The organism is Photorhabdus heterorhabditis (assembly GCF_018448905.1).
Classification (GTDB): Bacteria; Pseudomonadota; Gammaproteobacteria; order Enterobacterales; family Enterobacteriaceae; genus Photorhabdus; species Photorhabdus heterorhabditis.
Map to the genome: position 1 here is coordinate 1 of NZ_RCWA01000018.1, position 57,671 is coordinate 57,671.

The 57,671-nt window shown below is 42.5% G+C and carries 40 protein-coding genes, 3 tRNA genes and 2 pseudogenes (1 of these 45 running past the window's edge); 14 read left to right on the plus strand and 31 right to left on the minus strand.

The genetic code is table 11. From position 1 onward, the window contains the following. From EAE89_RS12710 to flhB, 5 genes are all read right to left on the minus strand, one after another. Positions 1–7,048: two-partner secretion domain-containing protein (locus EAE89_RS12710; protein ID WP_214085997.1), on the minus strand; the 7,048-nt coding region annotated here is incomplete at its 3' end. 48 nt (positions 7,049–7,096) lie between these two features. Further along, the gene (locus EAE89_RS12715) at positions 7,097–8,761 is read right to left on the minus strand and encodes a ShlB/FhaC/HecB family hemolysin secretion/activation protein (RefSeq protein WP_149616720.1); all 1,665 of its coding nucleotides are present in this window, start codon (positions 8,759–8,761) and stop codon (positions 7,097–7,099) included. A 1,388-nt stretch (positions 8,762–10,149) separates the two neighbouring features. After that, a complete protein-coding gene (locus tag EAE89_RS24390; protein ID WP_420806652.1) occupies positions 10,150–10,752 on the minus strand; it encodes a gp53-like domain-containing protein in 603 nt (200 codons plus the stop codon). A 419-nt stretch (positions 10,753–11,171) separates the two neighbouring features. Beyond that, positions 11,172–13,253: a flagellar biosynthesis protein FlhA gene (flhA, locus tag EAE89_RS12725; protein ID WP_054475669.1), complete on the minus strand. Its 2,082-nt coding sequence runs from the start codon at positions 13,251–13,253 to the stop codon at positions 11,172–11,174. Next, a complete protein-coding gene (flhB, locus tag EAE89_RS12730) occupies positions 13,246–14,397 on the minus strand; it encodes a flagellar biosynthesis protein FlhB (RefSeq protein WP_054475670.1) in 1,152 nt (383 codons plus the stop codon). Before flhB ends, flhA begins: the two co-directional genes overlap by 8 nt. Positions 14,398–14,461: 64 nt before the next feature. Here flhB and EAE89_RS12735 point away from each other — a divergent pair, with 64 nt between their 5' ends. Both EAE89_RS12735 and EAE89_RS23625 read left to right on the plus strand, forming a co-directional pair. Next, positions 14,462–14,617 (plus strand): hypothetical protein, encoded by a 156-nt coding sequence (locus EAE89_RS12735; protein WP_161804203.1) that lies wholly within the window; start codon positions 14,462–14,464, stop codon positions 14,615–14,617. Positions 14,618–15,149: 532 nt separating this feature from the next. Further along, positions 15,150–15,311 (plus strand): annotated as a pseudogene (locus EAE89_RS23625) (DUF6392 family protein); the annotation flags it as partial. Between the two features lie 335 nt (positions 15,312–15,646). On the opposite strand, the gene EAE89_RS12740 reads toward EAE89_RS23625, so the two are convergent. After that, a complete protein-coding gene (locus EAE89_RS12740; protein ID WP_214085998.1) occupies positions 15,647–16,069 on the minus strand; it encodes a cupin domain-containing protein in 423 nt (140 codons plus the stop codon). A gap of 647 nt (positions 16,070–16,716) precedes the next feature. On the opposite strand from EAE89_RS12740, the pseudogene EAE89_RS12745 reads away from it, so the two are divergent. Beyond that, positions 16,717–16,842 (plus strand): annotated as a pseudogene (locus EAE89_RS12745) (DNA-binding protein); the annotation flags it as partial. A 277-nt stretch (positions 16,843–17,119) separates the two neighbouring features. Here EAE89_RS12745 and EAE89_RS12750 read toward each other — a convergent pair. The 18 genes from EAE89_RS12750 to cspE form a co-directional block, all read right to left on the minus strand. Continuing rightward, on the minus strand, positions 17,120–18,970 hold the full coding sequence (locus tag EAE89_RS12750; RefSeq protein WP_054475678.1) for a type I polyketide synthase: 1,851 nt from the start codon (positions 18,968–18,970) through the stop codon (positions 17,120–17,122). Then, positions 18,963–20,492: a biotin/lipoyl-containing protein gene (locus EAE89_RS12755; RefSeq protein WP_054475680.1), complete on the minus strand. Its 1,530-nt coding sequence runs from the start codon at positions 20,490–20,492 to the stop codon at positions 18,963–18,965. Before EAE89_RS12755 ends, EAE89_RS12750 begins: the two co-directional genes overlap by 8 nt. 9 nt (positions 20,493–20,501) lie before the next feature. Next, positions 20,502–22,499, minus strand: coding sequence for a dehydrogenase E1 component subunit alpha/beta (locus tag EAE89_RS12760; protein ID WP_054475682.1), 1,998 nt, complete (start codon positions 22,497–22,499; stop codon positions 20,502–20,504). Between the two features lie 1,636 nt (positions 22,500–24,135). Next, entirely contained in the window at positions 24,136–24,786 is a 651-nt protein-coding gene (gene cheZ / locus EAE89_RS12765; RefSeq protein ID WP_054475684.1) for a protein phosphatase CheZ, read from the minus strand. Positions 24,787–24,795: 9 nt separating this feature from the next. Further along, positions 24,796–25,185 carry a chemotaxis response regulator CheY gene (cheY, locus tag EAE89_RS12770; protein ID WP_054475685.1) on the minus strand — a complete coding sequence of 130 codons (390 nt, stop codon included), beginning with the start codon at positions 25,183–25,185 and terminating at the stop codon, positions 24,796–24,798. 69 nt (positions 25,186–25,254) lie between these two features. Continuing rightward, positions 25,255–26,307 (minus strand): protein-glutamate methylesterase/protein-glutamine glutaminase, encoded by a 1,053-nt coding sequence (locus EAE89_RS12775; protein ID WP_054475687.1) that lies wholly within the window; start codon positions 26,305–26,307, stop codon positions 25,255–25,257. Next, positions 26,300–27,187, minus strand: a complete 888-nt coding sequence (cheR, locus tag EAE89_RS12780) for a protein-glutamate O-methyltransferase CheR (RefSeq protein ID WP_054475689.1) — start codon at positions 27,185–27,187, stop codon at positions 26,300–26,302. Before cheR ends, EAE89_RS12775 begins: the two co-directional genes overlap by 8 nt. Before the next feature lie 6 nt (positions 27,188–27,193). After that, complete coding sequence (locus tag EAE89_RS12785) at positions 27,194–28,834, minus strand: methyl-accepting chemotaxis protein (RefSeq protein WP_054475690.1); 1,641 nt, start codon at positions 28,832–28,834, stop codon at positions 27,194–27,196. A gap of 53 nt (positions 28,835–28,887) precedes the next feature. Beyond that, a complete protein-coding gene (locus EAE89_RS12790) occupies positions 28,888–30,579 on the minus strand; it encodes a methyl-accepting chemotaxis protein (protein WP_054475692.1) in 1,692 nt (563 codons plus the stop codon). 438 nt (positions 30,580–31,017) lie between these two features. Then, positions 31,018–31,515 (minus strand): chemotaxis protein CheW, encoded by a 498-nt coding sequence (gene cheW / locus EAE89_RS12795; RefSeq protein ID WP_015834820.1) that lies wholly within the window; start codon positions 31,513–31,515, stop codon positions 31,018–31,020. 53 nt (positions 31,516–31,568) lie between these two features. Continuing rightward, the gene (cheA, locus tag EAE89_RS12800) at positions 31,569–33,611 is read right to left on the minus strand and encodes a chemotaxis protein CheA (protein WP_054475694.1); all 2,043 of its coding nucleotides are present in this window, start codon (positions 33,609–33,611) and stop codon (positions 31,569–31,571) included. A 15-nt stretch (positions 33,612–33,626) separates the two neighbouring features. Beyond that, a complete protein-coding gene (motB, locus tag EAE89_RS12805) occupies positions 33,627–34,610 on the minus strand; it encodes a flagellar motor protein MotB (protein ID WP_054475695.1) in 984 nt (327 codons plus the stop codon). After that, positions 34,607–35,494 (minus strand): flagellar motor stator protein MotA, encoded by an 888-nt coding sequence (gene motA, locus EAE89_RS12810; protein ID WP_054475848.1) that lies wholly within the window; start codon positions 35,492–35,494, stop codon positions 34,607–34,609. Before motA ends, motB begins: the two co-directional genes overlap by 4 nt. Positions 35,495–35,629: 135 nt before the next feature. Next, positions 35,630–36,211: a flagellar transcriptional regulator FlhC gene (flhC, locus tag EAE89_RS12815; RefSeq protein ID WP_054475697.1), complete on the minus strand. Its 582-nt coding sequence runs from the start codon at positions 36,209–36,211 to the stop codon at positions 35,630–35,632. A gap of 2 nt (positions 36,212–36,213) precedes the next feature. Beyond that, positions 36,214–36,564, minus strand: coding sequence for a flagellar transcriptional regulator FlhD (gene flhD / locus EAE89_RS12820; protein WP_054475700.1), 351 nt, complete (start codon positions 36,562–36,564; stop codon positions 36,214–36,216). Positions 36,565–39,088: 2,524 nt separating this feature from the next. Then, a complete protein-coding gene (locus tag EAE89_RS12825; RefSeq protein WP_152911958.1) occupies positions 39,089–39,271 on the minus strand; it encodes a hypothetical protein in 183 nt (60 codons plus the stop codon). Between the two features lie 950 nt (positions 39,272–40,221). Continuing rightward, positions 40,222–40,914, minus strand: a complete 693-nt coding sequence (locus tag EAE89_RS12830; RefSeq protein ID WP_054475702.1) for an MgtC family protein — start codon at positions 40,912–40,914, stop codon at positions 40,222–40,224. 600 nt (positions 40,915–41,514) lie between these two features. Continuing rightward, positions 41,515–41,727, minus strand: coding sequence for a transcription antiterminator/RNA stability regulator CspE (gene cspE, locus EAE89_RS12835; RefSeq protein ID WP_010847246.1), 213 nt, complete (start codon positions 41,725–41,727; stop codon positions 41,515–41,517). A 481-nt stretch (positions 41,728–42,208) separates the two neighbouring features. On the opposite strand from cspE, the gene EAE89_RS12840 reads away from it, so the two are divergent. Then, a complete protein-coding gene (locus EAE89_RS12840; protein ID WP_054475703.1) occupies positions 42,209–42,727 on the plus strand; it encodes a YlaC family protein in 519 nt (172 codons plus the stop codon). A gap of 118 nt (positions 42,728–42,845) precedes the next feature. Further along, positions 42,846–42,921 (plus strand) — tRNA-Asn (locus EAE89_RS12845). Between the two features lie 126 nt (positions 42,922–43,047). Here the strand turns inward: EAE89_RS12845 and EAE89_RS12850 are convergent. Beyond that, entirely contained in the window at positions 43,048–44,121 is a 1,074-nt protein-coding gene (locus EAE89_RS12850) for a hypothetical protein (protein WP_214085999.1), read from the minus strand. A 616-nt stretch (positions 44,122–44,737) separates the two neighbouring features. On the opposite strand from EAE89_RS12850, the gene EAE89_RS12855 reads away from it, so the two are divergent. The 5 genes from EAE89_RS12855 to EAE89_RS12875 all read left to right on the plus strand — a co-directional run bounded on the left by EAE89_RS12855 (position 44,738) and on the right by EAE89_RS12875 (position 47,796). Then, positions 44,738–44,813 (plus strand) — tRNA-Asn (locus EAE89_RS12855). Between the two features lie 249 nt (positions 44,814–45,062). After that, positions 45,063–45,138: transfer RNA gene (locus EAE89_RS12860), tRNA-Asn, on the plus strand. A gap of 224 nt (positions 45,139–45,362) precedes the next feature. Further along, positions 45,363–46,415, plus strand: coding sequence for a dihydroorotase (pyrC, locus tag EAE89_RS12865; RefSeq protein WP_054475707.1), 1,053 nt, complete (start codon positions 45,363–45,365; stop codon positions 46,413–46,415). 323 nt (positions 46,416–46,738) lie between these two features. Further along, entirely contained in the window at positions 46,739–46,993 is a 255-nt protein-coding gene (gene bssS, locus EAE89_RS12870) for a biofilm formation regulator BssS (RefSeq protein ID WP_036768721.1), read from the plus strand. A 200-nt stretch (positions 46,994–47,193) separates the two neighbouring features. Next, positions 47,194–47,796 carry a response regulator transcription factor gene (locus tag EAE89_RS12875; RefSeq protein WP_054475708.1) on the plus strand — a complete coding sequence of 201 codons (603 nt, stop codon included), beginning with the start codon at positions 47,194–47,196 and terminating at the stop codon, positions 47,794–47,796. A gap of 59 nt (positions 47,797–47,855) precedes the next feature. On the opposite strand, the gene trhO is transcribed toward EAE89_RS12875, so the two are convergent. After that, a complete protein-coding gene (trhO, locus tag EAE89_RS12880) occupies positions 47,856–48,899 on the minus strand; it encodes an oxygen-dependent tRNA uridine(34) hydroxylase TrhO (protein ID WP_054475711.1) in 1,044 nt (347 codons plus the stop codon). Between the two features lie 212 nt (positions 48,900–49,111). Continuing rightward, complete coding sequence (locus EAE89_RS12885; RefSeq protein ID WP_054475713.1) at positions 49,112–49,348, minus strand: DinI family protein; 237 nt, start codon at positions 49,346–49,348, stop codon at positions 49,112–49,114. Between the two features lie 327 nt (positions 49,349–49,675). On the opposite strand from EAE89_RS12885, the gene EAE89_RS12890 reads away from it, so the two are divergent. Beyond that, positions 49,676–50,617, plus strand: a complete 942-nt coding sequence (locus EAE89_RS12890; protein WP_054475715.1) for a Kdo(2)-lipid IV(A) acyltransferase — start codon at positions 49,676–49,678, stop codon at positions 50,615–50,617. A 596-nt stretch (positions 50,618–51,213) separates the two neighbouring features. Continuing rightward, positions 51,214–52,752 (plus strand): peptide MFS transporter, encoded by a 1,539-nt coding sequence (locus EAE89_RS12895; protein ID WP_054475717.1) that lies wholly within the window; start codon positions 51,214–51,216, stop codon positions 52,750–52,752. A gap of 66 nt (positions 52,753–52,818) precedes the next feature. Here EAE89_RS12895 and EAE89_RS12900 read toward each other — a convergent pair whose 3' ends face one another. From EAE89_RS12900 to EAE89_RS12915, 4 genes are all read right to left on the minus strand, one after another. After that, the gene (locus EAE89_RS12900; protein ID WP_054475719.1) at positions 52,819–53,529 is read right to left on the minus strand and encodes a helix-turn-helix domain-containing protein; all 711 of its coding nucleotides are present in this window, start codon (positions 53,527–53,529) and stop codon (positions 52,819–52,821) included. 56 nt (positions 53,530–53,585) lie between these two features. Further along, the gene (locus EAE89_RS12905) at positions 53,586–53,921 is read right to left on the minus strand and encodes a tRNA-binding protein (protein ID WP_054475721.1); all 336 of its coding nucleotides are present in this window, start codon (positions 53,919–53,921) and stop codon (positions 53,586–53,588) included. Positions 53,922–54,185: 264 nt separating this feature from the next. Continuing rightward, entirely contained in the window at positions 54,186–54,557 is a 372-nt protein-coding gene (locus EAE89_RS12910) for a hypothetical protein (protein ID WP_054475723.1), read from the minus strand. 209 nt (positions 54,558–54,766) lie between these two features. Beyond that, complete coding sequence (locus EAE89_RS12915; protein ID WP_214086000.1) at positions 54,767–55,600, minus strand: MurR/RpiR family transcriptional regulator; 834 nt, start codon at positions 55,598–55,600, stop codon at positions 54,767–54,769. A 304-nt stretch (positions 55,601–55,904) separates the two neighbouring features. Between EAE89_RS12915 and EAE89_RS12920 the strand changes: the two genes are divergently transcribed. After that, positions 55,905–57,416, plus strand: a complete 1,512-nt coding sequence (locus EAE89_RS12920) for a CoA-acylating methylmalonate-semialdehyde dehydrogenase (protein ID WP_214086001.1) — start codon at positions 55,905–55,907, stop codon at positions 57,414–57,416. 15 nt (positions 57,417–57,431) lie between these two features. Further along, positions 57,432–57,671, plus strand: partial view of a 3D-(3,5/4)-trihydroxycyclohexane-1,2-dione acylhydrolase (decyclizing) gene (gene iolD / locus EAE89_RS12925; RefSeq protein ID WP_214086002.1) — the start only. 1,695 nt of this gene lie beyond the right edge of the window; 240 of the gene's 1,935 nt are visible here — the first part of the coding sequence; the start codon lies at positions 57,432–57,434; its stop codon lies beyond the right edge, outside the window.

The window sequence follows — 57,671 nt, forward strand, 5'->3', positions numbered from 1 at the left end:
CGGTATCGCGACTTAAGTTCGCGATATCCTGCGTCTGGTGCGCTTTGTCCCGGATAATCAGGTTGCCGTCACTGACGGCGGCGTGCGTGGTGGTGCTGTCATGGCCCTGGTTATTGGAACCGCTCAGCCCATTGACCGCCAGATTATTCAGGACCTGACCGGCGGTCGGTTTACCAAGGCTGACGCCCGCACTCTGCTGCTCGACAGTAAAGTCCGCTTGATTTTGAATGTCCTTGAAGCCCAGCGTCCCGGTGTTCAGGGTGTTTTTGGCTTTGTCGGCTTGACTCGCTATCACCGCGCCGTCCAGTTGGGTATGGTCACCGACGTTAACCTGATAGCCGCCTTTGCCGGCAAACAGCCCGGTCTGCTCCTGCACGCTGTCATAGTTGCTGTGCAGTTTATTGCGGCTGGCATTGAGGCTCGCTGTGCCGTTGGTGAGGGGGCCTGAGGTGGCACTGACGCCCGCGCTGGCATTCTGTTGTTTGCTGTCATAACGCTGGCTGTTCTGCTCGCTGCTTAATGTCAAATGACGTTTCACGTCGGCGGTAATCTGCTCGCCGCTGACTTGTGCCCCTTTTAGCGTGGTGTCCCGGCCACTGTTCAGCCCGACGGTCTGTCCCGCCTGTAACGTGGTGTTAGTGTGACTGACGCCGTTGCCGTTTTCACGGCCGTTGCCCCGACTGACATTGGCCGAGACGTTCAGACCGGTGCCTCCCGGTCCCGCAGTCAGGCCCACGCCCAGAGAGCTGCCGTGGCTGCTGTTTTTGCCGGCAGTCTGTTCGGTGTTCTGGCTGGAGGAGAGCTGAATATCCCGGCTGGCATTGAGTTGCAGGTCTTTACCCGCCTGTAGCTGGCTGCCCTGAATACGAATATCGCCATTCTGGCCTGATGCGCCTTTGCCATCCCCTTTGGCGGTTATATTGAGGTTATCCCCGGCAGCGAGATGGCTGCCCTGTTGAGTGGTCTGGCGGTGCTGCTGTTCTGAACGGGAAGACTGGCGACCGTAGGACAGGCTAATCCCGGCCAGATTATTATTGCCTTTTTCGTCACTGCCCTGAGCCTCCGCCAGTCGGCCTGCCTGCACCGCTTGCACTCCACTGAGGGCAGCTTTAGTGTTTTGCAGGGCTTTCACTCGAGGGTCACTTTCATTGCGGGCGGCTCTGGCGGTTTGCACCGCGCTGTTGACGGCACCCCCGGCGGTACCACTTAGCGCCACGGTTAAGCCGCTCTGTTTCTGTTCGGTTTTTGTCGTGGTGTGATTGCGGTTTTCCGCACTGGTGATATCGACCTGTTGACCGGTCAGCGTCAGGTCTTTACCGGCAATCACCTCACTGCCGTGAACCCGGAGCTGTTCACCGGCATTGAGGGTGACGTTGCCCTGACTGCTGCCAACTGTGCTGCCTTTGCTAAGCTGGCGGTCACTGTCGGTGGTAACTTTCTGGCTGGCTTTACCAACGGTAAAACCAATGCCGCCGGTCCCCATCAGGCCGGATTTTTTCTCCTGCCGCAAATGGGTTTCATCGTGCGCTTCCGCAGCGGTGGTAACAGTGAGCTGATGACCGGCGTCCAGGCTGACATCTTGCGTGCCCGCAACATTACTGCCGCGGATATTGAGGTTTTTTCCGGCCTGGAGATTCACTTTATCGCCACTGAATGTGGTACTGAGTACCTGCCGGTCATGCACTTCATCGTGGGTTTCCACTGACGATTTCGACAGCCAGCCTTTGCTGGTTTGCTTGCTGTGCTCCACTAAGTCGGATGAGGCTGTACCGGTGGTCAGCGTCAGGGTATTTCCGGCCTGCGCCGTCAGGTGTTGACCGGCGTTGACATGGGCGGCAGTGGCGTTCACGTCATGCCCGGCTTGCAGGGTCACCTCACCGGTGCCGGTTATCTGGCTGCCAATATCCTGTTGTTGGGTCAGATGGCGAGTGTTATCTTTCCCCCAATTCCCCTGCTCTGTGCGGCGCGTACTTAAGGTGTCCAGCGTCAGGTCATGGCCTGCGGTTATCTCGGTGTGGCCGTCTTTACCGGCATTCTTGACGTCACTGGCGGTTAATTGCACATTGTTGATAGCGCTCAGCGATAAGGTACCGTTATCGTTCTGCACATAGATGCCCGCCGGACGGTCCAGCCAGCGGTTAGCTTCATCCCCGCGTACGGTCGAGGCGCTGGTGATATCGCGGCCTTTCAGCGTCACCCGGTCATCCCCCTGAATCTGGCCGCCGCGATTGGTGAGCGTTTGTTGGGCCGTTAAATCCACTTTGCCGCCGCGAATAAAGCCGTGGTTGGTCAGGTTGTTGGCCGTCAGTTGAGTGACATCACGCCCGCTGACCGTGCCGCGGTTGGTGATATCGCCCTGACTGTTAAGCGCCACGGTATTGCCGGCGAGGAGGGCGCCGTCACCGCGCAGGTCACCGGATTTCACCCGGGCGTACACCTGCGGCACCGTCACCACCTCGGTAGTGCCGTCCGGCAGCGTGACCGTCTGGTTGGTCAGCCAGATAATGTCCGAGGTCAGCAACGCCATCTGCGCCGGACTCAGGGCGACGCCGGGGGTGAGCTGCTGTTCCCTGCCGAAAGCCACCCCGGCATCCATCAGCGCTTTAAACTGGGCTTCATCGTTATTGTAGCCCGGCAGATAGCGCTGGCCGGTCAGCTGGGTAATCTGCTCCCGCACCAAACGTTGTTCATAAAACCCATCTCCTAACCGTTTGTGGACCAGCGCCGGGTCATGCGTTAATTGTTGCCGCATATAGTCCGAGCCCAGCCACTGTTTGTACTGGGTAAATTTCGGGTCGGTCTCCACCAGATAGTGGCTGTCACTGCCCGGTTGCACGGTATACAGGCTGTTATTCGGCAAACGCGTATCGGGCGTCACCACGCGTATCACCGGATCGACTGTTTGCCCTTTGACGGTCTCCGGGGGCAATACCAGTGGCTGATTTTTGATACCGTTCACCGGTGTGACCGTCGTGGGGGCAGAATGTATCTGACCGGTCTGTCGGTCTGTAATCGTGATATCGGTGCCCTGTGGACGGGTATGCGCCTGCCAGGCCAGGGTTTTCAGGTCGATGGTTTCTATTACGGGGGCCGGGTCATAATTGCTGCGGCTTTTCCCCTGCGAGGTTTTGGTGCCACCGAACCCGAACTTTTTCTTTTTGGTTTTTTTAGCATACCAGTGGGTCTGACTGCCCGTATCGGTGGTAATCCGTTCTCCCTGAGTAGCGATATTGTGCAGTTCGCCAATTTCACCACCGAGCGTGCCGCCAGCGACAATCTGGCTGTCGTGATTAGTGACCTGCGCACTGTTGAGCGTGATATTGCCCCCGGCCAGAATTTTACCGGGGTCACTCTGTTTAACCTGAGTTTCCTTGACGGTCCGGGTGTACTGATATTCGTAAAAGTCATTACTGCGGCTGCCATCCGGCATGATAGCATCGTGCACTTTGTATTTATTGTGGTGGGAAGTGTCCACCTGTGACCAGTCATAGCGAGTGGTCTGGCCGCTTAGTACTGCATCGTGATGCTGAGACTTTTCCGTTTCGACGACCTGAGTGACCAACACGGCGTTGGTGTTGTTAATCTGGTCGGCATTAATCTTCAAGTGGCGCCCGGCTTCAATCGTCGCCGCGTGGTTATTGAGCTCACGGGCTTGACCGGAGGCCGTCAGGGTATTATCCAACCGGCCGCCGATGCGCATGTCGCCCACGCTGTAAATCTGGGCATGGTCACTGTTGTTCAGTGTTCCGGTGCCGATATCCAGCCGGTCACGCGCCGCAATCACGGCGGCTTTGCCGTCCTGAGCGGTGTTATTCAGGGTCCCCGCCTGGAGGACCAGCTGGTCCCCGTAAATGCGCCCGGTGCCGGTGTTGTTCAAAGTGTTGGCCGTGAGATGGGTTAAGCCGCCGTCAATCAGCCCGGTATTGTTCAGCGTATCGTGAGCCTGGATTTGCGTTTGTTTAGCGCTGATTTCACCGGAGGCGTTATTGGTGAGATGGTGTGCGTCAAGATGCAGCACCTGACCGGCTTTTATCTGGCGGTCATTGATAAGATTGCCGGTCGTTTTCAGCGTCAGATTGCCATTAGCCGCGGTGTTGCCGGTATGGTGAAAATCCTCAGTTAAGGTGACCGCCATATCGCCCTGTGATAACAGTTGGCCGTCACCGCTCAGAGAGTGTGCGTTAATCGTGGTCTGTTCCCCGGCAATCAAGGTACCTTGCCGGTTGTTAATCACCAGATGCGGTTGCTGAGCCTCGCTTTTGAGAGTGAGCTGTTTGCCCGCAGAGACCAGCCCCTGGATATTATTCAAGGTCTGGCGGATGTTCGCTTGCAGATGGTTGGCTGCCCGTAAAGCGCCCTGGGTATTGTCCACCTGTTGGGCGTTGACCGTCAGGTTTTGTGCTTCCAACCCGTTATCCGTCTGCTTTGTTTCCCGGTTAATCAGGTGAGCGGTGTTCAGGGTCAACTGCTGACCGCCACGGATAAGGCCGCCAGTGTTATCGGTTTCGGTCTTAACATTCAACGCGGTGTCGCCCACCGCCTGCACCTGCCCGTGACGATTATCGAGCTGATGAGTGTTCAGGGTTAACGTGTCGGTGGATAACAACTTGCCGTCCCGGTTATCGGTCTGCGCCTGTCGAGTGTCGATAACCACCTGTCCGCCTTGAAGATGACCGTGGCGATTGTCCAGCGGGCCGCTGGTGATGGTCGTCTTGCCCTCACCGAGAATATGGCCCTGCTGGTTATCCAGCAACTGTCCGTCAGTATCCAGAGTCAGGGCATCTGCGGATTGTAAAGTCCCGTTGCGGTTAGTGAGTTGTCGGCTGTGAATGTCCAGCCCGCCATTGCCGGCTATCTGGCCCTGAGTATTATTAAGCGCGGTGCTGGTCAGCGTGGTATTGCCGTCCGCCGCGATTATCCCGCCGGTGTTATCGATGTCGCCGGTGCGCAGGGTTAACTGCCCGCCGCTTAACACCCGGCCCGACTGATTGTCCAGCGTGTCTTTGACTGCCAGTGTCAGCGAGCCTTTTTCGGCGGCCACGATGTTTCCGTGACGATTATCGACGGTCGTTGCTTTAAGGTTCAGGTTGCCGTTGCCCGCAAGGGTGCCGTGCTGGTTATCCAGCCTCCGGGTGGTGAGGGACAGGGTATCTTTGCCCCGTTGTTGCATCACGCCGCCTTGATGGTTCAGGGTGTCGGCGTTGAGGGTTATCTGCCCGGCCTGAGTTTCAGCCTGGTTGAGTTGCAGTTCACCGGCCTGTATCGTCAGGGCACCATTGGTCAGTAGTTTGCCCTTATCTCCCAGCCACCGTTGGGTGTTGAGCGATAATCGCCCCTGACCGGCCAGTTGCACCGTCCCCCGGTTGTTATCGGCCTGATGCGCGGTGAGATGCAGATCCTTGCCCTGACTGGCAATCGTGCCCTGACGGTTATTAAGCCGGTCAGTGGTGAGGGTCAATGTCCCCTGATTGAACACGGTCCCCTTATGGTTATTCAGGGTGCGGGTATGGAGCGTCAGTTCACCGCTGCCGGTCTGGTTAATTTTTCCCTGCTGATTGGATAAATCCGGCGTCGTGAGGTGGATTTCCCGCGCCACTAACTGGCCGCCGTCGTTGTTAAACTGGCCCGGTGTTTTCGCCGTCAAACGGTCGGCGCTGACGGTAGCGTGAGCGGTACTGATGCCCGATTGACCGGCGGTGAGTTGAATCTGACCGGCTGCGGTCTGGCTGTCGCTCAGGTCAATCTGTTGGCTGTGGACAGCCAGCGTATCAGTGGCCAGATTTTTGCCATTGGCCTGAATGTGCTGCGCGGTCAGGGTCAATGAGCCGGGTCGGGTAGTGTTGCCGTTATCATCCAGCCCCGCAGCCCATATGCTGTCATGGCTGCTGTGTATTGTGCCCGCGTTGGCGGTGATATCGCCGCGGGCTTCCACCCGGCCCTGATTGCGCAGTGCTCCCCTGGTATGTAAATTCACCGCCGATTGTGACAGCAATTTGCCGGTGTTAGTGATATCGGCAGACGAAGTTAATTGTAACGTATCCCGGCTACTGAGGGTGCCGCGGTTCTCTATCCAGCCATCGGCGGTGATATGGACCTCCCCGGCAGACGCGCCGATATTACCGGCATTATGCACGCCCACCCCCGTTTCGGTGCCTATCAGCCTGATTTTATGGGCATACATGCCGCCCAGCGCCGCCACATCCAACGCAAACGCCGGGTGCTTTTCATCGTCAATCGATTTTTTCTCCATTTGCTGATGCGCCGCATCCACAATATTGCGCCCGGTGGTCACTTTCAGGTCTTGCGCATGTAATTTGGCGTTGATGGCGACGGAGCGGGCGATAATATCGGTGTAACTTTGCTGTGTGCTGTCCATGCCGTGCCCGTCAATCCGCACTTCCCCCTGATTGACATCAAACCCTTTCAGCCGGCCTCGCTCCATCAGGGCTTGTCCGGTAGTGAGCGTGGTGCGATGTGAGTTAATGAACCCACAACCGTTACAGGTGATGCCCGCCGGGTTGGCAATAATCACCTCAGCTTTATGCCCGGCGACTTCAATCCAGCCATTGAGTTGACTGGGGTCACGACTGTTGACTTCGTTAAGAATAACGCTGGCGTCCCCTTTGGCTAACCACGGATTACCGGCCACCATGCCGCCGAGTTGCGTCTGGGTGGCCTGATGGCTGTTATTGAGGATAACTCCCTGTTTATCCACATCAAACTGGCGATAGGTATTGTGGGAAACGCCGTCGGCTCCCGGGGTCTGGATATTGACCTGCGGCGTGCCGTTGGCGCTGCGAACGATGGTCGGTTGCTGGCGCCCCGGCGCCTGTCCATCCGCCACAATCGCCGCCTGTGCGGTGAGCGAAATCCCGCCCAAGGCCAGCAACACACTGAAGTGTAACGCGGTGAGCCGGCAAAGCCGCTGAGCTGATGGCCGCCTTCGGCGGCGTCCGGTTCTTCCCCGTCTGGCCCGCGCTATCTCGGCCACCACCATCCACATTTGGCGAGATTGGTTAAAGATAATACGATATAACTGCTTATTCATAACGTTTACTCCACACAACACTACCCACTGGCAGTTTTGCTATTTGAATTAATACTGCCAATACAGGTTAAATCCGGCTGTGACGGGGGAGGTTTGGAAGCCGGCGGGTTTGGACAACGGGACGCCGACAAACAGGTCGTAGCTCACCCCTTTCAGGCTGCCGCGCCAGCCCAGGGCGCTCCCTGCCAGGTGTTTTCCGAGCAGCGCGTCGCTGCCCCGGCCGCCCACTTCGCCGTAATCCATTGCCAGATACAGCGACTGCCCTTTCAGCGGGGTTTGCCAGTCCAGTTCGTTGCGGCTGTACCAACCCCGATCAGCGGATAAGGTCAACTCGCCATCAAAGCCGCGCACCGTCCAGCGGCCACCGATTGAAAATCGATCCTGGGGCGTCAATGAGCTGGCGCTTATCTGACGCAAATATTGGGTCTGATAAGAAAAAGGCTGAGAAAACAGCGTGAACGGCCCGGCAAGCGTCGCTGAGAACTGGGTGATTTTAGGCAAAGCGGTTCCTTCATTGCGGTACTCTTCCGGTGCCGGTTGTGCGCCAAACCAGCGCATGCCCTGTTGGTAAGTCACCCGGGTATCCAGCGTCGCGCTGCCGATAAAGTGATGATGGGACAGCCCCAGCTTCCAGCCCGCGGTTTCCCGGCGCTGAACATCAATTTCAGTGTTATCAATAAAATTGCGCGACGCCCGACGATAAATTTCACCGTTAAGCAGGGTTTTCTGATCAGCGTTACGATGCAGCACCCGGCTAAGCTGGACCGCCAGGTTTTGGCTTTTGCCCCGGTATTGGATCGCTTGATTCAGCCCGGCTATCGTCTGGGTATAATCGTAATGACTGGCTGTCACGCTCGCCATCCAGTAGCCGAAGGGCAAAGAGTAATAGAGCGTGTCGTTTTGGCTGCCTTTCCCGGCAGATGAATGAATATCGCGCCCACCGGAGAAATAGAACAGGTCGCTGAGCGCCAGGGGGTTATCCAGAAAAAAGGTGAGTCCGCCCTGATAACGCCCGGTGCTTTTCGAGCCGGTATCATCCAGATACGTGGCGATCCGCCAGTGCCGGGACTGACGCCAGTCCAGCATAATATCGCTTTCCCCCGGCTGTTCTGCCGGAACAATGTTCATATCCGCCTGCACGGTCGGGAAACGTTGCAAATTTTCCAGTCCCTGCTCAATATCCCGTAAATCCAGTAATTTTCCTTCACGCGCGGGAAAGGGAGTTATCCGCTGGATATATTTCCCGCTGTCAGGGGTATAGCGGATATGCCGGATTTTTCCCGGTACCATCACCAGTTTTAGCGTTTGGGTATGCAGATCCTGGGGAGAAACCAGAACCCGGCTGGTGACATAGCCGTGATTAATGAGCTGATCCTGCAATTGGGTTATTAACCGGCTAATGCCTTTATCGCCCAGGCAATGGTTTTCGCCCTGTTGAGCGACACGCCGGAACGGTAACCAGTGCGGGAAATTTTCGGTGCCTGCCAGTCTGACGTGGGTAATAGGAAAACACGGGGTTTCCACCGGAAAGACGGATGACGCCCCCGTTTCCGGTACCGACAGGTGAACCTCCGCAGGCGGCGGGGCTAATTGCGCCTCCAGGGCTTGCTGGCGGGCCTGTTGATGAATGAGTTGTTGATCTGCGATGTCTGCGGCTTGACTGCCTGAAACTGCGCTACAAAAAACCGTGAATACTAAAATACTGCTTTTCATTGTTGCTTAATTCCACAAATTTGAAGCGGTATTAACCCTAAATTTCACTTAGCGATCAATGTTTGTGGTTGATTATCACTTAGGAAATTAAAAACAGGGATTAGGCTAAGATAGCAGCAAAAACAAGGCGTTATATTTTAGTGCAAAAAATAGACGCAGGTTATTATGATGTGACAAATCGTATAAAAAATAGATTAATATTAATCATTTAATAATCAATAGTAATGATTTCAAATTAATTTTATTTTTTTGTTTTATTTTGTGATGTGCATCACAAAATAATGTCTCATTTCTGGAAAAAATCACTTGCAAAAAGCAGATTTTCGTTATTACACGAACAGGTAAAAACCTTTCCCTCTGTCTGACGATGCTGAGGCGATATCATGGCAATTGCGTTGCTCTGATGGTTAAAACGTTGTGTGCTGTACGTTCTTTTACTTGTTATTCACCTGAGACTATTATCTGAAATCATACGTTAGCAATATACGTAGCAACGATTGGAAAAAGTGAATCAATTTATATCCTCTACTTCGCCCTCCTAGGGAGATAAGTCAACAGTGAAAAAAGTGTAGCGATATTATGTAAAGTTATTTATAAAATCATTAACTGATGGAAATATAGCTGTTTTTACTATTCACTATTTCAATACAAATATATAATTAAATAATAATCTTAAATCCCCATTAATTTTCCTTAGTTTTATTATATTATAATAACACCCATATACCATTTATATTAACAATTGCATTATGAATTAATTTTCCAATATTTCCCAGGGAGCATAGAACTTTCAGATATAACAGGGCACGTTATAAATAAATTTAATAATCGTCCACATAAGATATTTCAGAATAAAACACCCAATGAATTATTTTCAAATAAATAAAGTTCACTTATCGTATAGATAAAATCATTCTCACTTATTATGTGAATGCACAAACATTAAATAAAAACAATCAACTAAATGCAATCTTTACGCAAAAACATATACCATTCATGTACAAACAAAAAAAGCACCCATTAAGCTCCCGATAACTTACTGCAACCCTTTAATTTTAATTAATTCCTGCTCAAGACTGGAATTAAGGGTAATTTTATTTTTTGACAGGAATAAGTAAAATCATAAAGTTATAGGAAATAAAAACCATGTGAATATGTATTACCAATAATGCCAAGTGAAATAGTGTGATCTTCACCTGGCAGAGGACACTCCACAACTCCCCCATTAATACAAGCAATTAAACATAAATACCCGCTAAAGAGAATCCTAGTCATACATTAGAAATTTTTTTAATCATATAATTAACCTGTTTGATATTATAAGTAAATAATAACATTGTCAGCTGTGGTTGATTTCAACTCTCGATGATTTACTTTAAGAATACTATTCAAAAACCTATTGCAAGATATTGTCCATTTATAGCATTTGGCGGATAATCAGGAGTAAAAACCCATTCCTTTCCAAGATAATCATTAGCCCGCCCACTCACCCAAGCCTTAAAACTATTCAATGTTCCGTTAGGTGTTGCAGCCATCGGTAAACAAGCACTTCCAGTATCGATCATAATAATAGCCAGACAACTATGGTGAAAAGAAGTCGGTAGAACTACCGTATTTTCAGTTAATACTTTAAATGGATGTCTGCCCCATTGAAGTATCAATCCACCAGGAAACTTCTGATAACCATTAAACGATAATTGAGAAGGAAATTGTTCCTTCGTATGATTCTTCAATGAATCTGTAAAAACCTTATTAAGAATTTCCATATCCCCATTATCTTTTACATCATTCCCACTCTGTATGGACATAAAATTAGCCACAACAGATGCTATCGTTGACGACTGACGTAATACTTTATTTAATACATGAGTGGTAACATTATCTGGGGGAAACCCCATTTTTAAACTTTGTTCCTCTTCATATTTCTCCTGACTCACTACGTTTGCATTATTATTAATAGAAAAGGCTTTAAAATCATTTTTGGTACTCATATACACTCCTCGAATTAAATAACACTCTTTCATAAGAAACATATTTAACCATTAAAAAGACGATTTCTTTCAATTCGCATAAATAACAGTTTAGTTCATAAAAATAACAATGGAGTGTTCTTATTACTTATAAGATTAACTATTTTTGTATAATTTGTGACTTTCCAAACCCCGACTGACAGTTTTATGTATATTTAACCAATGTTAATTGAAGTTAATATAAACAAGAAAGAAGAATAGGAAATTAGAGGAAAGTTCAAAATATTGGTTCATGCTGAATAGGATAATAACATCAGTAAAACTTGCCGTTATTGAGGAATATCCCGAAATACTTTTATCGTTGGAAATAAGGATTATGCTGTCAGATAATTAATATCAGGCCATTTTTAGGAAAATGGCCCACTATTCTATTGCGACAACTATCCGTTACCACCAATCGTCGCTGTCATACGAATTTGACGGTTATCACTGATTTCAAGATTAGATAAAACCACTAATTGAGGTAAAGTCCTTCGCAAGAAACGCGATAACAGTGGACGTAATGCATGATTAACCAACAGTACCGGAGGCGCACCTAGCATTTCCTGACGTTGCAAGGCTTCAGTCGCCTGCTGTTGCAACTTATCCGCCAATCCAGGCTCCAGACCGCCACCATTTTGTAACGCCTGAATTAACAAGCGCTCAAGGCCCACGTCTAATCCAATGACCTGAATTTCCTGCGCTCCTGGGAACCACTGTTGAGCTATCGCCCGACCAAGCGCAATTCTGACTACAGAAGTCAACTCATAAGGATCAGTTTGTCCCGGGGCATGTTCAGCCAGAGTTTCAATAATTGTCCGCATATCGCGGATCGGCACTTGCTCAGACAAGAGATTTTGTAAAACTTTATGTAAGGTTGTCAGACTGACAATATCGGGAATAAAGTCCTCAGTGAGTTTTGGCATCTCCTGACTGACTCGCTCAAACAACTGCTGGGCTTCCTGACGACCAAACAATTCATTGGCATATTGAGTCAATAGATGATTCATATGGGTAGCAACAACCGTACTGGCAGCCACCACGGTGTAACCCTGAACCTGAGCCTGTTCTCTGAGACTGTCATCAATCCAAACCGCAGACAGCCCAAAAGCCGGATCTTTAGTGATATCGCCTTGCAATTCACCTACTGCACCACCGGGGTTTATTGCCAGCCAACGCCCCGGATGCGCTTCGCCTCGACCAATTTCTACCCCTTTCATTAAAATGCGATAGCCCGCTGGCGCCAGTTCAAGGTTATCCCGGATATGAACTACGGGGGGTAAATATCCCATCTCCTGAGCGAATTTCTTACGAATTCCGCTGATTCTCCCCAGTAATTCCCCATTCTGGCGAAAATCAACCATCGGAATCAGACGATAGCCCACTTCCATACCCAAAGGATCTTCAAGCTGAACATCGGACCATGAAGCTTCAGATGTCTGTTGCTGCTCTTCTGCTTTTGGTTTTTCTATATTTATCGTCGGGCTGTCCGCACGGCGATATAAATACCAACCAATACCTGCCAACGCCGCAGTAAATAACAGGAAAACAAAATTTGGCATCCCCGGAACCATACCCAGTAATCCGAGAACACCGGCACTCAACATCATCACCCGCGGGTTATTGAACAGCTGAGTTATCATCTGCTGACCAACATCCTGATCGGTTGCCACACGGGTAACAATCACACCAGCAGCGGTCGAAATAATTAAGGCGGGTAACTGTGCAACTAAGCCATCACCAATGGTTAACAAGGTATAAGCTTCTCCCGCATCAGCCATACTCATGCCGTGTTGGGCCACACCAACAATTAAGCCACCAACGACGTTGATAACCAGAATCATTAAGCCGGCAATCGCATCACCGCGCACAAATTTACTGGCACCATCCATAGAGCCATAAAAATCAGATTCCTGTGTTACCTCAGCACGGCGTTTCTTCGCTTCTTCCTCACCGATCAATCCGGCATTCAGATCAGCATCAATCGCCATCTGTTTACCTGGCATACCATCCAACACAAAACGCGCGCCAACCTCAGCAATACGCCCCGCACCTTTGGTAATCACCATGAAGTTAATCAATACCAAGATGACAAATACCACGATACCGATAGCGAAATTACCGCCAACCAGAAAGTGACCGAATGCCTCTACAACGCGCCCCGCAGCCGCAGAGCCGGTATGCCCTTCCAATAAAATGATACGCGTTGAAGCCACATTAAGAGACAAACGCAGTAAAGTTGAAAACAACAATATTGTCGGAAACGCGGCAAAATCCAGAGTACGCCGGGTAAACATAGCCACCAGCAACACCATGATTGACAGGGCTATGTTAAAAGTAAACAACAAATCAAGCATGAATGGTGGCAACGGCAATACCATCATTGACAAGATCATGAGGATCAATACCGGCCCGGCAAGAATTTGCCATTGCGAGCCTTTCATATTGCCCGGTAAACGAAATATAGAGGCCAGATTAGCCATGACGATTATTTTCTCCAGCAAAATCCAGTGCTGGCGGCACTGGCAGATTTTCAGGTTTCTTCGGCTTCAAGCCGCCTTCCCGTTTCCAACGTTTCAATTGGTAGACCCAGGCAAGAACTTCCGCCACTGCCGCGTAAAGTGTTGCGGGAATATGTCCCCCTACTTCACTATGACGATAAAGCGCCCTGGCAAGTGGCGGCGCTTCAAGGAGTGGAATGCGGTTTTCTGTACCCATTTCTTTAATACGTAATGCAATTATTCCTGCGCCCTTCGCCAATACTTTTGGCGCACTCATCTGTTTTTCGTCATATTGCAGCGCGACAGCGTAGTGAGTTGGGTTAGTGACGATAACATCCGCTTTCGGAACATCCGCCATCATACGTTGACGAGCAGCCGCCCGTTGTTGTTGACGGATACGCGCCTTAACGTGTGGGTCCCCTTCTTGCTCTTTAAATTCATCCTTTATTTCCTGACGAGTCATTCTCAGCTTTTTCAAATGGCTGTATATCTGGTAAACAACATCGAAAGCCACCATCGGTATTAACATGAAGACGACCACATAACCGGCAAACACCAGCATTTGCATAGCATCATCCAGCGCCAATAACGGTGGTTGCGCGATTAACCGCAACATGGAAGGCCAGTTCATCCAAAGAAATAAAGCAGCACCAATACCGACAAACCCAGCTTTAAGCAGCGCCTTGAATAATTCAGCTAACGCATTCATTGAGAAAATACGTTTCAGACCTGAAATCGGATTCAATTTTTTCGGATCAAATTTGATGGATTTGGTACTGAACACTAACCCACCCAATAGCGCCGGGGCACTTAATGCCACTAACACTAATCCGGCAAAAACCGGCAATAAAGCCCAAACAGCTTGCCGAAGCAATCTGCCAATCTGCTGAACCATCTGTTTATCATTGCTGACCATGCTGTGGTCGAAATTAAAACCTTCAAACACCATCAACGACAATTCATGCGCAATTGACTGACCGCTTAACCAGAGCAAACTCAGGCCACTAGTCAGCATCAATATAGAACTCAGCTCTCTGGAACGCGCAATCTGCCCCTCTTTCCGGGCTTTTTCCCGTTTATGGGGCGTGGGTTCTTCTGTCTTCTCAAGATCGCTATCTTCAGCCACGGCTTTCCTTGTTAACTTTCAAAACGCGGTCGGTCAGAAAATATGGAATCAAATGGCTGCTAGCATGACAAAAGAGAAAAAATTCGATGGCTGGAACAATGAGAAATTTGACGGGGTATTTGTAGGATCAAGTTCGATATCTGAGGCAATTCAGCAAAGACAAATGAAGTTCCCTGCAACATTTTCTATGGAAATTTACTGTTTCTTAACCAAATATTAATCAGAGGTGAAGAGATGGCAATAGGATATTATCTGCTCATCGGTGGTAGGGTGACCTGTGTAAACACCCCGGTACTCATATGATTGTCGCTGATGTCTCAGATATGTTTAACATGGGACGCACACTGGATAGTGTGAGTACCTGCCCTTGTCGGGCCAGATTTATTAACTCGGTTAATGAAGGCGAAGAGGATTATTTAAATTGGTATCATCTTAGCGAGATTGCTGAGCGATTTGATAAAGCCCCGACTCGAGTGCGTTTTCGCTGGATCAGAGATGAAGGAGGTTGCTGCTACTATTATTCCAGCAGAGATACACCAAAAAATCAGTGCCACATATGGGGGCCGAAACACTCCCACTCAAATAGAACAAGTTAGAACGAGTTAAGTCAACCGCATTTTTACCCACCTCAGAAGTACGTTGGTAACTAATATAAAGAGAGGATTTTTTTGAGAGCCAATTCATTAATCCACAGTTTACAAACCTAAACTGAAAATGAATTTTCTTAATTGAAAAAATAGGTTATATAAATAATGCCGATTAACATTGAAACGTTAGTTAATAGTTTAGGTAAATCTTATCAAGAAATTTTTGATAACGGCTTAATTCCTTATAAAACGAAGCCAATAGGATACCCAAGAAATCCTGATATCACTTTAGATATGATTATTATCTCTAATATATTTCTCCATTTTATTTCCAGTAAATCTAATGTTTCATAGGCTAGTACCTGATCCCCTTCATGAGATGCTCATATTATATTAATCGAAAAAATCTCATATCATCCTTTTATCACCCCAATAACTTATCCTGATTTATACCCGTTATCTTTCAAGTTGCCTCTTTGTTGGCTGCACTCGCTCACCCCGGTCACAGAATTATCTATGACATAGTTACCTATGCTCCCGGGGATTCACTCCCTTGCCGTCGCGATCCATCTTGAAATCCATAGGGTATATAATTATCTTCATGAATATCATAGCATTCTCATAACCCATCAAGCACTAGCACATATTTAATTTATCCCAAGTTAAACCTTTAATTCCTCTGGGGTTCCCTCTCTATATGGCACCAGCGTCGTCCTATTTTGTGAATCAACCGCACAATGATTATTACCAACAACAACCATGACCAAATCGCTGGTTGCCTTAATCGCGTGATCTATTTCTCCATTCACAAAATAACAAACTCCAGGTTCTATTTCATGCTTTTCACCAGCATAAATAACATAACCCGTTCCTGCGAGTACAAATAAGATATGATGCCCTACGTGAGTATGATTCTTCATCCCTTCATCTTTGCTGAAACGAATTAGATCAGCACCAAAGCCATCAAACGAAACTAATCCCTCGCCCGTTCCCATACTGTTAACCATTTTATGACTTCTAGCCATTGTATCTACAACGAGATGCTCACCATTCCAGTGACAAAATCTATTTTTAATAAATTCCATATTACCTTCCTTTTATCTCTACAAATAAAATTTTATTTTAAAGTAACTATCCCTCTATCAAATAAAATAATATTTCCCAGTAAAACTTTAATCTTCAAAAAATTATCTTGATAAAGAAATTAACTGGTTCTTAACAACATATCAAATAGAAATATGTAATTCTATAGTAGTATTTTACAAAAACTCACTTTGTGATAACAATCACTGTAAAATACTTATTTTAAATATCTTTGTGGAAGATAACTTCAGTTTAAAATAATATCTGGCAAAATTTAGGCTAATTACATTATTAAGCCATGACAATAATGGCGTTAATTAAGTTGACATTAATTCTCACTAAAAATAACCATTTCAAAAATATATACCCAATAGATTTCAAGTTGCAGAGCAGCGGTAAGTGAACGCATCCCCAGAAGCATAGATAACGATGTGGCTGGGGTAAGTGAACACAGCCAACAAAGCAGCAGCTTGAAAGATAAAAGGTATATCATATGATATGACTAAAGAAGGAGTGTATTTGGCATTTAAAAGAGAGAATAAGATTTTATTTCCCACCTCAGAAGTGCGTTAGTAGTCAATAAAAGAGATCGTTTCTCTTGAGACCCAATTTATTAATCAACAAAACGATTTGGCAAATCATCAGGTTGTTACCTTTCCACAAGACAGGTCGTCACCGTCAGATTCTATTTGCTGATCTGATGGCCTATAAGCAAAAACGTGATCAGGAAAGCCTTAAAGCAATGCAGGCATTAGCCTATCAGGCACAAGAATTAGAACTGACTGATGAAACATTCACCCCCCTAGAGATGCTGCTTAAGCAAGGCTTACCCATGACTGCAAAGGCGTTGGAAGGATACACGTTCGTCTTTTAATCACGTTGACATAAATAAGACTTTCTTATTAATTCTCCCATAAAGCTTGGTGTATCAGTAACCAACTGAGAGGATTTCTCCAGGAACTACCAGGTACTGGATTTAAAAAATATTTATCACCAAACCGAAAATTCCCTGTTGTACAACAGGGAATTTGTGTGGAAAAAACCGGCACCGATTACGGTTTTGCAATCACAGACTCATGGTTAGGTAACCAGTAACGCCGATGTTCAAAAGCATATTTAGGCAATCTAATGCGTAACGGTTTCTGCCCAGAAGGCCAGCAGGTACGCCAATCTATATCCCGACCCTGTAACCATAAAAATCGAGAATCGTCTTCCGCCATATGGAGCCATTGTTCTTCATTGGCTGAAACAGATGAAACAAAATCACGTAACTGGCTCAGGAGATCTTGTCTTGATGTCGCAACAAACAATGCCCGATGAGGTAAAGCTGCCCTACCAAATTGCAATGTCCAGCTCACCGCTTGTAAATCGATATTTGCCTCGTTTTCAATAAAATCTCCCAGCATGACAACCATTTTTTGTAATGATGCCGGGCTATTAGCAGCAATAGGATAGTAATATTTCTCCGAACTGGCTTTAACCGATTGCTGTGTTTTAGTCGGAGCTTCCTCCAAAATAACATGAGCATTACTTCCACCCAATCCAAAGGAACTTAACCCAGCAAAACGTTTTTGCCCTACCCCCACCTGCCAGGAATGTACTTCCGTAGCCAATTGTAAGCGCGTATCCGTGTTATCAATTTCAGGATTCAAATGCTGAAACGCTGCACTAGGTACAATAGATTTATGCTGCAACATCAATAAGACTTTAACGATGCCAGCTAATCCCGCCGCTCCCTCTAAATGTCCTATATTGGCTTTTACTGAACCAATATAACAAGGCTGCCGGGTTTTTCCTGATTTATCATGGTTAAAGACTTCGTTAAGCGCGTTAAATTCTATAGGATCACCCAGCGAAGTCCCCGTTCCATGGGCTTCCATGTAACTAATTTGCTCCGCAGAGACTCCAGCCTGTTGCAAACAATCATTGACTAATGCGATTTGCTGCTCAGGGTTAGGTGAAGTCAGTGAGTTGGCTCGCCCACCATGATTTATCGACGATGCCCGAACATAGCCATAAATCGGGTCCCGATCCTCTAATGCCTGTTTGTGCGTTTTCAGAAATAGGCACACAGCCCCTTCACCACGGACAAAACCATTAGCATCTGCATCAAAAACCCGACAACATCCATCTTTAGATAACATTCCCGCTCGATAATAAGCAGCCATGTTAAATGTGTTGCTCAATAGATTAATACTGCCAACTACCGCCTGTTGACATTCTCCAGAACGCAATGAATTTACAGCTTGAGTCAATGCAGTTAACCCGCTTGAACACGCGGTATCAATTTGTAAACTCGGGCCAACGAAGTTGTAATAAAATGACAATCTGTTTGCCAGAAGGCAATTCAGTGTTCCCGTCGTGACATAAGCATTTGCCATCGTCATATCAGCCGCAGCGAGTTCACGATAGTCATTACTGCACGAACCAATAAAAACACCCGTTTTTGATCCTGAGTAGTCAAGCGGATTAGCCCCGCTATCTTCAATTGCCTGCCAGGTCAGCTCCAATAGCATTCTCTGTTGCGGGTCCATCATAGCCGCTACCCGCGGAAAAATACCAAAGAATGGCGCATCAAAGCCATCAATACTATCAAGTAACCCTGCTTTCAATGCTTTTTGGGGCACCGGAACAGCGTAAGGTTTCCCAGATGCAAGCCGTTCCTCGGGAATCTCTTTTATCACACTGCGACCAGATTTTAAGATCTCCCACATTTGTTCAGGAGAATCTTCTGCTCCAGGGAGCCGGAAAGCCATGCCTACAATAGCAATAGGCATCTGCTTCGTATCACCCGCATCACTTATTGATGGAGCAATGGCGTTCAGATGTTCCAACAAGACAGATTTAGCCATCTGTTGTTCATCTGGACTGAGTGAATGATATATGTGATACAGATTATCCATGCTGCTTCCCTCCTTCTATGAGGTTCTGCAACCTTAATGCAGCTTCACCATCAAGGTCACGCACTGCATTAGTAAAGTCATCTAAGGAATGCTTTTTCTTCTCCGTCATTTCAGTGCTGGAAATGTCAAGATACTCAATTAATCGATGCGGCGAACTATAGCGCCAGAACAGGGTTGGAGATAATTTTCGACGAAAATCCCGTGACATCAGTTCCGCAAGTTTTACCGCTTTAAGCGAATCAATACCCAAATCAGCCCAGGTACGTTGCATCATTGATTCAGTAAAATCTTCATCCCAATTTAGAAAATCAGCCAAAAGTGTGCGTAACTGACCAGAGACCGATTTGACGGATTTACCTGCCATTTGATGGGCTACCGATTGTGATCCAGTCAGAGCACGAACCTGAGTAATAACCTCTGTAATAAATGCAGACGCCTCTACCCCATTAAGCAAATAGTGATTAAATGCCAGAACCAAGCTCATTTCTTTGTTATGAGGCGCACCGATGAACAATGTTGACTGAGATGGCGGCACAATAACAGGTACAGCAAAGGTAGCACCATCGTTGCCGGTATATGAAATCATCATAGGAACATCAATATCAACGGGCAGTTTTTCAGCATCTGGATCAAGGACACTATTTAGATGCTGTCTAAACTCGAAAAAGCCCATTGTCTGCGTTCCCGGTACTTTTAACGAACTCAAATCACCTTTTTCGTTCAGAAAAGCAATACCCAGGTTGATATCCGCATAAGTGTGATAACGTTCTTGATCAAGCGGTCTTGAGCGCAACATCGGGAATTTTTTCAGTGCCTGAGCAACTGCATAAGTGATTACCTGAAATGGCGTTATCCACTCTTGTTGTCCAGAGGTTTCCGTCAAATGACGAACGGCACTATCAACAAGCTCCATCGGTAATGGTTTAGCTGCCCAACAAGGCTGTACAGTCGCACTATTTAACCGTATTGCACGATTAAGGCGCTGCTGATCTCTTGACAGAAAACCCACATTGCCATTTTCTACCTTGCCCTTTTCTGACGGTTTGGCTTCACGGTGCTGTTGAAGATAATCATCAATATGGACGGGTAATAATGTCCCATGTTTTTCCGCCAGTTGGCTAAGAATTTGTGGCTCAATGTGATGTTCTTGTGCGTATTGACGGGTTTTAGGCGGAATACGCGCTGGAGGAGCTGATACCTCAGCTTCAGGAGCCACCACCACTGTCTCCACGTTCTCCAGCTGAGGCGCTAACTCTTCACTGACAGGGGAAGGCTCCGCCAATTCGCCGGCGACTCTAATGACTGCAATAGCCGATCCAACGGGGATAATATCATTTTCCGCCGCTAACCATTTTTCCAGTATCCCCTCAACATCAGATTCAATGGTAAAAGCAGCCTTATCCGTCTCCATTTCATAAACAGGTTCATCACGCTTGACATAATCTCCCACCTGCTTAAGTAACTGGATGACGACAACTTCCGTGGTTCCTTCTCCCATCGGAGGAATAAACAACTGTGCCATAAATTCTCCTTAGCCCATTACCGCATAAACGGAAGCCAAAATGTCATCCGTGCTGGGTAAGACAGCTTTTTCTAAACAAGGATTAAAAGGAATATGAATATCTTCACGCGTCACCAAGCGCGGAGGTGCCAGCAAAGAGAAGAAATTGTCATTCTCATCCAAAATATCAGCAATAATGGATGCTCCAACACTGGCCGTCCGGGTATCCTCCTGCACAACGATAAGCCGCCCGGTTTTGCGCAAAGATGCGGCAATCCGTTGTTTATCCCAAGGTACCAGACTACGTAACTCAATCACTTCAATGTCAATATTGTTTTTTTCCGCCTGAAGAGCAGCCATCGTCGCAAGCTGAACAGTATTTCCCCAAGCAACCAGTGTAATATGCTTACCAGCCCTGACAATATTTGCCTGCCCAAGCGACACTGGAGTCACCAACCGGCGCTCATGACGCTCTCTCATCAGGTGTTTAGGGATCAAGATCAGACTCGGCATATCCAGACTTAATGCGGTACGGAATAACGCGACTGTATCAGCGGGTGTTGTTGGAACAAGCACATTAATACCGGGAATATGCGCTAAGATACCGTCCGAGCTTTGGCTGTGCCATATACCACCTCCAGGGAGATAAGCACCATAAGGAGCATATATCACTACCGGACAGCGCCATTTTCCCACGGTTCTCCAACTTAAAGTGCCAAGTTGTGACTGTAACTGATTGAGTCCTAGCCCAACAAAGTCGATAAATTGCAGTTCAACAATCGGACGCCAACCACAGGCGGACAATCCAACAGACGAGCCAATAATCGTGGCTTCAGAAAGGGGAGCATTAAAAACGCGATCAGGATAACGGGTGGATAAGCCGCGGGTGAAACCAAAAACCCCCCCTTTAGGATCTTCAATATCCTCACCAAATAACAGCACATTTGGATGCTGGCTCAACGCCTCGTCCAAGACCTGATTCACCGCTTTAAACTGTGTCTCTTCGGCTTCCATTTCAATATGTACAACAGGAGCGCTTTCACGATTACACAAATAGGTACTGACACTTGCAGGATCAGGCTCTGCCTCGTGATAAACACGCTCAAATATCTCCACGACATCAGCTTTAATGCGCTCTTTTTGTTCAGTCAGGACCTGTTCAGTAATCGCCCCTTTTTCCTTTAAATAGGCAACATAATTTTCAATAGGGTCCTGTAATGCTTCCAGCTCATCTTGGGTACGGTACAGTTTGTGAGAATCTGAGTTGGAGTGAGAATCTAACCGGTCCACTCGACAAACCAAGATGCAAGGTGTTCGCTCAAATCTCGCCTTATTGAATACCTCCTGTGCAACAGGAAATACGGTTTCCGGCCTGCGGGCATCAACACGGCGAATCAAACACTCGTCAAATATTCCCAATCGATACGGAGCCATCTTCTCCGTTGAGGTACTAATACCCAATTTATTATCAGAAACCACAAAGACGACGGGCAAACGCCTTTCAACCGCAAAGCTAACCGCTTCATAAAATTCTCCCTGCCGGGTTGCCGCATCACCGACACCACACACGACAAGTCCATTTTTATTATCCAACGCGCTTGCCCAGGCAGCGCCAGCCGCAGGAATACATTGGGTTCCCGTCAAACTGACTACCGAGAAAATATTATGCTCTTTGGAGCAAAAATGATTCGACATGGTCCGGCCAGCTGAGTGAGAAGTGGCCTTTCCCATCAGTTCCCTTGTCATTTCAACAATAGACATACCACGCGCTAATACTAATGCCCGATCACGATAGTAAGGAACCAGCACATCATTCTTTTCCATAAGCTGTGGCAACACTGCCAGTCCTTCATGTCCAGCAGCCGACACATGAAACCAAGCTCTGCCCTGTCGGGTAACTAACGCACTACGATTATCAAATTCCCGTGACAGCAGCATGTCATAAAGTAACTTTTGCTCATCTAAACAATTATCCATTGAAGGGCTGTGTTCCTTAAGAGGTACTTCATTGATCTGTACGTCTATCACTCTCTTTTTCCTCACAAATAGTTAACGTGGTAATTGTCGTTATTGCGCTTAGTGCCTGATAAAAAAGCGAATACGGGATAGTCCCATTCATGATTACCTGAGAGACTATAGATCCCGATAAAGAAGTGAAAGCGGGGTAATACCTTCACACAGATTACAAAAGATAGAAGTATACGGTCACGATTTTTAATAACATTTACATATCTGGAATGGTAGGCAAAATTCTCTCCATGACCATGAATAGCTCTGACTGTCACGATATTCCCCGAATTTTGAGCATTGTCCTGATCACAATGTGATACCATTTAAAAAGCTCCAACCGATGAACAATAGCCATTTGCTAAGGACAAAACCAATAAACATCGGCATTTCCATGATTACGATACGATTAAAAAACAGGTTTTTGCCTATACTTTTGAATCCTGCAATGATAAGACGCTGGAATAATTTCTCACTCTGTTAAGCGATTTTAAAGTTATACTTCCGCAACAGATTCTTCATTAGGTATTTTTACATTTAACTGAGAAATAGACCTAAAATAGCATTACATCAATCAAGCTTAAATTCAATGATTTTATACTTATTACAAATCTTTATATTTTGTGATAAACCTCAATAATAACCCCACTTATTGCCAAATACATCCCATTAAATTCATGAATCCATATAGCACCAACACTGATACTTTACAAAAAATTAATTTATTATCTCTTATGTTTTATCATAAAAAAACTAATCGTAATGAGTGAATGATCACAAAAGCGCTGATATATTTAACTACCTGATTCTACTAAATTTACAAGTCTAATATCGTTGATATTATAGTGCAGTTAATAGCATATCTACATATAAAAATATATTGCTTAACCATTTGAATATTTTATCAATTACTTATAGTAGTAAACTAAAAAAATAATAATAGAAAATATAATTTCAGCAAGGTTGATCTGAATGAATTTATCCCTATGTTGTGTGCAAATTATTTCTATAAATAATAACATCAAATACATCTGTCCTTTTAGCCCTCTCGATACTATTAATCCTCTTCATACTATGGAAAAACGATTAATTCATGCAATTATTTTAATTTTAATTACTACTTCTTATTTTAAATAACAACGGCTTTGACAGCTCCCTTGTTTAACATTGATAAACAACTCTACCACTTTCGCACCATGCCAATTATTCCTATCGATCTCGCAAACACACAGTGATGGGTACCTACCCCACTGTTACTTATTTTTCTGCCGAATTTGAGCATTTGATCACAATAGCCTGACCGTTTTATTCCGGGTCCAATCAGACCCGATTTTGATCTATGCTGAGTACCAGAGTAGCATGAAAGATTGAATCCACATTTCCTTCTGAGGATGGCAAAAACTGATGGATATTTACAAAATCAACAATTCATTTATACATATTATCGCTACTCTCTTGTTTTACTAGTCTGGCTGCCAGGCAGAAGTGAAACGGCGGCCATAAATTGTTTCACCTTTAGCAACAATTGCCAAAAGATAACCCCAACCGTTCTATTTTATCCCATCAGGGAGAATAAGATTAATGTCGCTCAATACCACCAATCATATTTCCGAAAAATTTTTAATTCTGAGTGGCAGGCTTAGCCCGCCACTTTTATTCAGAAACCTAAGCTATCCAGTAGATCATCAACCTGAGCCTGATTAGCAATAACACCCACGCCATTTTGATTCACTTGCGGGCCATTTAGCAAACTATCAGTCTCTTTCTTGGTTTTCACCATCTGATCAGCCGGCATGTTTTCCATCAATACCATCACCAGCTGTTTTTCTATTTCCTGAATAACATCCATCATCCGCTTGATAACCTGACCAGTAAGATCTTGAAAATCTTGTGCCATCATGATCTCCATCAGTTGAGCGTTAGTAAAAGCAGTATGATCAGGTACTGTATTGAGGTAATTTCGGGTATCCACAACCAATGAGCGCGCCACAGGCATTTCAACTGGATTTGCAAACCATTCATCCCAGCGTTTTGTCAGTGATATTGCCGATGATTCCAACTCATTCTGACGAGGTTGCGCCGCCTCAACACAATTCAGCGCTCTTTCGGCTGCCTGCGCAGTCATCTGAACAACATAGTCCAGGCGTTCTCTCGCATCAGGTATCGCCTCAGCCGCCTGAGCGATAGTTTGATCCAACCCTAGCTCACGTAAACTATCACGCAACATCCGCGTAAGTTGGCCGATACGGCTGATAATCTCACTGGCAGTAATGGTCTCATCCCTCGGCATGACTGGATTTACACTCATTATGTCTCCTTAGAGGCCCAATTTTTCGAAAATTTTATTAAGCTTCTCTTCCAGAGTGGCAGCTGTAAAAGGTTTAACAACATAACCACTAGCCCCGGCCTGCGCAGCTGCAATAATGTTTTCTTTCTTCGCTTCTGCTGTCACCATCAAAACGGGTATTTTGGATAATTGTGCATCTTCACGAATGATTTTTAACAACTCCAGACCATCCATATTAGGCATATTCCAGTCAGAGATAATGAAATCAAATTGGGATGAACGAATCTTAGTCAGAGCTTCTGCTCCATCCTGAGCTTCTTCTACATTGTTGAAACCCAGCTCTTTCAGCAGGTTACGAACAATGCGCCGCATGGTTGAAAAATCATCAACCACCAGAAATCTAAGATCCTTATTCGCCATAAAAACTCCTTGAAATTATTTACTAGTCAGCACAGAGCTGCTTAAAAAATTAAATTTATCCAACTGCCGTTAAATACGAACAGCCTGCCCCGAGCTTATTTTTGCCAGCATTCTCTTGCTCATTTTGAGTATATCCATAACCTCATCCACAGCCCCCATTTGTATTGCCGCTCTGGGCATACCAAATACAACACAACTTGCTTCATCCTGGGCTAACGTGTACGCTCCGGCTTGCTTCATTTCCAGCAATCCCGCTGCGCCATCACTGCCCATTCCTGTCAGTAGTACACCAACAGCATTCCTTCCAGCAAATTTAGCGACTGATCGGAACAATACATCCACAGACGGACGATGACGATTAACCGCCGGTGCATCAGTTATCAAAACCTGATAATCAGCACCATTGCGGCATAGTTCCATATGGCGATCACCCGGAGCAATGTACGCATGGCCTGGCAAAATTCGCTCGCCGTTTTCGGCTTCTTTTACTGTAATTTGGCTAAGTTTATTCAGCCGTTCAGCAAAAGAGCGGGTAAAACCAGGTGGCATATGTTGAGTAATTAGCAGTGCTGGGCTGGTTACAGGCAATGGTTGCAACAAACTCTTTATTGCTTCCGTTCCCCCAGTAGAAGCCCCGACTGCAATCAGTTTTTCACTGGATAACAGAGGCTTAAAACTCAAAGGAGCAAAATCTACCGGTGTGGTTATTTGCGTAGATAATTTAGCCTGGGCTGCTGTCCGCACTTTTTCTGCAATAAGTTCACTGTAAGCCAGCATCCCTTCACGAATACCCAATTGAGGTTTGGTTACAAAATCAACAGCGCCAAGTTCCAATGCTCTTAATGTGATTTCAGAACCTTTAGCTGTTAGAGAAGAAATCATAACCACAGGCATCGGTCGTAAGCGCATTAATTTTTCAAGAAAATCAATGCCATCCATGCGTGGCATTTCAACATCCAGCGTTAATACCTGTGGGTTATGTTTTTTAATGAGATCTCGAGCCACCAATGGATCTGGCGCACAAGCCACTACTTCCATATCCGGATGACTATTGATGATCTCTCGCATGATTTGCCGCATAAGCGCTGAATCATCGACACAAAGAACACTAATTTTATTCATGACCTCTCCTTGCCTGGGCTACACCGTAAACGGTCTGTCCTTGCAAGTAGAATTCCCGGCTGATTTGAGTGACATTCTCGGAATGCCCGGCAAAGAGCAATCCATCGGGTTTTAATAAAGTAACAAAATGACGTAGTATCCGTTCCTGCGTCTTTTTATCAAAATAAATCATTACGTTACGACAAAATATAGCATCAAACTTACCTTCGAGCGGCCAACTAGCATCCAACAAATTGAGGTGTTGGAATGTTACCATGTCAGCAATCTGAGGCCGGACACGGGCATAACCTTCATAAGCACCAGTACCTTTAAAAAAGTAGCGTTTCCTCTGTTGATCTGTCAGCTGACGCAATTCATCCAGACGATAAACACCTTTACGCGCTTTCTCCAGTACATTGGTATCAATATCACTGGCAATAATCTTTACCCGATGAAAACGATGCCCCAATACATCACTCAGTGTCATTGCAATTGAGTACGGCTCTTCCCCTGTAGATGCTGCCGCACTCCACACCCGGTACGATCCATTTTTCTTACTCGCATGCTTAGATAACAGAGGGAAATGATGAGCTTCTCTGAAAAAAGCCGTCAGGTTAGTCGTCAATGCATTGATAAACTCCTGCCATTCATCACTATCAATATCATTTTCAAGAATGAACAGGTATTGACCAAAATCACGGATACCAAGAGTACGTAAACGCCGAATTAAACGGTTGTAAACCATCTCCCGTTTATGTGCAGCAAGCACAATACCAGCACGTTGATATATAAACTGACAGATGCGCTCAAAATGCACATCTGACATGGTATAGCGCTGAATCATGTGATTCAGCGGTGGAGACGGCAAGCTTGTAGCTGAAGCAATTAAATTTGATTTCATCTGGCCTCAGCGAGTCTGACTGACTGCCCCTTCGCTATCCGCAGACCTCAGCGTAGGTGAAAGTTCATTTTCAAGCTTATTTTCTGAATTATTTGGTAATTCAAATTGCGCTACGGTTTTCACCAGAATATCCGCTTGATCTTCAAGTGCCGCTGCTGCCGCCGCAGACTGTTCAACCAATGCGGCATTCTGCTGAGTAACCTGATCCATCTGCGTAACAGCTTGTGCCACTTGATGAATACCCCGACTTTGTTCATCGGAGGCCGCAGCAATTTCGGCCATGAGATCTGTAACCTGATTTACAGAAGTCACCAATTCATTCATGGTCTTCCCTGCGTGGCTAACCAATTCGGAACCTTGGCTTACCCGCTGAACTGATTCACTAATTAATGTCTTGATCTCTTTTGCTGCTTCAGCACTTCGCTGCGCAAGATCCCTAACTTCTCCAGCAACAACGGAGAAACCACGGCCTTGTTCACCCGCCCGCGCAGCTTCTACTGCCGCATTAAGTGCCAGGATGTTGGTTTGGAATGCAATGCCATCAATAACGCTGATAATTGCACTGATTTTCTGTGAACTGTTAGCAATTGCATCCATCGTTTCTACAACCCCCGTTGTCAGTTCACCACCTTTAGAGGCTGTTTTCGATGCAGATACTGCCAATTCACTAGCCTGACGCGCATTTTCAGCATTTTGTTTTACTGTTGCAGTCAATTGTTCCATACTGGCCGCTGTTTCTTCCAGAGATGCAGCTTGTTCTTCAGTGCGGGAAGAGAGATCCGTATTACCCTGAGTAATTTCCTGAATACCGCTATACATCAGGTTAGTATTCTCTTTAATCAAGGTAATAGAATTAACCAGTGAACGCTGCATATCACGCAACTTGAGAAACACTTCACCAATTTCATCATTAGTGAAAACAGCAACTTCTTTGTTTAACTTCCCTTCTGCAACAAGCTGGAAGTGACTACGCATATTAGCGAATGGTCTGAGAAGATTTCTTTTTAGCCACCAATGAGCAGCCCAGGCAACTACCAATACCATCAGGATCGCGCCTGCGAACATGGCAGTTGCAATCTGATAATAAAATCGACCATCTTGAACGGCAGTGGTAATCTCCTCGCCAATGTACTGCATATAATGGTTGAAATCAGATTCCAGTTGCTGCTGATATTTTTCAGTCGGCTGGTCTAAAAAAGCATCATAATTACCCTCTTCTAAGAAAACCGAGAGCTCTCTAAGTGCTTTTATATATTCCTTGTAACTGGTTTCCACTGATGCCAGTAAGACACTGCTGCCATCTTCCTCACTTAATTTAGGCAAAGAGATAAACGCTGCAAAATGCATCTCAGCCTTATCCAGCGTTTCTCTGACATTAGCGACCATACCGCTAATATGATCCTCAGATTGCTGTAGCGTTTTTCCTACGGCGATTCTATTAAGTGTATTACGCGATTGCAGCAAAGCTGCCCAGCTCAACCCTAACGAATCTCTTTTTTGTGTTCCCAGATCAATCCGTTCGATATAAGACTGATCTGTGTGAATTATTCTAAGAGATAAACCACTTGAGATTATCTGCATTAAACAAAACATCATCAGTAACAGATATAAACTGGTTGATATACGAAGCCTGCCTAGCCCTAACATGTAATCACCTCTGTTAACGGCTGCATATGCAGCCGTGGTTATCGCTTAGTGTTTTAAAATGTTTCCCAATTAGACTGTTCTTCCACGTTACTAACTTTCTTCAATACAGGTGAATTCGATTTAACAGGAAGAGTTTTAACCACAGGTAAATGTTCAGTTTTTGTTTCAGGCTGAGGTTTACCGTCAAGATTCGGTAATTGGAATAGAGAAACCAGCTTCTTCAATCCAGCGGCTTGATCTTCCAGTGCTGCTGCTGCTGCTGCTGACTGCTCAACTAAAGAAGCATTTTGCTGTGTTACACGATCCATTTCAGAAATAGCCAAACCAACCTGAGTTATCCCTCTGCTTTGTTCATCTGAAGCAGAGGCAATTTCACCCATAATGTCAGTTACGCGGGTTACTGAGCTGACAATATTGTTCATTGTTTCACCGGCGCTCTCAACCAGAACAGACCCCGTATCCGCACGGCTAACTGAATCTTCTATTAATGCCTTAATCTCTTTTGCTGCTTCAGCGCTACGTTGTGCGAGGTTACGAACTTCCCCCGCAACAACCGCAAAACCTCGTCCATGTTCACCCGCACGCGCTGCTTCTACCGCAGCATTAAGCGCCAGAATGTTAGTCTGGAACGCAATGGCATCAATAACGCTGGTAATATCAGAAATTTTCTGTGAACTACCCGCAATTTCATGCATTGTCTGCACAACATTCGCTACGACTTTCCCGCCCTGACGGGCAATCTCAGAAGCACTATCAGCTAGGTTACTTGCCTGACGAGCATTTTCAGCATTCTGTTTTACTGTGGCTGTCAGTTGTTCCATACTTGCCGCCGTTTCTTCCAAAGAAGCAACCTGCTCTTCAGTGCGTGAAGAAAGATCATTATTTCCGGCAGCAATTTCGCTGGTCCCATCATAAATATTTTCACTGCTCTGACGAACACTACTAACAGTATTGATGAACTCTTTCTGCATATGCTTCAGGCCAACAGATAACATACTCATCTCATTTCTGCCTGAAACCGTAATATTCTGTGTCAAATCACCAGTAGAAAGCGCCTTGATATTCTCCAGCAATTTATTTAATGGATTCAGCAAACTATGCTTGATGCTCACCCAACTGAAAATCATGGCCGATACCAGAATCAGCATGATAATACCCAACATAATCATTGCATTTCTGTAGGATATGCCCGCATCAAATACAACATCGGAATAGAGATGGTCGTTTTGAGTTAAATAGAAATTATATTCTTCCTCAAAAGCACTCTGATATTTGCCAGTTGGCTGATTGAAAAATTCGACAGCCCGATCATGTTCAATCAGGACAATGAGCTCATGAAGTGCCGAAATATAAACATCATAAGCTTTTTTTAGACGATTAAGGCTTTCTGATTCATGAATAGGCAATTTAGCAGTTTGTTCATACTGCTCAAAGCGCTGTTCTGCGATAGAAAGATTACTTCTGGCATCAGTCAGCAACTGTTCCAACGTGTAATAGTTATCAACACCTTCACCCTTCATCATGTACCGAATGCCAGCACGGTTCAGACTGTTACGAGCCTGTAATAAATTAACCCAAGTCTCATTCAAAAATGTCTGCTGCTCACGCATCTTATCCAGTGTTTCTAGATTTTCTTTGTTACCTTTCAACTCATGGAAGAAAAGCCCTCCGGATATAAATTGCAAAGCACCAAACAATATGATGACCGTCATCAATCCAGTCACTATTTTCATTCGGTTAAACATGTTTTCCCTTTTTAACAATAGATCGGCATGGCTCTGTTATCGGCATAACTAAACGGAACTTTACTGATTGAATAAAAGAAATTTGAATATTTTTTATGGCAGTCATTGGAGGAGGATAAAAAGAAAAATAGCTGCCATCTATCTATGGTGGCAGCTATATACCCGTTATCTTTCAAGTTGCCTCTTTGTTGGCTGCACCACTCACTCACCCTGGTCACATAATTATCTATACCCTTCATCTTTCAAGCTGCTGCTTTGTTGGCTGCGTTCACTTACCCCAGTCACATAGTTATCCAGTCACATAGTTATCTATGCTCCTGGGGATGCGTTCTCTTGCCGCCGCACTGCAACTTGAAATCTATTGGGTATATGCTCCCGGGGATTCGCTCCCTTGCCGTCGCAATGCATCTTGAAATCTATTGGGTATAAGTTTGACAACTAATTTTTAGCCACTGAATCTACCAGAGCCATCTCTTCACTGTTAAGCAACTTCTCAATATCCACCAGAATCAGCATGCGATCATCAAGTGAACCCAATCCAGTCAAATACTCAGTAGACAATGTCACGGCAAATTCTGGAGCCGGACATATTTGTTCAGCTTTGAGCGATAAGACATCTGAAACACCATCAACAACAATGCCAACTACGCGGTTTAACAGATTCAAAACAATCACAACGGTATTATCATTATAGGTAACCGTTTCCTGAGCAAATTTAATTCTCAGATCAATAATAGGAACGATAACACCGCGCAGATTGGTTATTCCTTTAATGAACGCAGGCGTATTCGCGATACGAGTGACCTGATCATAACCACGGATCTCCTGCACTTTGAGTATTTCAATACCGTACTCTTCATCACCCAAGGTAAAAACCAGATATCCTTCTCCAGCAGTTTCTCCTGACAATTTATTAAAAGCTTCTATGGCCGACATGATCTTACCTTTTACTGTGAGATTGACTATTTTTCTATGGAGACAAGCCCCACTCAGTGCTTATTTTTTTCTGATAATTCAGCTTTGCTGATTGCCAATTGGTCATGGTTGAGTTGCTGCAATGCAGCAACATCAATAATCAGTGCTACACTGCCATCTCCCATAATTGTGGCAGCGGAGATCCCCGGTATTTTGCGGTAGTTACTTTCGATATTTTTCACAACTACCTGATGCTGTCCAACTAACTGGTCAACCAGTAAGGCATAACGCCGGCCAGCACTTTGTACAATCACAACAATCCCTTTAGTCGGATCTATTTTTGCATCAGGAATATCAAAGACTCGGTATAACTTGATCAGTGGCAAATATTCGCCTCTAACATGCAGTAATTTTTCATCACCAGCCAATGGATAAATATCTTCTTCCTGTGGCTGGAGAGAACTCACTACTGCACTTAATGGCAAAATAAACACTTCTTCATTAACTTTCACTGACATACCGTCAAGGATTGCCAATGTCAGAGGTAACAAAATCCGTGTAACTGTCCCTTTACCGGCTTGGAAACTAATCTGGATTTGTCCTCCCATTTCCTGAATATTTCGCTTAACTACGTCCATGCCCACGCCGCGACCAGACACATCTGTCACCACTTCAGCAGTGGAGAAACCGGGAGCGAAAATCAACATAGCAACCTCTTCGTTACTCATGTTTTCACTGACTGACAACCCTTGTGACATTGCTTTAGCCAAAATCTTTTCACGATTCAAACCTGCACCATCATCAACAACTTCGATACAGATATTTCCGCCTTGATGCTCAGCTGAGAGGGTCAACTTACCCGTTTCAGGCTTGCCTGAAGCGAGTCGAATTTCAGGTTCTTCAATACCATGATCAAGGCTGTTACGGACCAAGTGAGTCAGCGGATCAATAATACGCTCGATTAAACTCTTATCCAGTTCAGTAGAACTACCAACCAAAGTCAAATCCACTTTTTTATTCAGTTTGCCAGCAAGATCCCTGACTAAACGCGGGTAACGGCTGAACACATATTCCATTGGCATCATACGAATAGACATAACAGATTCTTGCAAGTCTCTGGAGTTTCGCTGTAACTGAATCATACAATTTAGTAAATCGCCATATGAAGTCGGTTCAAGATCGTTGCAATGCTGTGCCAGCATAGATTGTGTAATAACTAATTCACCGACCAAATTTATAAGCTGATCAACTTTCTCAACCGCAACCCGGATGCTAGAAGATTCAGCTCGTTGACGTGGTGAGCCGGCCTGTGGCATGGGTGCCGGACGTCCGACAGGTGGTGTGGAGCTTTTTTCCGGCACAGTGGATTTGATTTTAGCTGTATCTTTGTTTCTAGCTTCATCTTTTGATTCAATTACCGGCAAGAAAGTTATCTGCTCCGGCTCAATCACAAAACAGAGCACTGCCGTAATGTCGTCCTCTGTGGCTGATGTTACCAACGACGCTTCAACGCTATCTGTAGTCTGTTCCGCATCATAAACCTCACCCAGATTACCCAGTTCATCGAGCATTAAAGAGACTTCGCGCTCTTTTAGACCAGAAAGATGAACCCGGACTCTACCTTGTTGGTTTTTGGTCGCATCAGATTCTGGTTTTAATTCTGGTTTGGGTCCAGGTAGCTGTGATGGCGCCACCGGTACAGCGGACTCAACCTCACCTTCATTGCCTTTTTGTACTTCTAATGCAAGCTGGCGCAATGTCTCACAGATGTAGGTAAAAGCACTTTCATCCGGTTCCTGAGAACTTTTATAGGCATCCAACTGTTGCTGCATAATATCTTTCGCTTCCAAAAATAAGTTGATAATGTCAGTTGTCAGACTCATTTCATCTCGTCTGGCACTGTCTAACAAATTTTCCAGAACATGCGTAGTTTGCTGTAGCTTGATAAAACCAAAAGTCGCAGCCCCGCCTTTTATTGAGTGCGCACTACGAAAAATAGCATTCAACTGTTCTTGATCTGGCGCATCTGGATCGAGCTGCAATAAATGCTGCTCCATATCCTCAAGCAATTCGTCTGCTTCATCAAAAAAGGTCTGATAAAACTCGGTAATATCCATTGTTACTTTGTCACCTTAGTCAGTATCACGGTTAGGCTCAGCATTCGGTGATACTGGTTGAGCTGATATTGTGATTTCTTTGGATTGTTGTGATGACTCACTCTCAGCTAAATCCTTTCCAATCGCCTCGTGAACTTCCTTACTATCATTAATAATCAACGAGTTGCTACCAGTGTTTTGCTGTTCAATCCGCTCTTCCTCTTGCTTATTGAGCACCAAAATACTTATGCGACGGTTAACTGGTGAGCTAGCATCTTCCTGTTTCAGACGAACAGTTGAAGCCATACCGACCACTCGCAGTATCTTTCCTTCATCCAATCCACCTATCAACAATTCTCTTCGGGAGGCATTCGCACGATCTACGGACAGTTCCCAGTTACTGTAGCCACGCTCACCATTAGCATACTTCAAGTCATCCGTATGACCGGACAGGCTGATTTTATTTGGAATCTCGTTCAGGATTGGCGCGATAGCCCGCAAAATATCTCTCATATAACTTTCAACTTTTGCACTACCAACCATAAACATTGGCCGATTTTCCCGGTCAATAATCTGGATACGTAATCCTTCATCCATCATGTCGATTAACAAGTGTGGACGTAATGCTTTAAGGCGGGGGTCAGTAATAATTAACTGATCGAGTTGCTCACGCAGTCTGTTTAACTTACGTGCTTCATCATTAGCTTCAACAACTTCAATCTGACGAAGAATATCTCCTTCCTGATAAAGCACATCCTGCCCTCCCCCAGGAATAGGATTAGAACTATCGCTGCTACGTTCCCCTTTATTTATTGCAACTTGCAATGGAGTACGGAAATATTCTGCAATGCGGGTCAATTCCTGCGGACTGGAAATTGCCAACAGCCACATAACCAAAAAAAATGCCATCATGGCAGTCATAAAGTCAGCATATGCAATTTTCCATGAACCACCATGATGCTTGGTGTCATTTCTTTTACGTCTTTTTACCCTAATGACAGAGACGTTTCGTGCCCTCATATTTGTTCTTCAGCTTCTTGCTGGACAGGTACTTTCACCCGGCGAACATGTTCCTCCAACTCAGTGAAAGAAGGACGATCTGTGAGGTATAAGGTCTTACGACCGAACTCAACAGCAATTTGAGGAGCATAACCATTCAGGCTTGATAACAACGTTACTTTAATGCACTGCATCATTTTGAGGTGCTCACCACTACGCTGGCGTAACAGTGTTGCAAGTGGAGAAATAAAGCCATATGCCAGCAAAATACCAAGGAATGTTCCAACCATTGCATGGGCAATCAGTGCACCAAGTTCTCCTGCCGGACGATCTGCCGAACCCAAAGCATTAACAACCCCCATAACAGCAGCAACAATACCAAAAGCAGGAAGTGAATCACCAACCATCATAAGACTGGTTGCTGGGATCTCACTTTCCTGCTCATAAGTTTCAATTTCTTCATCCATCAAAGCTTCAATTTCATGAGGATTCATATTGCCACTTACAATCAACCGCATGTAGTCAGTGATAAAATCCATCAAATGCTTATCCTTAAGCAAACGCGGATACTGGGTGAAAATATCACTCTGCTGAGGGTGTTCAATATCTCGTTCTAACGCCAAGACACCATGCTGGCGGGATTTTGCTAGCAACCGGAAAAGCAAAGCCATCAGATCCATATACATCGCTTTATTATATTTGGATCTACGCATTATCTTTGGCAAAACACGCAATGTTGCCTTAATCGCTTTTCCGTTGTTACCAACAATGAAAGCACCGATACCAGCACCAGTGATAATTAAAAATTCAGCGGGTTGATAAAGTGCGCCCAAATGACCACCTACAATCAGGTAACCACCGATTACCGCACCAAAAACTACGATATATCCTAAAAGTACTAACACGCGATATCCTTTAGCTAAGTTGGTGAGCGGATGGGAAGTTGAACAGTTTGAATCCAGAATGGCGACAATTTCAATCCAGGTTACAGGAAGAAAAGTATAAATCCGTAACCTGTAGGAATGATTTCCCATTTAAATTCACATTGCGCGCTGAGCAAGTCCATCCAGCAGTTGTGAATTAGTATCGGCAGATTGAGAGGAAAGTTTACGTTTTTTTACTGCACGTGATGGTGGTTGGCAAAGGCTACAAACAAAGCTATTTACAGGTTGATGAGCATGGGTAATAAAAGTTCCTCCGCAAGTACGGCATTGTGAAGGTTGCAACATACCACTGTCCACAAAACGTACCAAAGTCCAAGCACGAGTCAGTGCCAAAACAGGTGCGTCCCCTGCTATAGGAGGACATTGTTCAAGATAGAGCCGATAAGCTTTAACAACTGCCTCTACACCATCACAATAACCACTCTTGAGTAAAAAGCGATAAGCATTGTAGAACATTGATGAGTGAATATTCTGTTCCCAAGTCATAAACCAATCTGTTGAAAAAGGCAGCATCCCTTTGGGCGGGGGACTTCCTCTCAATTCTTTATAAAGCTTAATTAATCGCCCTCTGCTCAGTTGTGTTTCACTTTCAAGCATTTGTAACCGCGCGCCCAAAGTGATGAGTTCCATTGCAAGCTGTATATCCTTCGCTTCTTGAACTATACTTTTCCCGGCCATCTCTATGCTCTTTTCTTCACTGAAGTATCGTCTTTCGAAGATAACTGCTGAAATAAATGAGTAGATAACAAAATGCCTGTATGTATTTGTTGCAAATCATCTACCCGAGATTCCCTGGTAAGCTGCTGAATAGTTTCACTGTTTTCGAACCGGAAATTACAGACTAATTGATTAGTCTCGGCGAGCTTTACCAACTGAGGTAATGTCAATTCAGACAACGTATCAGCCATAGAATCGCTAATACCTAAACGGAACATCGCTGATGCTTTTTCATGGTTAATTAATCGCTGAGCTAAAAGCAGATACGATAAATTTATGTCATAAATATGTTTGAGCAATTCAACCGTACTCATTTCTCTATCCCGTCCGATTACATTAAAAAATCAGTTTAGTGTTCGAAAAACCACTCGTGACAAAATTCCTAAAATAGCTTAGGGATTAATAATCTCTCACATAACTAAAATATACAGGCTTAGTCAGAGTAGTAACCATCCTTTGTATTACTTTTGATTCGTCCAACTTCAAAAATATTACGGTAGTGAGTTGCAAAAGTATTATTGCGTTACCTGATATAACATTTTTTACTGTCGATTAAGAATATTCTTAATGCAAGACAACTTTACTCCTGAATCATCAACTTATACAACGGAAAGAGGCCGCCATTTTAAATACTATGTGACATGACTCACAAAAATAAAGTCTTTTAATATGTATTTAATCGATGAATTGCTCATTAACTATTCAAACAATTAAATAAAATCCGAAATCCCAATTTTAATAAGTTAAATTATCTAAATAAAAATATTAGATATATTTTTTGATTTTATACGATCTATTAAACTTATAAATTTAAAATAACGATAAAAAATCCTACCCTTAGTCAAACAATCGATAAAAAAGCCAGTTTTATCTCCAGGTAACAAGTGTAAACAATAATCTTATTCTGGGATCTGACATCTCCATTTACACGATAAAACTGATTAAATTTATGTAAAATTTCGTTACAAAAAAGATGCTGGTATGATCACTTTTAGTTTAGATTTGTACTTTTTTCAACCTCAAGGCTTAACTAAAAATGCGTACCACCATTCACAGATAACACTAACCATACAAAAATAGCATAAAATACAGTAAGATAATGAATAAAAAAACAACTACAGTAGCATTTCATTGCTGACATAGTAACCAATATCTAGCATAGAGATAATCCCAAAAATCAATCCATTTTGTTTCATTACAGTCCAATCACCAGAAAAAATCATTAAAAAAACTTATCAAAAATCATATTTTTTAATGTCATTATATGCAAAATACTTTTGTTAATTACTTTACCCTTTTCACCTTTAATTTTCATTTTTCATTATAACTCATTAGTTAAATTTACACATTATCTATATATATATTTTAAAAACATTAGGTATTTTAAATAAATTTCGATTATTTATTAGCCTATGGCCCATTTTAAAATGCTATTAAAACACATAATAATAGAAATAAAAATTTTCAAGCCACATAAATATATAACCTCATCAAATGAAAATCATAAATGGCATCACCATTCTTTATAAAATTCAATAAAAATATAATTCATACATTAATTTTCATATAAATAATATAAGTCATTTCAGAATTCATGTCCTTATGATACAAATTAAATAAAATACTAAAAGATATTTTTCCTACTTTTCATTATTTCATATAATATTTACGACTCTCATCCCAAAAATATTTTTTATACGTGTAAAAAACACAAATAAGGTTGCTATTAATGGATATCATAGATTTCATTTTTTAAAATCATAATTACGGATAACATAGTTAATTGAGATTTATTGCAAAAATAGCCAACAGTAATAGAATGATAAGAAACCCCAATACCATTCTTTACCAGAGAAATAATGTTAATAATCATTATTAATAAAAATACCATGATATTTTTATAAAAAAGATGAGAAAAAATATGATTTTGAGTAAAAATTTATTTTCCCATATAAATAGTAATGATAATTTTTCAAACAATTATAACTGCTCATCAAACATAGAAAATAATGCAGCAACTGATTACAGCCTCATCTCATCACAGAAAATATTCTCAGGGCAAAAACTCCATACTCATTAGTTCAACAAACAGGATGCAAGAAATATAGATATCGAGAATCATTATCAGTTATGTAACCAATAACACTGGAAATTCCATTGCAGTTTGGATAAAAGACACGCCTCTCATGCACAATATATAAACAGTAAATTCTTGAAAAAATCACCATTTAATACACTAGATTGGTAGAATCGCAACTCAAAAAACAACATTTTTTACTTAAATAATGCATAAAATCAACATATATATCTATATCACGAAAATCAAACAAAATCTTTTTATCAATACCACAAACATCTAATATTTTTAGAATCTCATTTATAAAATTTTATCAAGTGCATTTTATCTCAATGGTAAAGAAGGCTACGAAATATCATACATTAGATCTTGTACTAGTAAATGAATGTTCCCCATTGACAAAAATGGAATAAAGGTACCAGCAAAAAACATTACCAAGTCTGAACTTACCGTTATATTCAAGTAGTTGATGATATTTCTATTCGTCTATCTTCCCTTAACTATCCAGCTCATCTAATCCTCTCAAATTTTTATCAAATCAGGTAATATCTATCGCTTTTTCTGATATATCTGTACTTGTACTAACAAAAACTCCAACATCAGGGTATCTCAATACCTCAGTGTCATTAACGTCATCACCAGAAAAACTAACTATATGCCTGTTATTTTATAACATAGGGTTCTTACAATACGCAGTTTGTTAAATATCGATCTTATTCCATTTCACTTTTCAGGGTTTCAGCGCACATCGGCTCAGTTTGTTAGGTTGTTAAAATAGCTTTGGCATCTAATCCTAGATCATGACAAATTATGACAGTAATAGCAGAATTATCTTCGGTAAGAACTTTTGCTATTACGCCATTCTCTCTTAATGCAGAAATAGCAGAGGCTACTCTATTCTCTATCAGATCAAAAAAAATCCGTTCCCCTTGTAATATCGCCAATCTTTCTCATCAGAAAGCAACAAATGTTTCCACTTTATCATAGGATAAATATCGAGCTGATAAAAATTAATACTCTGAAATCTTGTCTGATAGTAACCATTAGCTAGTACCATTATTTTTTCACGGCGTTCTCCATCAAGCAGAATTATTATCTATTTTACTCTTATATAAGAACAAACTTAGATCATTTCCTCTACTATACCTTTGCAGCTTAATTGATATTTCCTCTAAAGATCCCGCACTGGAATAGATAACCAATACCGAACAAAATAAAATGTCAACTCATCAATTTTTCTGTACCCGGGCATAATAATACTGCATCGTTACCCACTTTTCTTGTAAAACCATCAATCAATAATACCAATACGAAATTATTTCCAGTATAAAGCGAATTGATAATCAACGACCGCCACGATAAAATTAGCCTGAAATCTACCACTAACAATCAATAGACTTAGCCATAAAAATAATAACCACTGGACAGCATCACTGTTCATATTTCACCCAAGAAGTAGCAAGAACATAATATTGCCTGACACAATATATTTGATAGGTATTTAGGGTTGGGGTTGGGGTTGGGCTTGGGATTTGCAATACTATGACTTAACCACTATTGGCTTGATCACAGGTTTCACCGCTTGCTCGAAAGGTATTCTTATCAAGACTTTAACAAATTACCTAACCACAATCGCTCTGATGATGACATCTATAAAATTTGCTTTCTTTGATTGTTACCAATATCACCAACATTTTAATAAAACCTACTGATGAGGTATTCATCTTATTATTAGAGAAAAAGCTCCAAATAGTTTCTTAATTACGCGTTGCCTAACAGAGAAAAGACTTAGTAGGCAACGCTCCATTTGTTTCATATAACAAAAGGCAATTCATCAACAATGACACTTTTTTTAGACTAAATTATTATTACCTTATATCAATAATTTTCAGACCTATAGTTCAGAAGCAATTTTCCAGTTTATTGAGCTAACACTCTTTTCCAGACTCATGCGACAAACAATCGCTTCTATCTCTTTTTGCTCAGTCGATGTTGCTAATATTTCAATACACACTTCGAGTTTTTCAGGTTGAATCATATCAATGAAACTCAGTGATTGTAATCTCACTGCCACTCCATTTAGAGCTTGCAACACTAAAGTTCTAACCAGAATTCCGTCATGACTATCGCATACCACGTGAATTCTATAACACCGTGCCAAATCAGTGACCTGTTGTTTAGGTTGTAAATTAATACGCTGAGCAGCTTCACGTAATAATATATTTGCGCAAAGAATAATAACCGTTGCTATTGCAGCCAGCCAATATTGCCCAAGACCACATAACACACCAATTCCGGCAGAACACCATAAAGTTGCAGCAGTATTTAACCCACGGATATTCATACCTTCTCGCATAATGACACCCGCGCCCAGGAAACCAATACCTGAAACAACCTGAGCAGCAATACGACCAGCACTATCTGGTGAAGTTGTTATCGAACTAAGAATAAAAACGGCAGCACCAGTCGCAACTAATGCATTCGTTCTTAAACCTGCCATACGCTGACGCCATTGACGTTCTGCGCCAATTAATGCACCAAAGCACATAGCTGATAATAAATGGAAGACAAAAGGAGTTATTAACACGACATTCTCCATATATACCCGTTATCTTTCAAGTTGCCTCTTTGTTGGCTGCACTCACTCACCCCGGTCACATAGTTATCTATGTGTTATCTATGCTCCCGGGGATTCGCTCCTTTGCCATCGCGATGCATCTTGAAATCCATTGGGTATAATTAAATGGATAAATAATCATGTGCATTTATTTTGCACACAGAAATTTGTGCCGAATGTTTAATTCAGCATTATTTTCTGTACATACCTGGAGGTAATAAGGTGTAAATGTATAACAGCATAATAAAAACTCAATATAATATTCTTCGCTACTCTACCGAGTACCAAATAACAATGCTTTTTAGGTAAGTACAGCTCAGATATTTTGAGTGGTACCGCCCGCCTTGTTTGGCAAGCAGCAAATCGGGAGGAAATGAACAGCTTGCCGTGTTATTTTTTATTTAATCGAAAACTTTGACTGTCCAATGATAATTTCTCCAATGAAATTTGGATGAAGTATAATCAGGGGTAGTTAATAAGTAAAGGGAATATTACTATAACAAAGAAAAACAACAAAGAAAAAGTCCGCCACTACTAAAATAGTGACGGACTTGAAAATCATTCAGGCAATCAGATAGCAGTTACGTTTGCAGCTGCTGGGCCTTTAGCACCATTTTCAATGGTGAATTCTACGTTCTGGCCTTCTGCCAAAGTTTTGAAACCGTTACCCTGAATGGCAGAGAAGTGAACGAATACGTCTTTGCTACCGTCAGCTGGGGTGATGAAACCGAAGCCTTTAGACTCGTTGAACCACTTCACTTGACCTTTCATTTTGTCAGACATTGTGACTTTCCTATATATCAAAAAAATTTTGCCACCATGGGCATGTATTGGCCAGTTATCAGCTATTACTTATGGAGGCACTAAGAAGGAAACGCGTCAACAAAGGCTATCTGAGGATAACACTTACACATAACTCATTAACTCAAGATGTCGTACATAAAGTAGGTCTGTTTATCAGGCCGGCAGCATTAACGCATGATAGAAAAGGAATAGCAACCTTTTTATGCATCCGTGTTTTAAAAAACACGTTTAAGCTCACTATTAGAACAATAATACAACAAGTAAAACAAATTAGTTATAAATTTTTTTGATTTATTCAACCATTATCTTAATGAAAGCGTTAGAATTAATCTTAGCCAATAACAGATCATAGATTAAAGTAAAACAACTGATCTACGTAAGATCATCTACCTCATGCTAACCTTAAGAACCGATAACTATGAAAACATACCACTTTTCCTTCATCTACTCAGGTTAATATATGAATATCATTAAACAGATACTGATTCGGGACCTTGAACGAATTAACATTGAAGAACAGCGTGATGGCAAACCTCGTTTTAACAGCCAGTTTCTCAGCAACCACCCTTACCTTTTCCTGGCTATGCTCATCTCTTATCTGTCTCTCGCTGTGCTTATCTGGTACGCCCCATACTTTGGTTTATTTTCACTGCTAGCCTTTACTGTACTCTTCATTGTTATGGCTACTATTCTGCTATTTGAAATCAAACCTGTATATCGGTTTGATGATATTGGTGTACTTGATCTACGGGTATGCTACAACGGTGAGTGGTTCGCCAGCGAAAAAATATCAGACCATGCTCTCGAAGAGATCTTTTCTCATCCTCATGTTCCGTTAACAATGAAAGATGAAATCAAACGTGTTATGAAACTGAAAGGTGAAATATATTTTTATGACGTTTACATAATGGCATTTTCTGAACAACCAGACAAAACACCATCACCACCGATGATGAATAAAAGTACTCAATTTCAATAAAATAGCATAGTTATAACACAACATGCTCATATGACGAGCAAACAATAAAATTGTAAGACTTTTTGCGTTGACAGTGTTTCAGTTCATCGCTAATATTCGCCTCGTTCTCAGGAATGATTCCTCCATAGTTCAGTCGGTAGAACGGCGGACTGTTAATCTGTATGTCACTGGTTCGAGTCCAGTTGGAGGAGCCAAATTCAAGTCTGGAGATGCTAAAAGGAATCTCTGGTACTATCAGACAGATAGTCTGCAAGAAAGCCCAATAAAATTTGGGCTTTTTTTTTGTTTATAAAATAGCACATTTAGGGGTACTGGGGTGATTAATCCAAAACCACTTTATAAATTCTCTCTTTAGATTTGTGTAGTATATTTACTTCGTCAACAAGTTCTATTTCGTAATGAATTATTACCCGACCATTACCGATATAATTAAAGAAATCAATTCCACCTGGCTGGCCATCGGCATTTGCTTCAGGATTAATTATCCCCAACCGGACAACATTATCTTCATTGGCTACTAAAGATTCTATTTTTAATACTAGCTCGCCTACATCCTGATTATCATCAGAATAACCTCTTATATGAACTGTGCCTTTTTTAAACTCCTTATTTTGAAGTTTAACATCGCTGACCATAATATTGATGTCATATTCAATAATACTCTCACCAATTGGTCGGCCTCTCGTTTCATCATATTCATCAATATAAGGCATTTCCAAATCACGGCGAACCTGAATTGTTCCAGGGTCTTCATCTAGTTCTACAATTATATATTGAACAGTAGAAAATTTAGCGCTACCACTTTCACTAATAGTGTAATAAACACTGTCGTGTTTACCGCTAGTAAGAAGATCGCTTTTCACAGACAAGCTGCGGATATCATTGCTATCCTGAGTGTTTGGAACAGAGACAATAGTATCATCAAAAATGAATTTTACTTCATGATTTTTCAGAATATTAGAATCAACAAAAAGTACTTTAACTCCTGAATTTATATCATTGCTATCAATTATATTATCATAATTTGCCGGATATATAGGTGCTGATAATCCCACTGACTTCAGTTTGAATCGATCCAGAACAGCTTCAGCAACCACATTACCACTAGCATCAGTTACTTCCGCAACAAACTTAATTGTGGCATTAGCTTTTTGATCTGTTTTAATTTTTACTAAAACTTCAGATGCCCTGCTAATAGAGTCGAATATTTTATTGTTATTTACAATTTCATATTCTCCTTCACTCAAACCATGTACTGAAATTTTACTTTTGTAATTATCTAATGATACAGAATAATCATCATCTTTTAGAACTATAAACAATCGTAATGGAACGTTGAACCAATCTTTATGTGAAACCCAGTTAGTTACATCAGTATTAATTAAGAACTTCATGACTTTTCCTCATTTTATATAAAAAATACAGAAAAATTAGCCACTCTTTTCTGGTAAAATATTATTTACTTTATTGCATATTATATACAAATATAAAATAATTATTAATTTAATAACATATTAATCCATTAACACCAGATAAAACCTCATTATCAACGGAGAACTATTTTTCCTAGACTGATACTATGCTTTCCAATTTATGATTGAAATAATTAATTACTCTTTCAATTAAGAATTGTAGACGAAAAAATCCACTAATAAATATCAAAAGACAATACACGATCTATTAAAAAAACAAAATAGGAAGATTAGCAAGAAATACAAATCACCTATAAATAACATTAAAAAACAATTAAAAATATATTTCATTATATTTTTAATATCCCCAGTTAATTATATTTTAAATAAAAAAATAGATAATATTCCCCCTACCTAACTATCATAGATAAATATTAATTAGTATTGGTATTACCTGTCCTAAGAGACTTAATTGACTAAAAAATAGCAAACAAACGCCATTTTGAACACCAGTTAATCAATCAAACTCAATTTGCAGTTTTCCCCTTTGACAAGCCTAAAATACCCAGCTATTATTCGCCTCGTTCTCAGGAACGATTCCTCCATAGTTCAGTCGGTAGAACGGCGGACTGTTAATCCGTATGTCACTGGTTCGAGTCCAGTTGGAGGAGCCAAATTATGAAGAGCCCGCTTAATGCGGGCTTTTTGCTTTTCTGATTTACACTACCGCTCTTACGACCCAACATTCAATGTAATAATGCTATTCAACCTACATTCCTAGCATACAATTCCTGCAACCAGCCATTGTTTAGCACAAAAACAGATCAACAAGTTCAGTTTGCCAGCAAACAAACCCTATTTGTTGTTTTCTGCTTTGACAAAGCAAAAATGTATCGCTAATATGCACCCCGTTGTGAAGGAGTTCCTCCATAGTTCAGTCGGTAGAACGGCGGACTGTTAATCCGTATGTCACTGGTTCGAGTCCAGTTGGAGGAGCCAACTTCATATCATTTTACCCTCATGTTTCATTTTTCCCTGTTTATAAGAAAATCTACCTCTGGTTACCCTACACTACCCTAATCTAATTGATTTGGGTGGAATTTTCGTTGAAAGTTACATTCATCAATAGCTATTTAATCTTTTTCACTTTATTATCCATTCCCGGCTTGAACATGCTGAATTCAGCACTTGTCTTTTCTATTATATATACTGGAGCCGGTTTCATGACCACTGAATCATATACAATAAAAATCCGCCGCCCTGATGACTGGCACATTCATTTCCGTGATGGTGAAACGCTAAAAACTGTCGTTCCTTATACTAGTCACTTTTTTGGCCGAGCTATCGTCATGCCTAATCTGCTTTCTCCGATAACAGAGGTTGGTCGTGCCAAAGCCTATAGAAACAGAATATTGGCAGCTATCCCTAAAGGGCACAATTTTCAGCCTCTTATGACTTGTTACCTCACTGATTCTACCAACAGTTCCCAAATAGAGGTCGGTTATAAAGAAGGAATTTTCACTGCCTGTAAGCTCTACCCTGCCAACGCCACAACCAATTCAAGCCACGGTGTCTCTGATATTAAGAACATTTATCCACTACTAAACGTTATGGAAAAACTGGGGATGCCTCTGCTCGTCCACGGTGAAGTTACTGCTCCTCATATTGATATTTTTGACCGTGAAGCCCGTTTTATCGAACAAGTCATGGAGCCATTACGTAACCAGTTTCCCACACTGAAAGTCGTGTTTGAACACATAACAACCAAAGAAGCAGCGCAATATGTCCTTGAGGGTGATGACAATCTAGCAGCAACGTTAACGCCACAGCACTTAATGTTCAACCGCAACCATATGCTGGTTGGTGGTATCCGTCCAAACCTGTATTGCCTGCCCATTCTGAAACGCAATGTTCACCAAAATGCTTTACGCACAGCCGTCGCCAGTGGATGTGATCGCTTCTTCCTAGGTACAGACTCTGCACCACATGCACAACATAAAAAAGAATCATCTTGTGGTTGTGCTGGCGTATTTAATGCCCCATCAGCATTACCTGCTTACGCAACAGTATTCGAAGAGATAAATGCATTACAGCATTTTGAAGCTTTCTGTTCCCTTAATGGCCCTAAATTCTACGGATTACCCGTTAACGAAGGATTTGTCGAACTGACTCGCAAATCTTCTACGATCATTGAACACATTGATTGTGGCAATGAAAGGCTTATTCCGTTCCTGGCTGGCGAAGATGCCCGTTGGGAAGTAAAAACAGCAGATTGATATATGTGGGGATGGTCATCATCCCCATTAATTCGTATATACCCGTTATCTTTCAAGTTGCTTCTTTGTTGGCTACACTCACTCCCCCCGGTCACAGAGTTACCTACGCTCCTGGGGATTCGCTCCCTTGCCGTTGCGATTCATCTTGAAATCCATTGGGTATAGTTATCAACCTACCAACAAGCCGGATAATAATTCCTAACAAAAAACCTTCTTACTTTTATTAAAAAGCATATACTAATAATAACTCATTCAGGAATGAGGTAGTTTGCTCTTAGTCAATGATATTAATAATTAATGCGGCGATCTGATTAGGAGGTTTTATGGGCAGTAAAGATGAAGTTATTCAAACGCATCCTGTTGTAGGTTGGGATGTCAGTACGGTTGATACGTATGATGCAGTGATGTTACGCCTTCACTACTTGTCCTCCCAAGATCAAACACCAGAACATGTCATGGTAGACCGAACCTTATGGTTGACAACTGACATTGCAAAGCAATTGATATACATCCTCCAAGCAGGAATAGAAAAGATCGAATCCTCTGAATACAGCGATCTGAACCATATTAAGCACTAATCTTAAATTCGGACACCCAAACAAATGGGTGTCCAGCTTGGAGGTACATTGATTCATCTCAACGATTTTATCTGGAATACCATACCATTATATAATAACTTCGGATTAATCTGACTTTATTATCGCAATTGCCGAGTTGACTCTTAACAGATAAGGCGTTTATTGTGAACTCCGCCCAACAGGAACAGGGATGTACAATAATGAAAATCTTAGTAGTTGAAGAATGCTATTATACCCGTTCAGGTATTAGTGAGTTTTTAAAGAAAAATGACAACATTGAGGATATTGAAACCGCTAGCTGTTCTTCAATTAATGAAGCTATAGATATTATAAATCATTTTTCTCCTGACATTGTTTTAGCTAACCTGACTCATTATTGTCACCATACCAGTTACTGCTCCAATTTACATAAATTTATTACCCTTTTAGATAATACTCGTATTTATATATACCTTAATAATCCATACCCTTACTGTGATAACTATATTATATTGAAAAGTAATGTTTTTCTTCTAACAAAGAGAAATCTTCCCTATTTACTTAACAAACTGGGTCAAACAACATTACAGGAAATTCAGAAATACCGTGAAAAAATTGATGAATGTTGTTCTATTTTCAGTCCACAAGAACATAAAATAATTAACTACTGGATGAAAGAAGTTCCAAATTATCAGATATCCCAAAAGTTAAGGATTAGTAATAGTACAGTATATTCTCATAAAAGGCATATTGCAGAGAAAATCAATGTACGTAATAGAATTGAACTCTGTTTTATCTACAACGTATTTAAATATCTCTATTAAAAAATCCATTACCTAAAGATAAACTGGCACATGAATTTCTGTGCCAGTTATTAACATTCTTACTTAGTTAAACTCATTCCATCCTGTAGACGATACCGAGATTTATTAAATATTTTAGCTCCATTTTCACGACCAGCCCGACGAGTACGTTGTTCTGTTTCTGGTAATCTAACTTCTTCCCTACATGTTTCACTGCAACAGCCTTCAAATTTATCTGCACATTCCGAACACTGAATAAATAACAAGTGGCAACCATCGTTTTTGCAATTAGTATGGCTATCGCAAGGCGCACCACATTGATGGCAATGAGCAATCACATCATCTGAGATACGTTCTCCCATCCGCTCATCAAATACAAAGTTCTTACCAATAAAACGTACCGGCAATCCCTGTTCCTTGGCTTTACGGGCATATTCAATAATACCGCCTTCTACGTGATACACTTTTTTAAAACCATTATGCAACATATAAGCACTGGCCTTTTCACAACGAATACCACCTGTACAATACATCACAATATTCTTATCTTTATTATCCTGCAACATTTCTACTGCCATTGGCAATTGATCGCGGAAAGTATCGGACGGAATTTCAATTGCCTTTTCAAAATGCCCTACTTCGTATTCATAGTGATTACGCATATCAACAAATAGCGTATCAGGATCATCCAGCATCTGGTTAACCTGCTCTACCTTAAGATATTCACCCGTTTTTGATGGATCAAAAGTTTCATCTTCAATTCCATCAGCGACGACACGATCACGTACTTTCATACGCAAAACCCAGAAAGATTTCCCATCATCATCAAGTGCAATATTCAATCTCAGATTATCTAAAGCAGGATCAATGGAATACAATAAAGCTTTCAACGCTTCCATATTATGGGTTGGCACACTTATCTGCGCATTGATCCCTTCTTTGGCAATATAAACCCGGCCAAATACTGCAAGCTCGGTAAATTGTTGATAAAGATTATTACGAAAAGCCCAAGGATCTAATATATTAAAATATTTATAAAAAGAGATGGTAGTACGAGGCTGAGTCTCCGCTAGCATACGTGCTTTCAGCTCTTTATTAGAAATGCGGTTATGTAACACTGGCATGGTGTACTTTCCTAAATGATAAGTCATAAGAGTGGATGTATAAGTGATGGCCTCCGCCATCAAAGGTATATGATAACGAAAATGATTTTCAACGAGTAGCAATTTATAGCATGGTAATTGAAATCAGGGAGGAATCCATCCTCCCTTCAATTGATTGCGAATTTATTGGCAACAAACTGCCAGCAGCCTAATCCTAATCCTAATCCTAATCCTCAAGGTTGAAACCAGTCATCAGCGCTTTCCCATGTTTCTTGTAGAATCTCTTCAATGAGTTCCCTATCATTGGAAGTACCACCGCGAATAGACAGCCCATCACTACTTGCTAATTTCACATTAGTCTTAATATCAGGCCAAAGATACTTAAGGCGTTTATCCAGTTCTACAGCTAGGGCAGGGACAGCACCTTTTGGCAACTTCTTAGATTTATTGATAGTTACTTCTACATGCATAATTTTTCCCTCAACAAACATCACTGTTTAAGCATACAGTAATATTGTCCATGAGAATTGTAAATAGCTTCTGAAAAACTATTTTAATGATTATTTATCAATAATTTATAAATATTATTTTCGCAGACATCAAAACTGAATGATCAATGAGTACACCATTATCTACCCAAAGAAGGTAGCCAGCAGTTTGACGGAATTGGTCAGAATATTATCCACCATCGATCTCATAAATATTTTAAGTCTGAAAACTTCGACATCTAACCAAAAGATGTCACAATAGATATATTGTTTTATCCATATTGTTGGAATTAAATAACCAGAGAATCCATGATACAAGCACCTTCTTTTCAACGTTCACTGCTTCATCCTCGTTATTGGCCTACCTGGTTTGGTATCGGCCTACTTTACTTATTGGTTCTGCTCCCCTATCCAGTTATTTACTGGCTAGGTACCCGTCTGGGCAGATTCTCCATGCGTTTTCTAAAAAGGCGTGCAAAAATCGCCGAAAGAAATCTTGAGTTATGTTTTCCTGACATTCCACAAGAAAAACGTAACGAGATGCTAGTCAAAAACTTCGAATCTGTCGGCATGGGAATATTTGAAACGGGTATGGCCTGGTTTTGGCCGGACTGGCGAATAGAACACTGGTTTAAAGTAACCGGACGGGAAAATATTCAGAAAATTCAGTCTACCGGGCAAGGAATTATCGTTATTGGTATCCACTTCCTCACGTTGGAACTGGGCGCCCGAATTCTCGGCACGCTAAATCCGGGCATTGGTGTCTATCGCCCAAATGACAATCCAGTTATGGACTGGCTGCAAACATGGGGAAGATTGCGCTCCAACAAATATATGTTGGACCGGAAAGATCTTAAGGGCATGATCCGCTGCCTTAAAAATGGTGAAATTGTCTGGTACGCACCAGATCATGATTACGGTCCACGAAAAAGCGTATTTGCACCATTATTTGCGGTAGAACATGCAGCTACTACCACAGGTACCTCAATACTTGTACGTCTTGCCGATCCGGCAATGATCCCATTCACTCCCCGCCGTTTGCCTGACGGAAAAGGCTATGAACTCATTATTCAGCCAGCAGTAGATGGATTTCCAAAAAGTGATGAAGTGAAAGCCGCTACTTTTATGAACAAAGTCGTAGAACAGGAAATCTTACAGGCTCCTGAACAATATATGTGGTTACATCGTCGCTTTAAAACTCGGCCTGAAGGTATGCCTTCTCTGTACGGTCAAGCTGATAGAACCCATTAAATACCCTCAACGGCTGTTTCTTCACTCAAGAAACAGCCGCGATAACTTTTGTGTACAATCCAATAATCCTTATTTTTTTCAATATTGATGTTATGTATTTTAATTTGGTTTATCTCTGAGTTTTATATAAGAAATCAAAACTAATATAAAACTGACAAATAAAAACAAAGCTGATAATTAAACATCTTTACTTTCTTACTTTTTATAATTACCTTCAATAATTGGCTACTAAAACTAATATTTATATATTATAAATATTATGTGATTTTCACTTTAACTTATTCTTATTGATAAAAATCCCCCAGATATAAATATAGGCAAGTCAATAGTCCGCCCCTTGTTTTAATCAACCAATGGTAAAAAATGAGATTTCTATCGGATTTTTCTCTGAAAAATGAAATATAAAGTACGAGACATCCTGTCTACCAATAAAATTGGCCGGAAAATATGTTAAATATATATTAATAAGACAGGACGTCATTTAATAAGAATGCGGCTTTTTTTTGCTCCAGACCTAAATCTGAAAGAGCTTTTTAAAAGCTTTATTTGTCTCATACACCACACTCCTGGAGTGTAGTATTATTAGGAAAACTTAGATGCAATCCTCTATTAACAATACAAAAAACCGAACCTTCTTCGGGCATCCTTATCCATTAAGTTCCTTGTTCTTTACCGAAATGTGGGAACGTTTCTCTTTCTACGGCATTCGCCCACTTTTGATCTTGTTTATGGCAGCAACCATTTATGATGGTGGGATGGGTATTCCCCGTGAACAGGCATCTGCTATCGTCGGTATTTTTGCCGGGAGTGTTTATCTAACTTCACTGCCCGGCGGTTGGCTGGCGGACAACTGGTTAGGTCAACGTCGGGCAGTCTGGTACGGTTCTATTATTATTGCATTAGGACACTTATCTATCGCCCTTTCCGCCTTCCTAAACCATCACCTGTTTTTTATTGGTCTACTGCTGATCGTATTAGGTACCGGGCTGTTTAAGACCTGTATCACAGTCATGGTCGGGACTCTGTACAAAAAAGATGACCCGCGTCGTGATGGCGGTTTTTCCTTATTCTATATGGGGATTAATATAGGTTCGTTTATCTCTCCACTGATTACAGGCTGGCTGATTCGTGACTATGGCTGGCACTGGGGTTTTGGTATCGGTGGACTGGGCATGTTGGTTGCTCTGTTGATATTCCGTTTCTACGCAATTCCCTCAATGCGCAGCTATGATAAAGAGAGTGGTTTGGACTCAAGCTGGGATTACCCCACGGTTAAACGCAAAAACGTTGGTAAATGGGTCTTTACTGCTGTTATCGCTATGATTGCTATTATTACTTTGCTAATCCTTGGTGTAATTCCATTCAATCCGGTAGCTGTAGCCAGTACGATGGTCTATATGATCTCATCCTGTGTAACGCTTTACTTTATCTATCTGTTCCTGTTTGCCGGTTTGAGCAGTAGTGATCGTTCCCGTTTACTGGTTTGTTTTATTCTACTGGTATCTGCTGCATTCTTCTGGTCTGCATTTGAACAGAAGCCGACTTCATTCAACCTGTTTGCCAATGATTATACAGACCGGATTGTGATGGGATTTGAGATCCCAACAGTATGGTTCCAGTCAATTAACTCACTATTTATTATTCTGCTAGCCCCAGTATTCAGTTGGTTCTGGCCTATGTTAGCCAAAAATAATGTCAACCTGAGTAGCATCAGTAAATTTATTATTGGTATTTTGTTTGGTGCCGGTGGTTTTGGTCTAATGATTCTGGCTGCACAGAATGTACTAGCAACAGGTGAAACCGTTTCTCCACTCTGGCTGGTCGCAAGTATTTTATTGATGACTCTCGGAGAACTGTGCCTCAGCCCTATTGGGCTTGCAACTATGACTCTGCTGGCACCATCCCGTATGCGTGGTCAAGTGATGGGCCTGTGGTTCTGTGCAAGTGCACTGGGTAATCTGGCTGCGGGTCTAATTGGTGGACAGGTCCGCGCTGACCAACTGGACAACCTGCCCGATCTATTCTCCCGCGTATCTCTGGCTCTGGTCATCTGTGCAGTTGTGCTGATGGTATTAATCGTGCCAATACGTCGCCTGCTTAATAATGCTGACAAATCAGAGGCAAAAGCCCAGTAAATATTAAACTTACAATAAAGCCATCTGCTCATAAGATGGCTTTATATATTTCAATATCTGGAAATATCATTTTGTCTTGCGTAATCGAGCAGGCGTACAACCATAATGCTGATTAAATGCAAAGGTAAAAGCAGACTGGGAAGCATAGCCGGACAAAAATGCGATATCAGCCAAAGAATTATAACTGTTGACCAATAAATTATAAGCGAGTTTCATCCGGCATGTTTTCAAATAAGCCATTGGACTCATTCCCGTTGCGATAAAAAGTTTTCGATGCAAAGTGCTGACAGATACCGTGCAAATATCGGCCATATCCATCACGGTCATTTTCTCATGTAAACGCCCAGAAAGCCCCTGATTCAGTTTTACTATCAGCGCTGAAGATGAACTTATTTGCGGTAACTGAGCCAATAGCAAACGGGCAACATCGGCATGGCTGGCTGAAGGTTGTGGGTAATCATGCAACCATTTAATAAGAGCCAATGCAGACTCAGGTAACGGTTGCCAAAAAGAATCACCATGCTGTAATGGTCCAAACTGCGCCGAAGGTAATTCCAATACTAATTGCTGATTTTCACCGCTGGCGAAAAAACTATGCTTAGTATCAGGGGGGATTACAACAACATTCCGGGAGTTAACAACTCCTTGCTCCCCTCCTATATTTAATTCCAATTGCCCGTTATAACCAAAAACAAACTGCCATAGTCCGTGATGGCTATGGCTGATAGTTTCAGTTGAATACTGACGCAAATGTAATGAAGGTAATTGAGGAGCCATGTTTATCGCCGATAATTAAAATACACTCTATTTATTCGGCAATAAAATAGCACAGGTTACAATAACTTATGACCATTTGGGACAGGAAGAGTAAATTCTGCGATCACCACTGCACCATTTTCATCCATACCGCCTGTTAACAATACCTCTGATTTGACACCTGCGATCCGCTTTGGCGGAAAATTACATACACAAAGAACTTGACGGCCAATCAATTGCTCAGGCGTGTAATGCACCGTTATCTGGGCGCTTGAACTTTTAACACCTAACTCACCAAGATCAATGTGTAATTTATAGGCAGGTTTGCTGGCTTTAGGATTCAATTCTACCGAAACAATTGTGCCAACTCGCATATCAACTTTCTCAAAGTCAGCCCATTCGATCTGTTCCATATACTCCTCTCCTCAATGTGAAATCACTATACCCATTATCTTTCAAGTTGCCTCTTTGTTGGCTGCACTCACCCCAGTCACATAGTTAGCTATGCTCCTGGGGATTCGCTCCCTTGCCGTCGCGATCCATCTTGAAATCCATTGGGTATATATTCACATAACAGCAGAGGAAATTCTTTCGAAAGGCTGCCAACAATTATCGACAAACTGCCGGTTTCTTCCGACAGATCACTCAATTTACTATGAGATCTCTTTGGGTAGTGCTCATTCTCTATCAAAAAAGTTACTTCTCGTCATGCCACCATTCTCTTTGATTTTAATCTCCCGTTCAATTTCCCGATTAATTCTCTTATTAGCTTCATCATTAAATCTCCAGCTCTCTTGCCAATTTGCAGTATATTTCTTTTCATATCCTTCTTGTTTTTCCTGCTCTAGCTTTTCTGCGGCTTCATTATCCGCAATGAGTTCATTGACATTCCAATGCTTGGATTGGAGATTTTCCCGTTTCTTCAAATAGTCTGCTGATGGCTTATTGTCAGCCGGAATATCACTTTTGTAGTCAAAATTTAAGGCAAATACCTGGAAAGAAATTGCAGATAAAATGACAAAAATGTAACGCGATCCTTTAATCATCATATGATCCCTCTTTAAAACCATAACTTCGAATAACTATTAAATAATTATTGTCAATAGGAATCAATAACATTTACACATAACAAATCAGTTATCAATATCAGGTTTAAACTCTATTTAAATTGTGCACTTTCCGTTAGTTTAATAAACAACTAACCCGCTGAATCTGCGGGTTAGTTGTTTATCAGGAATACAAGAGAGTTATCTCACAATTAAAGATCACTTCCTTGCCGATAAGCCAGAGCAACCGCCAAAGATTGCACCAAACACAGAGTAGCAGACTGAGAACGGAATGCGTCCACCTGCGCTTCTTTAACCACAAAACAGACATCACTGAAACTGGCAAGAGGACTAATCTGGCTATCAGTAATCACAATCTGTTTTGCCCCTGCTTTCGCCGCTCTCTCACTGATCATCAGTGTCTCTTCTGCATAAGGAGTGAAACTGATTGAAACGACAATATCCTCTTCCCCAATTAAGTTAATCTGTTCCCTGAACATTCCTCCCAAGCCATCCACCAGCAAGGGACGGCATTCCAGATGACTTAGAGCATAAGTAAGATAAGCCGCCACACTGAAAGAGCGACGCAGCCCAATGATGTAGATACTCTTAGCCTGAGCCAATAAATCTACTGCGTGCTTTAAATCTTCGGGGGCAGTTCTGGCAGCCAGCTGTTGCATAGCCTGTACATTAGAACGAGCAAACTCCTGCAAAATATGTTGAGGATCTTCTGGCGGCTCCTGTTCGCCATCCAATTCTCTGAATAGTCTGGCTCTGTCTGCATAACTAGCCGTCTCTTCCACCATATGCATACGAAATAGCTGTTTCATTTCATTAAAGCCACTGAAATCAAACGCATTAGCAAAACGAATTAATGTTGATGGAGGAACATCTGCTTCTCTGGCTATCACAGCAACAGTATCAAAAGCCACACTATTGGTATTATCCAGCACATATCGAGCCACTTGTTGTAAGCGTTTACTTAATTCACCATAGCGGGAACGGACTTGCTCTTGAAATTCATTCAGATTCGATGCTACAGACATAAATCCCCCATAAAATTTATTGTCAGCAATTGTAATAGTTTTACATTATAAGTTGAATTGTATTGCATTTTCATAGTTAAAAATGAAATAAATAATCCATTAAATGTAACGAATTATTATTATTACCTTATTGATTAGTACCTAATTATTCATTCAATTACCTGTAATTCATAAGAACTTTACCCCGATCACATTAATCACCTTTTATTCTAAATTAAATTGAAAGCGAAACAAATATTTCATATATCTATGACTAACGTTTTCGATTCAGTACAAACATCAAAATTCACGAGAGAGACTCAGCATGGAACAAATAAAGAATTACGTTAACGGGCAACTCATTCCCAGTCATAGTTCCCGTTTTTCTCCTGTTTTTAATCCAGCTACAGGTGAACAAATTCGCCAGATAGCACTTAGTACCGCCTCTGAGGTTGAACAAGCGATTGAAATTGCCCATCAGGCTTACAGCGAATGGTTTAAAGTTTCACCTCTCAAACGGGCTCGTGTGATGTTCCAGTTCAAAACATTACTGGAAGCTAATATAGGCAAACTGGCACGCTTGATTACAGAAGAGCACGGAAAAATCTATTCAGATGCTATCGGTGAATTAACACGTGGTTTGGAGGTTGTTGAATTTGCCTGTGGCATTCCTCATTTGCAAAAAGGTGAACATTCCGCTAATACCGGAACGGGTGTGGATAGCCATTCATTAATGCAGCCTTTAGGTGTTTGCGCCGGAATTACCCCTTTTAACTTTCCAGCCATGGTTCCTATGTGGATGTTTCCTATCGCACTGGCTACGGGAAACACTTTTGTACTAAAACCATCAGAAAAAAATCCTTCTCTTGCTATTGAATTAGCGCTACTGCTTCAACAAGCCGGTTTACCCAACGGCGTATTTAATGTTGTCAACGGCGATAAAGAAGTCGTCGATGTATTACTTACGGACCCAAGAGTACAAGCCGTCAGCTTTGTTGGTTCGACTCCTGTCGCTGAATATATCTACACAACCGCCTCTGCTCATGGGAAACGCTGCCAGGCGCTAGGTGGTGCAAAAAACCACTGTATTCTGATGCCAGATGCCGATCTTGATATGGCGAGTAACGCTATTACAGGTGCCGCTTTTGGAGCAGCAGGTGAACGTTGCATGGCATTGTCTGTTGTATTGGCAGTTGGGGATGAAACGGCTGATGCGCTAATTGAAAAATTACGTCAACAGATCAACAAAATGTCTGTCGGTCCCGGTATTGTGGCAAGCAAAGAACATGATATGGGACCCGTTATCTCCGCCCAGCATAGAGCTAAAATCTGTGACTATATCGCTAATGGCGAACAACAAGGGGCTAACTTGTTAATTGATGGCCGTCAACTCAACATTCCCGGCTATGAAAACGGCTATTTTATTGGCCCGACGCTGTTTGATAGCGTCACACCAGATATGAAAATCTATCAAGAAGAGATCTTCGGCCCAGTACTGGCAATTGTTCGTGTACCCGATTATGCCACCGCGTTAACATTAATTAACGGACATCAATATGGTAATGGTACCGCTATATTCACCCGCGATGGAGAAACAGCCCGCCAGTTCAGCGAAGACGTACACGCGGGTATGGTAGGCATCAATATCCCCATTCCAGTACCCATGGCATTCCACAGTTTTGGTGGCTGGAAACGCTCAATTTTTGGTCCACTTAACGTTCACGGCAATGATGGTGTTCGCTTCTACACCCGCATGAAAACAGTCACCAGCCGCTGGCCGGCAAGTATCCGATTAGAACATCATTCCAGCAGTTTTGTGATGCCAACTATGGAATAAATTGGAGTTCTGTAAATGAGCAAGTTAACAATGACAACCGCTCAGGCATTGGTGAAATTCCTGAATCAGCAATATGTGGAAACAGATGATGGACAATATCCATTCATCAGAGGCGTTTTTACCATTTTCGGTCACGGTAATGTTGTCGGATTGGGGCAGGCACTGGAACAAGATCCCGGCCATTTAACCGTTTATCAGGGATGCAATGAGCAAGGCATGGCCCATATTGCAACAGGTTTTGCCAAGCAAAAAAAA

Bases quoted from the DNA above. Each gene is read 5' to 3' on its own strand.
- EAE89_RS12715 (WP_149616720.1), bottom strand. From the start codon at position 8,761: ATGAAAAGCAGTATTTTAGTATTCACGGTTTTTTGTAGCGCAGTTTCA.
- EAE89_RS24390 (WP_420806652.1), bottom strand. From the start codon at position 10,752: ATGAGTACCAAAAATGATTTTAAAGCCTTTTCTATTAATAATAATGCA.
- flhA (WP_054475669.1), bottom strand. From the start codon at position 13,253: ATGGCTAATCTGGCCTCTATATTTCGTTTACCGGGCAATATGAAAGGC.
- EAE89_RS12735 (WP_161804203.1), top strand. From the start codon at position 14,462: ATGACAAAAGAGAAAAAATTCGATGGCTGGAACAATGAGAAATTTGAC.
- EAE89_RS12740 (WP_214085998.1), bottom strand. From the start codon at position 16,069: ATGGAATTTATTAAAAATAGATTTTGTCACTGGAATGGTGAGCATCTC.
- EAE89_RS12750 (WP_054475678.1), bottom strand. From the start codon at position 18,970: ATGGATAATCTGTATCACATATATCATTCACTCAGTCCAGATGAACAA.
- EAE89_RS12755 (WP_054475680.1), bottom strand. From the start codon at position 20,492: ATGGCACAGTTGTTTATTCCTCCGATGGGAGAAGGAACCACGGAAGTT.
- cheZ (WP_054475684.1), bottom strand. From the start codon at position 24,786: ATGAGTGTAAATCCAGTCATGCCGAGGGATGAGACCATTACTGCCAGT.
- cheY (WP_054475685.1), bottom strand. From the start codon at position 25,185: ATGGCGAATAAGGATCTTAGATTTCTGGTGGTTGATGATTTTTCAACC.
- EAE89_RS12775 (WP_054475687.1), bottom strand. From the start codon at position 26,307: ATGAATAAAATTAGTGTTCTTTGTGTCGATGATTCAGCGCTTATGCGG.
- cheR (WP_054475689.1), bottom strand. From the start codon at position 27,187: ATGAAATCAAATTTAATTGCTTCAGCTACAAGCTTGCCGTCTCCACCG.
- EAE89_RS12785 (WP_054475690.1), bottom strand. From the start codon at position 28,834: ATGTTAGGGCTAGGCAGGCTTCGTATATCAACCAGTTTATATCTGTTA.
- EAE89_RS12790 (WP_054475692.1), bottom strand. From the start codon at position 30,579: ATGTTTAACCGAATGAAAATAGTGACTGGATTGATGACGGTCATCATA.
- cheW (WP_015834820.1), bottom strand. From the start codon at position 31,515: ATGTCGGCCATAGAAGCTTTTAATAAATTGTCAGGAGAAACTGCTGGA.
- cheA (WP_054475694.1), bottom strand. From the start codon at position 33,611: ATGGATATTACCGAGTTTTATCAGACCTTTTTTGATGAAGCAGACGAA.
- motB (WP_054475695.1), bottom strand. From the start codon at position 34,610: ATGAGGGCACGAAACGTCTCTGTCATTAGGGTAAAAAGACGTAAAAGA.
- flhC (WP_054475697.1), bottom strand. From the start codon at position 36,211: ATGGCCGGGAAAAGTATAGTTCAAGAAGCGAAGGATATACAGCTTGCA.
- flhD (WP_054475700.1), bottom strand. From the start codon at position 36,564: ATGAGTACGGTTGAATTGCTCAAACATATTTATGACATAAATTTATCG.
- cspE (WP_010847246.1), bottom strand. From the start codon at position 41,727: ATGTCTGACAAAATGAAAGGTCAAGTGAAGTGGTTCAACGAGTCTAAA.
- EAE89_RS12840 (WP_054475703.1), top strand. From the start codon at position 42,209: ATGAATATCATTAAACAGATACTGATTCGGGACCTTGAACGAATTAAC.
- EAE89_RS12850 (WP_214085999.1), bottom strand. From the start codon at position 44,121: ATGAAGTTCTTAATTAATACTGATGTAACTAACTGGGTTTCACATAAA.
- pyrC (WP_054475707.1), top strand. From the start codon at position 45,363: ATGACCACTGAATCATATACAATAAAAATCCGCCGCCCTGATGACTGG.
- bssS (WP_036768721.1), top strand. From the start codon at position 46,739: ATGGGCAGTAAAGATGAAGTTATTCAAACGCATCCTGTTGTAGGTTGG.
- EAE89_RS12875 (WP_054475708.1), top strand. From the start codon at position 47,194: ATGAAAATCTTAGTAGTTGAAGAATGCTATTATACCCGTTCAGGTATT.
- trhO (WP_054475711.1), bottom strand. From the start codon at position 48,899: ATGCCAGTGTTACATAACCGCATTTCTAATAAAGAGCTGAAAGCACGT.
- EAE89_RS12885 (WP_054475713.1), bottom strand. From the start codon at position 49,348: ATGCATGTAGAAGTAACTATCAATAAATCTAAGAAGTTGCCAAAAGGT.
- EAE89_RS12890 (WP_054475715.1), top strand. From the start codon at position 49,676: ATGATACAAGCACCTTCTTTTCAACGTTCACTGCTTCATCCTCGTTAT.
- EAE89_RS12895 (WP_054475717.1), top strand. From the start codon at position 51,214: ATGCAATCCTCTATTAACAATACAAAAAACCGAACCTTCTTCGGGCAT.
- EAE89_RS12900 (WP_054475719.1), bottom strand. From the start codon at position 53,529: ATGGCTCCTCAATTACCTTCATTACATTTGCGTCAGTATTCAACTGAA.
- EAE89_RS12905 (WP_054475721.1), bottom strand. From the start codon at position 53,921: ATGGAACAGATCGAATGGGCTGACTTTGAGAAAGTTGATATGCGAGTT.
- EAE89_RS12910 (WP_054475723.1), bottom strand. From the start codon at position 54,557: ATGATGATTAAAGGATCGCGTTACATTTTTGTCATTTTATCTGCAATT.
- EAE89_RS12915 (WP_214086000.1), bottom strand. From the start codon at position 55,600: ATGTCTGTAGCATCGAATCTGAATGAATTTCAAGAGCAAGTCCGTTCC.
- EAE89_RS12920 (WP_214086001.1), top strand. From the start codon at position 55,905: ATGGAACAAATAAAGAATTACGTTAACGGGCAACTCATTCCCAGTCAT.